The organism is Haloferax prahovense DSM 18310 (assembly GCF_000336815.1).
In the GTDB taxonomy this organism is placed as follows: domain Archaea; phylum Halobacteriota; class Halobacteria; order Halobacteriales; family Haloferacaceae; genus Haloferax; species Haloferax prahovense.
In genome coordinates this window covers 1-57,671 of record NZ_AOLG01000051.1, presented here as the reverse complement: position 1 = coordinate 57,671, position 57,671 = coordinate 1, and the positions used below count along the sequence as shown (strand labels likewise).

Annotated in this window: 45 protein-coding genes (1 of these 45 running past the window's edge); 32 read left to right on the top strand and 13 right to left on the bottom strand. The window is 64.9% G+C overall.

The window, feature by feature from the left end:
• Positions 1-909, top strand: partial view of an ATP-binding protein gene (locus tag C457_RS15200; RefSeq protein WP_008095990.1) — the 3' portion only. 486 nt of this gene lie to the left of the window's left edge; only the last 909 of its 1,395 coding nucleotides appear in the window; its start codon lies off the left edge, out of view; the stop codon is at positions 907-909.
• Here C457_RS15200 and C457_RS15195 read toward each other — a convergent pair.
• Entirely contained in the window at positions 901-1,395 is a 495-nt protein-coding gene (locus C457_RS15195) for a DUF7342 family protein (protein WP_239640765.1), read from the bottom strand. The two genes, C457_RS15200 and C457_RS15195, sit on opposite strands and share 9 nt — an antisense overlap.
• 672 nt (positions 1,396-2,067) lie before the next feature.
• Between C457_RS15195 and C457_RS15190 the strand changes: the two genes are divergently transcribed.
• The 3 genes from C457_RS15190 (at position 2,068) to C457_RS15180 (ending at position 4,770) form a co-directional block, all read left to right on the top strand.
• Positions 2,068-2,772, top strand: coding sequence for an SOUL family heme-binding protein (locus C457_RS15190; RefSeq protein WP_008095986.1), 705 nt, complete (start codon positions 2,068-2,070; stop codon positions 2,770-2,772).
• Between the two features lie 289 nt (positions 2,773-3,061).
• Entirely contained in the window at positions 3,062-3,442 is a 381-nt protein-coding gene (gene tnpA, locus C457_RS15185) for an IS200/IS605 family transposase (protein WP_008095984.1), read from the top strand.
• Entirely contained in the window at positions 3,439-4,770 is a 1,332-nt protein-coding gene (locus tag C457_RS15180; protein WP_008095983.1) for an IS200/IS605 family transposon protein TnpB, read from the top strand. Before tnpA ends, C457_RS15180 begins: the two co-directional genes overlap by 4 nt.
• A 47-nt stretch (positions 4,771-4,817) precedes the next feature.
• Here the strand turns inward: C457_RS15180 and C457_RS15175 are convergent, their stop codons facing one another.
• On the bottom strand, positions 4,818-6,608 hold the full coding sequence (locus C457_RS15175; RefSeq protein ID WP_049913623.1) for a choice-of-anchor I family protein: 1,791 nt from the start codon (positions 6,606-6,608) through the stop codon (positions 4,818-4,820).
• 406 nt (positions 6,609-7,014) lie between these two features.
• Between C457_RS15175 and mntA the strand changes: the two genes are divergently transcribed.
• The 6 genes from mntA to C457_RS15150 all read left to right on the top strand — a co-directional run bounded on the left by mntA (position 7,015) and on the right by C457_RS15150 (position 12,253).
• Entirely contained in the window at positions 7,015-7,449 is a 435-nt protein-coding gene (mntA, locus tag C457_RS15170) for a type VII toxin-antitoxin system MntA family adenylyltransferase antitoxin (protein ID WP_008095981.1), read from the top strand.
• The gene (gene hepT / locus C457_RS15165; RefSeq protein WP_008095980.1) at positions 7,450-7,875 is read left to right on the top strand and encodes a type VII toxin-antitoxin system HepT family RNase toxin; all 426 of its coding nucleotides are present in this window, start codon (positions 7,450-7,452) and stop codon (positions 7,873-7,875) included. It begins immediately after the preceding gene.
• A 1,104-nt stretch (positions 7,876-8,979) separates the two neighbouring features.
• On the top strand, positions 8,980-9,120 hold the full coding sequence (locus C457_RS20390) for a hypothetical protein (protein WP_156037874.1): 141 nt from the start codon (positions 8,980-8,982) through the stop codon (positions 9,118-9,120).
• Between the two features lie 58 nt (positions 9,121-9,178).
• A complete protein-coding gene (locus C457_RS15160; RefSeq protein WP_008095978.1) occupies positions 9,179-9,559 on the top strand; it encodes a hypothetical protein in 381 nt (126 codons plus the stop codon).
• A gap of 88 nt (positions 9,560-9,647) precedes the next feature.
• Positions 9,648-10,436: a helix-turn-helix transcriptional regulator gene (locus tag C457_RS15155; RefSeq protein WP_239640764.1), complete on the top strand. Its 789-nt coding sequence runs from the start codon at positions 9,648-9,650 to the stop codon at positions 10,434-10,436.
• A gap of 110 nt (positions 10,437-10,546) precedes the next feature.
• A complete protein-coding gene (locus C457_RS15150) occupies positions 10,547-12,253 on the top strand; it encodes an NAD(P)/FAD-dependent oxidoreductase (protein WP_008095975.1) in 1,707 nt (568 codons plus the stop codon).
• A gap of 39 nt (positions 12,254-12,292) precedes the next feature.
• On the opposite strand, the gene C457_RS15145 is transcribed toward C457_RS15150, so the two are convergent.
• Positions 12,293-12,616 carry a hypothetical protein gene (locus tag C457_RS15145; RefSeq protein ID WP_008095974.1) on the bottom strand — a complete coding sequence of 108 codons (324 nt, stop codon included), beginning with the start codon at positions 12,614-12,616 and terminating at the stop codon, positions 12,293-12,295.
• Between the two features lie 314 nt (positions 12,617-12,930).
• Here C457_RS15145 and C457_RS15140 point away from each other — a divergent pair, with 314 nt between their 5' ends.
• Positions 12,931-13,203, top strand: a complete 273-nt coding sequence (locus C457_RS15140; RefSeq protein WP_008095973.1) for a hypothetical protein — start codon at positions 12,931-12,933, stop codon at positions 13,201-13,203.
• Positions 13,204-13,323: 120 nt separating this feature from the next.
• Positions 13,324-13,785: an HTH-type transcriptional regulator Lrp gene (gene lrp, locus C457_RS15135; RefSeq protein ID WP_008095972.1), complete on the top strand. Its 462-nt coding sequence runs from the start codon at positions 13,324-13,326 to the stop codon at positions 13,783-13,785.
• Positions 13,786-13,788: 3 nt separating this feature from the next.
• Here lrp and C457_RS15130 read toward each other — a convergent pair whose 3' ends face one another.
• The 3 genes from C457_RS15130 to C457_RS15120 all read right to left on the bottom strand — a co-directional run bounded on the left by C457_RS15130 (position 13,789) and on the right by C457_RS15120 (position 17,796).
• A complete protein-coding gene (locus C457_RS15130) occupies positions 13,789-15,927 on the bottom strand; it encodes a PAS domain S-box protein (protein ID WP_008095971.1) in 2,139 nt (712 codons plus the stop codon).
• 75 nt (positions 15,928-16,002) lie between these two features.
• Positions 16,003-16,704, bottom strand: a complete 702-nt coding sequence (locus tag C457_RS15125) for a hypothetical protein (protein ID WP_008095969.1) — start codon at positions 16,702-16,704, stop codon at positions 16,003-16,005.
• A gap of 264 nt (positions 16,705-16,968) precedes the next feature.
• Complete coding sequence (locus C457_RS15120; protein ID WP_008095968.1) at positions 16,969-17,796, bottom strand: CPBP family intramembrane glutamic endopeptidase; 828 nt, start codon at positions 17,794-17,796, stop codon at positions 16,969-16,971.
• Positions 17,797-18,106: 310 nt separating this feature from the next.
• Between C457_RS15120 and C457_RS15115 the strand changes: the two genes are divergently transcribed.
• Positions 18,107-18,499 carry a DoxX family membrane protein gene (locus C457_RS15115; protein ID WP_008095967.1) on the top strand — a complete coding sequence of 131 codons (393 nt, stop codon included), beginning with the start codon at positions 18,107-18,109 and terminating at the stop codon, positions 18,497-18,499.
• 35 nt (positions 18,500-18,534) lie between these two features.
• Here C457_RS15115 and C457_RS15110 read toward each other — a convergent pair whose 3' ends face one another.
• Positions 18,535-18,717, bottom strand: coding sequence for a hypothetical protein (locus C457_RS15110; RefSeq protein ID WP_008095966.1), 183 nt, complete (start codon positions 18,715-18,717; stop codon positions 18,535-18,537).
• A 98-nt stretch (positions 18,718-18,815) separates the two neighbouring features.
• Entirely contained in the window at positions 18,816-19,982 is a 1,167-nt protein-coding gene (locus tag C457_RS15105; protein ID WP_008095965.1) for a PAS domain-containing protein, read from the bottom strand.
• A gap of 190 nt (positions 19,983-20,172) precedes the next feature.
• Between C457_RS15105 and C457_RS15100 the strand changes: the two genes are divergently transcribed.
• From C457_RS15100 to C457_RS15040, 13 genes are all read left to right on the top strand, one after another.
• On the top strand, positions 20,173-21,537 hold the full coding sequence (locus tag C457_RS15100; protein ID WP_008095964.1) for a hypothetical protein: 1,365 nt from the start codon (positions 20,173-20,175) through the stop codon (positions 21,535-21,537).
• A gap of 659 nt (positions 21,538-22,196) precedes the next feature.
• The gene (locus C457_RS15095; protein ID WP_008095963.1) at positions 22,197-25,475 is read left to right on the top strand and encodes a 5'-nucleotidase C-terminal domain-containing protein; all 3,279 of its coding nucleotides are present in this window, start codon (positions 22,197-22,199) and stop codon (positions 25,473-25,475) included.
• Complete coding sequence (locus C457_RS15090) at positions 25,468-26,364, top strand: hypothetical protein (protein WP_008095961.1); 897 nt, start codon at positions 25,468-25,470, stop codon at positions 26,362-26,364. Before C457_RS15095 ends, C457_RS15090 begins: the two co-directional genes overlap by 8 nt.
• Before the next feature lie 64 nt (positions 26,365-26,428).
• Positions 26,429-27,034 (top strand): hypothetical protein, encoded by a 606-nt coding sequence (locus C457_RS15085; RefSeq protein ID WP_008095959.1) that lies wholly within the window; start codon positions 26,429-26,431, stop codon positions 27,032-27,034.
• Positions 27,035-27,311: 277 nt separating this feature from the next.
• Positions 27,312-27,512, top strand: coding sequence for a hypothetical protein (locus tag C457_RS15080; protein WP_008095956.1), 201 nt, complete (start codon positions 27,312-27,314; stop codon positions 27,510-27,512).
• Positions 27,513-27,770: 258 nt separating this feature from the next.
• A complete protein-coding gene (locus C457_RS15075; protein ID WP_008095955.1) occupies positions 27,771-28,574 on the top strand; it encodes a DUF502 domain-containing protein in 804 nt (267 codons plus the stop codon).
• Positions 28,575-28,829: 255 nt separating this feature from the next.
• Positions 28,830-29,123, top strand: a complete 294-nt coding sequence (locus tag C457_RS15070) for a hypothetical protein (RefSeq protein ID WP_008095952.1) — start codon at positions 28,830-28,832, stop codon at positions 29,121-29,123.
• A gap of 342 nt (positions 29,124-29,465) precedes the next feature.
• The gene (locus C457_RS15065; protein ID WP_049913622.1) at positions 29,466-30,455 is read left to right on the top strand and encodes a CARDB domain-containing protein; all 990 of its coding nucleotides are present in this window, start codon (positions 29,466-29,468) and stop codon (positions 30,453-30,455) included.
• A 191-nt stretch (positions 30,456-30,646) separates the two neighbouring features.
• Entirely contained in the window at positions 30,647-33,619 is a 2,973-nt protein-coding gene (locus C457_RS15060; protein WP_008095949.1) for an ABC transporter permease, read from the top strand.
• The gene (locus C457_RS15055) at positions 33,612-35,276 is read left to right on the top strand and encodes a hypothetical protein (RefSeq protein WP_233517256.1); all 1,665 of its coding nucleotides are present in this window, start codon (positions 33,612-33,614) and stop codon (positions 35,274-35,276) included. Before C457_RS15060 ends, C457_RS15055 begins: the two co-directional genes overlap by 8 nt.
• 49 nt (positions 35,277-35,325) lie before the next feature.
• Positions 35,326-36,006 carry an ABC transporter ATP-binding protein gene (locus tag C457_RS15050; protein ID WP_008095945.1) on the top strand — a complete coding sequence of 227 codons (681 nt, stop codon included), beginning with the start codon at positions 35,326-35,328 and terminating at the stop codon, positions 36,004-36,006.
• Between the two features lie 15 nt (positions 36,007-36,021).
• On the top strand, positions 36,022-39,015 hold the full coding sequence (locus C457_RS15045; protein WP_008095944.1) for an FtsX-like permease family protein: 2,994 nt from the start codon (positions 36,022-36,024) through the stop codon (positions 39,013-39,015).
• 54 nt (positions 39,016-39,069) lie between these two features.
• On the top strand, positions 39,070-40,206 hold the full coding sequence (locus C457_RS15040; protein WP_008095943.1) for a hypothetical protein: 1,137 nt from the start codon (positions 39,070-39,072) through the stop codon (positions 40,204-40,206).
• A 734-nt stretch (positions 40,207-40,940) separates the two neighbouring features.
• On the opposite strand, the gene C457_RS15030 is transcribed toward C457_RS15040, so the two are convergent.
• The 3 genes from C457_RS15030 to C457_RS15020 all read right to left on the bottom strand — a co-directional run bounded on the left by C457_RS15030 (position 40,941) and on the right by C457_RS15020 (position 48,644).
• Positions 40,941-42,176 (bottom strand): PGF-pre-PGF domain-containing protein, encoded by a 1,236-nt coding sequence (locus C457_RS15030; RefSeq protein ID WP_239640763.1) that lies wholly within the window; start codon positions 42,174-42,176, stop codon positions 40,941-40,943.
• Positions 42,177-42,179: 3 nt separating this feature from the next.
• Positions 42,180-43,301: a dockerin type I domain-containing protein gene (locus tag C457_RS15025; RefSeq protein ID WP_239640762.1), complete on the bottom strand. Its 1,122-nt coding sequence runs from the start codon at positions 43,299-43,301 to the stop codon at positions 42,180-42,182.
• An 87-nt stretch (positions 43,302-43,388) separates the two neighbouring features.
• Positions 43,389-48,644, bottom strand: a complete 5,256-nt coding sequence (locus C457_RS15020) for a CARDB domain-containing protein (protein WP_239640761.1) — start codon at positions 48,642-48,644, stop codon at positions 43,389-43,391.
• A gap of 538 nt (positions 48,645-49,182) precedes the next feature.
• On the opposite strand from C457_RS15020, the gene C457_RS15015 reads away from it, so the two are divergent.
• Together C457_RS15015 and C457_RS15010 are read left to right on the top strand one after the other, a co-directional pair.
• On the top strand, positions 49,183-49,674 hold the full coding sequence (locus tag C457_RS15015; RefSeq protein ID WP_233514224.1) for a hypothetical protein: 492 nt from the start codon (positions 49,183-49,185) through the stop codon (positions 49,672-49,674).
• A 106-nt stretch (positions 49,675-49,780) separates the two neighbouring features.
• On the top strand, positions 49,781-50,806 hold the full coding sequence (locus C457_RS15010) for a DUF1616 domain-containing protein (RefSeq protein WP_008095936.1): 1,026 nt from the start codon (positions 49,781-49,783) through the stop codon (positions 50,804-50,806).
• Positions 50,807-50,815: 9 nt separating this feature from the next.
• Here the strand turns inward: C457_RS15010 and C457_RS15005 are convergent, their stop codons facing one another.
• Complete coding sequence (locus C457_RS15005; protein ID WP_008095934.1) at positions 50,816-53,011, bottom strand: S8 family serine peptidase; 2,196 nt, start codon at positions 53,009-53,011, stop codon at positions 50,816-50,818.
• Positions 53,012-53,253: 242 nt separating this feature from the next.
• On the opposite strand from C457_RS15005, the gene C457_RS15000 reads away from it, so the two are divergent.
• The 4 genes from C457_RS15000 to C457_RS14985 all read left to right on the top strand — a co-directional run bounded on the left by C457_RS15000 (position 53,254) and on the right by C457_RS14985 (position 56,508).
• Positions 53,254-54,102, top strand: a complete 849-nt coding sequence (locus C457_RS15000) for a hypothetical protein (RefSeq protein ID WP_008095932.1) — start codon at positions 53,254-53,256, stop codon at positions 54,100-54,102.
• Between the two features lie 120 nt (positions 54,103-54,222).
• Positions 54,223-54,498, top strand: coding sequence for a hypothetical protein (locus C457_RS14995; protein WP_008095929.1), 276 nt, complete (start codon positions 54,223-54,225; stop codon positions 54,496-54,498).
• Complete coding sequence (locus C457_RS14990) at positions 54,499-55,404, top strand: DUF4350 domain-containing protein (RefSeq protein WP_008095927.1); 906 nt, start codon at positions 54,499-54,501, stop codon at positions 55,402-55,404.
• Between the two features lie 114 nt (positions 55,405-55,518).
• Positions 55,519-56,508 (top strand): AAA family ATPase, encoded by a 990-nt coding sequence (locus C457_RS14985; protein ID WP_049913619.1) that lies wholly within the window; start codon positions 55,519-55,521, stop codon positions 56,506-56,508.
• A gap of 17 nt (positions 56,509-56,525) precedes the next feature.
• Here C457_RS14985 and C457_RS14980 read toward each other — a convergent pair whose 3' ends face one another.
• Entirely contained in the window at positions 56,526-57,572 is a 1,047-nt protein-coding gene (locus C457_RS14980; RefSeq protein WP_008095924.1) for a hypothetical protein, read from the bottom strand.
• Between the last annotated feature and the right edge of the window lie 99 nt (positions 57,573-57,671).

The following is a 57,671-nucleotide window of genomic DNA, read 5'->3' as shown; positions in this document are numbered from 1 at the left end:
CAGTTTGACATTACACCATTCAATTTTCGAGACGCACGGGCAGTCATCGACTACGATATTGAGGATGCGATTCGCTCGTACGCAATCACCGGGGGAACACCGATGTATCTCACGCTCTTTGCGTACTCACAGACACTCGCAGAGAACATTTCGTCGCAGGTACTCTCGCAGAACTCATTGTTGTACAATGAACCAGAGTTCTTGTTACGGACTGAGCTTCGATCACCAGCCCGATATCTGAGTATTCTCGAGGCGATTGCAACCGGCCACACGACGCCAAATGAAATCGCGGGGATGACTGGGATTAACTCAGGTCCGCTCTCGAAATATCTGCAGACGCTGCGTCGCCTTCGACTCATCGAGCGAGAAACCCCGGTTACTGTCTCGTCACCGCAGTCGAAGCGATCGCTCTACCGAATCGCAGACGAATTCCTTCGGTTCTGGTTCCGGTACGTCGAACCAAACCGGTCGAGCATTACTGAAGTACCAGATATAGTCCTCGAAGAAACAATCCTGCCGGACCTCCAAACACATGTTTCGACGGTGTTCGAACGGGTTTGCCGGGAGGTCGTCTGGGAAGCGGTTCGACGTGATGAACTCGAACCCTACGGGACTGTTGGACGATGGTGGTACGGTGAACACGAGGTTGATATTGTTGGATTGTCTCCGTCTGATGATCGAATCCTCTTTGCGGAGTGCAAATGGACTTCGTCCCCAGTCGGGCAGTCGCTTGTGGATGACCTCAAAGCAAAAACAGAGCATGTCCGCTGGGGCAGTCCAGAGCGGACTGAACGGTTTGCGCTCTTCTCGAAGAGTGGGTTCACGGAGGGACTTGCCGACGAACTCGATGCATCATGGACGCTCTTTGACCTGCAGAAAATCGACATGCTGACAAGTCCTTCAAACTGACGCCGAAGTCCCGGTTTGGCCGTTGGAGTCGCCACTTGCCCGATGGAGCGCTTCCTGTAGGACTGCAAGATCCTCACGAACGGTCCGCCACCGAGTCAGTGCGTCCCACCGGTCGTGGAGCGCGTCATGGTCGGCGACATCGACCGATTTCGGTGAGACCGCGTCTGGATCGGGGACGCCAAACTGCGTCTGGAACGACTCGTCTTCCGAGAGGAGCGACTCGAGTTCCGCGCGGAGGTCGCTCACGGAGTGTTCTTGTGCGAGCGATTCGACCCGCTTCCAGCGGAGGTACGACTCATTTCGGCGGTACGTCGTCGGACGGCCGTCGAGACGTTCGACAATGCCCATCTCCACGAGTTGCTCGAGTGCCGCACGTGCACCATCAACTGAGCAGTCCACCCGCTGGCTGACTGCTTTCGCCGACGTATACCTGGCCAGGCCCGTACTCACGTCGTAGACCCGCTGAACGTCGTGCGTTCTGCTCACGTCGTAGACCCGCTGAACGTCGTGCGTTCTGCACGCCACTGGGCACGTGCATCCGCGGGCTGGTTGGATTCCATACACGGCTGTTCGCACCCAAACACGATATTTCTTTTGTGCAGGCGAAATATATTTGGAACTTGGCACCCGGACTCGCAGGTTCACGTCGCCTGCGGAACCACCCCACCCCACGACTTCATCTGTTCTTGCAATGTTGACGTGGAGACTTGACGACCGACCGAAGCCGACGTGGTCGGGGAAAATACAACCGAACTGTACTGTCTCTCAGCGACGGAGTGGGTTGTGGTGAGAAGCCGACGAGTCCCTGCAAAAGAGAGGATGTTTCGTATGCTTCGAAGCACAGACCGCGTGTACACGCTCTCACGCGGCATTTTCTAGGTAGCTATTCCTCGCCACGAAAGCAAACAAAACACACGAACTCCGGTTTTTTGTATTAGTGCAAGGCGTCGGGTCGCAAGTATTCGAGACACGGGGTACCCCACGACTTCATTCTGTTTTTCACCCGTCTCGACCGCGTTCACGCCTGAAATCGACGAGAGAGGAGTTCACAGTCACTGACGACGCTGAAACCCCCGCACGGGAAAGGCGGCGTCGCGGGCGAGCATGCCCCCGCTGTCACACAAGTCGGCTTTTGCAGTCGCGTCGCCTACGCACGATATGGATTGGAAGACGAAAGCGAAACTGAGCGTCGGCATCATCGGTGTAGGGCTGGCCGCTGCGACGGCCTGGACGACCCTCGACCTCGTGAAAAATCACGGTACTGAACGGGTCCCCTACAAGACGATCGAGCGTATCGATGGCGTCGAACTCCGGCGATACCCGGAGATGATTCGCGTCCGGACTACCGCGTCCAACGGTCGAGAGGCGTTTTTCCGCCTGTTCAACTACATCGACGGGGCGAACGAAGGCAGCACGTCCGTCTCGATGACCACACCCGTCGAAACGGGTACGGACACGAGGGCCGCCGGAGACGCCGCCGGCGACGGGGCCAGCGAGACGGGCGAGTCGATCTCGATGACCGCCCCCGTCGAGACAACTCGGGAAGACGGTGCGACGATGTCGTTTTTCCTCCCTGCAACGTACACGCCGGAGACCGCGCCGGAGCCAACGAACGACGACGTGAAACTCGTCGTCGACCCGCCGCGAACGCTGGCCGCCCTCCGGTTTTCGTGGTGGGCTCCGAGGTTCCGTGTCTCGCTGAAAGAACGAACCCTCCGGACGACGCTGGCCCAAGCAGGCATCGAACCGGCGGGCGAGACCCGCCTCTTGCGCTACGACGCGCCCTTCACGCCGCCGTGGCTCCGTACGAACGAAGTGGTCGTCGAGGTGGACACCACGAGCGTTCGGCGGGCGCTGCGGTGAGAAAACGGAGATTGTCTGTACGTTGGCGTTTCGTGTGCGTATACGTCCCCCCGGCGTGAACGCCAGGGAGACTGTCATCGACCCGCAGTCGACGCCGTTACATTACGAAAAAATTCGAGGCGAAAGCCTCGCCTTTCAGGGCGTCACCAGAACGCGGTGCGTTCTGGTTGCCCGCCAGATGTAATCTGGCGACGGGGATGAAGCCGACCAACAGTATTCAACCGCCGTCGATGACATAGTCGGGGTTCCAACGCAATTTTAAGCCTTCCGACCATAATAGTATGCATAGATGGTGAAGAGTACCCGTCACGCGAAATACGAACTCTACTACCACATAGTGTTCGTGCCGAAATACAGGCGTTCGCACCTGACGGGGAAGACGAAGGAACGTCTCGAAACCATCTTCGCGGAAATCTGTGAGGACAAGGGCCTCGAACTGGCCGAGTCCGAGGTCATGCCCGACCACGTACACCTGTTCATCGGGAGTCCGCCCAAGAACGCCCCGTCCCTCATCGTCAACTGGGTCAAGGGCATCTCGGCGCGGAAGTATAACCAGCGGTACGACGACCGCGTGAAGTGGACTCGTTCCTACTACGTCGGTACCGCGGGAAGCGCGTCGAAGGGCGCTGTCGAACAGTACATCACTGAACAGGGGGGTTCCGATGCATGAAGCGCGTCAACACCTTCGAGGTGGTTCCACAGATCGAGAACGACAAAGAGTGCCTCCTACGGCTACTCGATGCCTCAGCCTCCCTGTGGAACGAACTGACCTACGAACGTCGTCAAAGCTACTTTGGCGACGGTGACGTGTGGGATACCTCCGAGTACCGAGGACGCTACAACGGCGTCATCGGGAGCGCGACTGTCCAACAGATCACGCGCAAGAACAGCGAAGCGTGGCGGTCGTTCTTCGCCCTCAAAGAGAAAGGCGAGTACACCAACCCACCGTCGTACTGGGGCAACGAAGATGACGGACGCGAACTCCGCACCTACATCCGATGTAACCAGTACACGATTCAGTGGGGCAAGCGTAGCCGTCTTGAAATCCCTGTCGGGCAAGAACTGAAAGACGAATATGGACTCGGCTACCACGAACGACTCCGCCTCGAAGTCCGAGGCAACCCGAAGTGGGACGGCAAACAAGGTCGTCTGGAGCTTGAGTATGACGAAGTGAGCGACACGTTCAGGGCTTTCCAACCAGTCACCGTACCTGATTCTCGACTGGATTCACGGAAAATCGAAGATTTTCCTGAAGTCGAAAACACTTCGCGTTTTCGGAATTCACCACTGGCTTCTCACGAAGCCGCCCTCGACGTTGGCGCAAACAATCTCGTCGCGTGTTCCACGACTACTGGGAACCAGTACCTCTACGACGGTCGGGAGTTGTTCGGACGGTTCCGCGAGACGACAGACGAAATCGCCCGCCTACAGTCGAAACTCCGTGAAGGACGATACAGTTCCAAGCGAATTCGACGGCTGTACCGACAGCGGACGAAGCGTCGTGACCACGCACAGAACGCGCTGGTACGCGACCTCGTTGAACGACTGTACGACGAGGGCGTGGCGACGGTGTATGTAGGCGACTTGACCGACGTGCTGAAAACGCACTGGTCGGCCAGGGTGAACGAGAAAACGCACAACTTCTGGGCGTTCAAGAAGTTCAGCCACCGTCTCGCGTGCGTCTGTGAGGAGTACGGCATCAGTCTCGAAGCCGAGTCGGAAGCGTGGACGAGTCAGACGTGTCCTGAGTGTGGCGACCACGAGGAGACGGTTCGCCACGGGGACACGCTGACGTGTCCGTGCGGATTCGAGGGGTACGCTGACCTCACGGCGTCTAAGACGTTCCTTCGAGAGAACAGCGATTGCGAAATCAGGCCGATGGCACGGCCCGTGCGATTCGAGTGGGACGACCACAATTGGTCGGGGAAACCATACCCTCACGAAAGTTCCAAAGAAGTGCGCACAAACCCGAAAGTTGCCTCCGTGGAATCGGCATAGCCGAACCCCCAACGGAGGAATCCTCGCGCTTTAGCGCGGGGAGGATGTCAAGACCGCCGGCTGTTTCCACGGCCGTTGGCGTGTCCGTTCCCACGCGAGTCGGCACACGACCCCACAGCAACGTCCTCGCTCTCGTCGCTCGTCACGCGGAATATCGCCGTCGTCCCGCTGATTTCGTGGCCGACGAAGACGAGCGGGTCGTCAATCGGGCTTTCTTCGGCGGTCGCGAAGTCTAGTCCCTCCGGACCGAGGTCGCCGGCAGCGCCGGCGGGCGCGTCACCGTCTTCGATGGCCGCCTCGATATCGACCGAGAAGTCCCGGTTGTTGACGTACTCGACGAACGTGGCACACTCGGGGTCGGTGATGTCGTACACCATGACGCCGCCGATGCGTTCGAGACCGATGAACGCGTAGTACCGGTCGCCAACCTGCCCGATTGTCAGCCCCTCGGGCTCGGGGCCTTTGTTATCGCTGCGGCCGTCAGGGTCGTGTTCGTTGTTGTCGTTGTTGAACTGGTCGCCGAATCGCTCTGCGGTGATATCTTCGAAGTCGCTCCCGCTGTCGAACACTCGCTTGCCGTTCGTCGTGAAGATGCTGAACGACCGGCCACCGAAGACGTAGAGTTCCTCGTAGCGCCCGTCGCCGTCGACGTCGCCGAGCGTCGTTGTCACGCCTTTGGCACCGAGGTTCTCGGAGCGCTGGAGTTCCTCAACGCTGTCGATCCCCTCGATCTGGTCGACGTCGAACGCCTCGGGGTCGAGTCGGAGGTCCGAGACTTCCGCCTCCTCGCTGAACGAGCCGTAATCGCGGCTGTCGCCCTCGTTGGCCGTCACGAGGTAGGTCTTGCCGTCGGGGCTGTACGCGCCGATCGCGTCGGGCTGGAGGATACCGTTGATCGGCCAGTTCCGGATGTTGGCCCCGCCGTCCTCGTTGCTCGCGTCGAGTTCGTTCCCCGCCAGACTGTAGTCCTTGAAGCCCAGCGGCATGAGATTCTTGATGGTCGCCGTGTCGATGTCGATCTCCGCGATCGCGTTGTTCTCTTGCAGCGAAACCCACGCCGTCTTCGAGTCGTCGCTCACGGCCACGTACTCCGGCTCGAAGTCCTGCGACGCGCTCGCGTTCGGCCCGAAGATGCGGATGCCTTGCTTTCGGAGCTGGTCTTCCTTGCCGTCGAAAGCGGTGAAGTCGGCGGTGCTGACCGTCGGTGCAGCCGCGCCGTCGGAGACGTCGACGATGCTGACCGAGCCACGGGGGTCGTACGCGTAGTCGTCGGTCGGCTCGCCCTCGTTCGCGACGAGCACCCGCGTTCCGTCGGGGGTGAAGGTGACTTTGTCCGGCAGCGGACCGACCGGGGCCGTCCCCAAGCGTTCGAGCGTCTCGGGGTCGTAGAGCCCGACCTGTCCGGGGTCCTGTGCGACCTCGGCTTCGAGCGCGACGGCGACGACGTCGGCGGACGTCGAGACGCTGTTCGCGGAACTCACGTCGTCGAGCTCGCTCGCGGCGTCGATCGCGTCGACCTTCTCGGGTGCGGTCGGGTCCGAAACGTCCAGCACGTCGACGCCGCCGAGGTCGGCGTTGATCACGAACAGTCGCTGGGTGGGGGCGTGGTAGGCGATAATTTCGGCCCCACCTTCGTCGAACAGCCCCGACTCGTACCGGCCGATCTGTTCTAACGCGACGTTCTCGACGCCCGAAAATCCGCCCGCAGCCTCGGAGCTAGCCGCCGCCGTATCGTCACCCGCGACAGCCGTCCCTGCGAGGAGTCCAAGGACGGTTCCACCGGTGAATCCGAGCACAGCTCGACGCCCGATATCGCTCGTCTGTTGTGATCGTTCCATACCCGATGCCCTCGGGCGGGCACGTTAAGCACTTATAATATCTGACACTAGTGCTATGTAGTGAACTGTTGACGATGAGTGTGCTGTTTATCAACCCCAGCCGGTCGAAACGACGCTGCTGACAGCCGTCACCGTTGAATCGTGGGGAGTCGCTCTGCTCCGGGTTTTCGCGGTTGTTGGCACTTCATTCGGCAGCAACTCGCCAGAGATAACGGGGGTTCCAACAGAACCGTCAACGCTTCGAACCACACGTTGAGGGTGGTCGTTCGCGAGCAACACGGAGGTCTCGCGAACGGCATGAACAGGATGGCGGTGTGCGTTGTTCACCGGCGGACGGCGAGTGGGGACCGTGACGATTGCCAGGGGACCCACGGAACTATATTAAGCAGGAACGCGAAGTACCAGCATGCCCAAACCGGATGACTCCTCTGTCGAAACAATCGAATTCGAGGAGATCAAAGACTACCTTGATCAAACCGAGGTCATCTTCGCAGTACTGTTTGGGTCACATGCAAGCGGAACAGCAGACGAGTCATCGGACGTTGATATCGCACTTCTGTTTCCAGACGGACTGTCCGAAGCCGAGCGATTCCGCCGGCGCAACCGTATCGACGCCGACCTACAGGCATACGCAGACGGATTCGTCGACGTAAGCGATATTGAGTCGCTGCCAACACACGTTGCGCACGCTGCGCTCCGAGATGGAGTTCGTCTTGTTGGTGACCAGAAGGACGTTGACACGTACAAGCAGGACGTTGCAACCGAGTATGACGCAAGCGCGAGCGAACGAGACCAAGAACGGCGAGAATTCATCGATCGACTCGCTCGTGGTGACGTCTAGATGGTCGATGCGGAGATTGTCGTTGACAAGCTTCGGTACATCAACGAGTACACCAACGATCTGAAGCAGATGCGGGGCATGTCCAAAGCCGAGTACGTTGACGATCTCATCGTTCAACGAGCGGTTGAGCGGACGTTTATGAACCTCATTCAGTCCTGTATCGATCTCGCTCAGCATATCCGTGCTTCAGAGGGCCTCTCTCCGAGTGGGACTGCAAAAAACGAGATTGCGTCGCTTGGGAATGCAGGCATACTCTCACCCGACGTCCAAGAACAGATGGAAGAAGCAGTCGGGTTCCGGAATGTTCTCGCCCATCGGTACGGTGATGTGAACCACGACGTCGTTTATGATGTGTTACATGACGACCTCCACTGGTTCGACCAATTCCAGCAGGAAACCGCACAGTGGTTTCAGCAACGGAACTAATCTATCAACAACCCGGCGCTCTTGAGATCCGCCACCGTTGAACTGTGGTGAGTCACTCTGTCCCAGCTACTGTTGGCACTTCACCAGTCAGCAACTCGCCAGAGAGACCGGGTTTCAGCAGGCGTTTCACGGCGAGTGGTCACCCCCAACTGGTCAGCCTGGTGTCGTTCGCCCTCCTGTGACGCGCTGGTCCCGACGCTTAGTTGCGGATACACGCCGGAGCGATGCCACGCCTGCGACAGCTCGATGCATCCGATTCGTGTGAGGAATCTAACACGACGGCGAACCGAAAATGTGCGCACTCCACAGCCAGCCATCCACGACCGCGCCGACGCTACCACGCCGCCCACCGCGATACACCCCTGCCGAAATCCCGGCCGATTCTACACCCCTGATGCCGAGGGTGAACCGGGAGACACGCGCTACACCCCCGGTTCCCAGGGGTGTACATGCACGCCGATTCTCCGCAAGGGTGTACTCGATTCGCGTCGCTTCGTGGCCTGTCGGAGTCGCCATCGACGCCGGCTGTGTGGCTCTCGTCGCTCCTCCCAATTCCGGCCTGCAGCCGTCTCACACCCTCTCTGGGCGCGTTTGTGGGTTCACAATCTCCCCTGCAAATGCCGTCTCGACCGCCGAGTGTCGTCGCTTTGGCAGGGTCGAAAATCGTCAATTCCCCGGTACACCCAGTCGTAGATGGGGTGTATCGACCGATTTCGAAACCGGAATTCCGCCTCGAAGTGGCGTTTCGATGCAGGCACGACGCGCGTCGACGACAGTCCACAGTCGCTCGTCTCTCGCCGTCTGAACGCTCGGTTCGGCCCGTTCGACCTGAAATGGGGGTTCGTCGATGGGGTCTGAATTTGGCCGCGATTGCCGGCCGACTTGGAGTCGACGCGACGACGGCCACAGCGGACACGTTGTTGCGGGAGTATGGACGGGTGTACCGATGCGACACACTACCCAACATTGGAAGGNGACTTGGAGTCGACGCGACGACGGCCACAGCGGACACGTTGTTGCGGGAGTATGGACGGGTGTACCGATGCGACACACTACCCAACATTGGAAGGTGGATTTTTCTGACTCGGACTAAAGATGGGAACCATGCTCCCCGTACAGTCGATACTCGAGGGGCTCATCGGCCTGCTGTTTTTGTTGTTCCTGGTCGCCGGCCCAATCCTCCTGTACATCCTGGTACGGAGTGAGGGACTGCTCGGAGACCCTCCCGGCCGGGGACTCCAGTAGCATCCCCACGGCAAAGGACCGACGTATTTCCCCACCCAACTCGAAACACAAGTACGGCATGGCCGACACCCACGCATTCGGCGAAACGAGCAAACGGCTCGGGACGTACGCCCTCATCGCTGTCGCTCTCGGTGCGCCCTTCGGCCCGTTTTGGTACGTCGAGTCGACGGTGGGCCGGCAGGCCTCGTTCGCGCACATCGGCGGGGCACTCCTCGCCGGGACGCTCGTCCTCCTGTGTGGGCTCGTCGTCCTCGAACGCTACGCGGGAGTCCCTGCGAAAACCCTCGCGTCGTTCGACGGCTTCTTCCTCGGCCTCAACGCGGGGGTCCTGTACGGGGAGTGGCTCGGCCTCTTGGGGAACGCATCGGCGTTTCCCGGACTGGCCGGCGCGCTCGTGTGGTCGCTCGGTGTTCTCGAGATTCACGACCGGATTCGGTGACGTGTTCGAAAGCGACGTCAGCGAGGGCGACAACCTCCGGGGCCATGGCTGGAGGTACACTTACGGTTCGAAGGGTCGTTCCGAGAACATGACTCCTCACGGACGGGACCCACACCAGTTGCTGGACCAGGCCCCGCTGTTGGATGCGACCCGAGACGAACCGCTCGATAGGTCGACGCTCCAAGACGAACTCGATATCTCGCGTGCCACGGCCTATCGGTGGACGTCCGCGCTCACGGACGAGCAGTTGCTCGAACAGACGGCGGCGGGCTACCAGACGACGGGGGCCGGCTGTGCCGTGGCCGACGCCGTCTCTCGATTCGAGCGCTCAATCGCGGCGGCCGACCGGTTAGAACCCCTGCTCGCCCAGATTTCTGCGCCGGAGTTCACGCGCCACGTCCACCTGTTCGCCGACGCCGACCTCCATGTCGCCACGCCACAGCACCCGAACGCGCCCATCGAGCCGTGGCTCGAACACTTTGCGTCGTTCGACCGCTCTCGGAGTCTGGTCGTCGCCGGGTGTCCACCGAAGGTTACGGAACGGGGCATCGAGCACGCCCGAAACGACGTGGACTTCGAGGCAATCTGCACGCCGCTGGCGCTCGAAGCGGACCGAAACGCCTCGAAGAACGCGTTCGATACCATCGCGTCGGCCGAAGCGCCCGCCCTGTACACCCACTCCGGACTGCCGTTCACGATGGGCATCATCGACGACGTGGTCATCGTCGGCGGCTTCGACGACGAGACGTCGCTGCCCGTCGCCTCCGTCACGACCGACGACCCCGAGGCGCGCGAGTGGGCCGTAGACCTCTATCGGCGCTACAAGCGCGATGCGGACCGGCTCGACGTGAGCGAGATGAGTCCCGAGTATCGGTGACCGACGCGGAGACACGAAGGCGAACCTGTTTTCGACCTAAGTAGTGTCTCACGTCCTGAGACGCCATCTCAGGGGATGACTATAATCGTGACCTATCCGTCAAACGGAACATGAACGGGACAGGTTCGACCGACGCAACCGGGAACCGACAGCACGGACGACGCGATGACCGGGCCGCCGGTGAGTCGTCGCCGACGGACTCCTACGACGTCATCGTCGGCGGCTCCGGGATGGCGGCGTCGCTCACCGCGATGATTCTGGGGAAACGCGGCCTCAACGTGGTAATGCTCGAAGCCGGGTCGCATCCACGGTTCGCCGTCGGCGAGGCGATGCTCCCGCAGAGTTCGATGTGGATGTGGATTCTCGGGGAGTACCACGGTATCCCGGAAATTCAGTACCTCAGCGACACGAACGACATCGTCGACAACGTCACGCCGTCGTGCGGCATCAAACACTCCATCGGCTTTGCGTACCACGAACCCGACCGCCCGGTCGCGGCGGACCACAATCACCAGTTGATTCCGCCGAGCCTGCCGTTCTACAGCGAGAGCCATCTGCTGCGTTCGGAGGTCGACCACTATCTGGTCGAGGCCGCCCGGCGCTACGGCGTGGCATACCTCGACGAGACCGAAATCACCGGCGTGGACATCGGTCAAGACGAGGTGTCGGTGGCGACCGACTGTGGTCGTATCGAGGCGGCGTTCTACGTCGACGGGACCGGCGGGAACTCCGTCCTCGCCGACGAGATGGGGTATCGCGAGGACGCCCCGGAGTTGGAGACGGATTCGCGCGCCATCTTCACGCACGTCGAAGGACTCGCTCCGTTCGACGAGATACTCGACGAATCCGCCCGCCCCGGACAGTCCAACCGTCTCCACGACGGGACGCTCCACCACGTGTTCGACGGGGGCTGGATGTGGGTGATTCCCTTCGACAACTTCGAGCGCTCCGAGACGAACAAAGCGAGTCTCGGGTTGGTACTCGACCGAACGCAGTACCCCACAGACGAGTCGGTCAGCGCCGAGCGAGCGGCCCGACGAATCATCGCCGACTTCCCCGATATCGAACGCCACCTCGCGTCGGCGACGACGGTGCGACCGTGGACTCGAACCGGGAGACTGCAACGGACCGCCAGTCAGTCCGCGGGGCACCGACACTACCTGACCAACAACACGTACGGCTTCGTCGACCCCCTCTACGCGGTCGGGCTCGTGAACACCCTCGAATCCGTCTTCGTGTCGACCAACCTGCTGCTGGACGCGTTCGAAGACGGCGAGTTCTCGGCGGCGCGCTTTGCGCCCATCGACGAGATGCACCGCCGTCAACTCGCGACCAACGACCGAATCATCAGCAACGCGTACAAGTCGATGGGCGACTTCCGGCTCTGGAACGCGTGGACGCAGATGTGGCTGGGACAGGTCCTGTTTCACGACCTGTACATCCAGCGGCATTGTTTCAACTACCTCGCGTCGGGACAGCCCGCCGAGTTCGACTCGCTCCTCGCGGAACCCTCGCCGGGCGATGGCGCGCCGTTCGTCCCGCAGAAAACCCAGATACACCGACGGATGGGCGAGATACTGGACGCCTATCGGGCGGGCGACGCGAGCGTTGACGAGGCCGCCGGTCTGCTGTTCGCGGAACTGCGGCGAGCGGACTGGCTCCCGAAGCACGTCTACGACTGGGGCGACGAGCGGGCGCGACACGTCGACTTCTCCGACCCCGAACTGGTGGGGAAACTCATTCAGTGGGGGAAGACCGACTCCCCCGAACAGCTTCGAGCGGAACTGTTCGATTTCCCCGTTCCCGAGATGGCGTGACCCCATGAACACGGCTACAGCGGCACCGAGGACTGTGGCTCACTCGTCGTCGTCGGACCCAGGGAGCCGCCGAACGGCCTTCTCCCAGCTATCGCGGGCGGCCTGCCCGGGGTCGGCAAACGGGTCATAGGTGATGTCTTCTGCGGTTCCGAGCTGACGACCCCCGTCCTGACCGGCCGCGCGTCGCCACAGCGCGACCACCGACGCGAGGACGACCACGGCGAACAGCCCGCCCAAGAAGATGTTGACGGGGTACTCGAGTCTGGGCACGACGAACACGAGGGCCAACGCGAGCGCGGTCAACTGGAACGCAGACAGCAGATAGCTGAGCCACGTCCCAGAGAGTTCGAGCGTCCGGCTCATCTCTCGGGGACATCGCCCCACTCCGGTAAAGACCTTCACTTGAATTGAGGCGCGAGGGAACTTGCTTAAGCTGCGATCGGAGCGACTGAAGGGAGAGAGACAGCGTTCACGAGCGCGGTGCCCTCGTGAGCGAACGAGACGTAGGCGTCTCGTCAAGCCGGACACTTGTGTAATCATCGAACGAAGTCCGCACGAGTTCGACGCACTCGAGTGGCAAGGACCCATCGCGCGCCGCCGCCGACATCCATGATGATTCCTCACGTCATGTCGGGGCCGAAATAAACATATGCGGCCGGGCGAGTGTGTCTGCACGGATGCCGACGCGAGAGCACATCGACCAGAAACCCACGAGCGAGCAGCGAACCGAACTCGCTGCGCAGGACACCCGCGACGACGACGACCGCGTCGCAACGACCCCCAACGGCGCGTACACCGGCGGCTACGCGTATCACGAACTCGACGAAGACGGCGAAATCGTCTGCGGCGGCCACAGCGACGGCCGGTTCGTCGAGGTTACTCGCGCCGAGGCCAAGCGAACGGGCAAGACGCCCTGCGGGAAGTGCGAGTGGATTCTCGGCCTCAAGTGAACGTGATGCGCCGACGCCGTCTGCCCCCGTCGCACGACTGACGATGACCCATCAATCGTTTCTCGACATTGTCAACTTCGACCGAGAGGTTAATCACAATCAACTGCAAATGTGCCGCATATGACCTACGAAAACCTGGATTCAGACCTCATCAATGCGCTCTTGGAGGACGGGCGGCGCAGTCTCCGGAGCCTCGCCGAAGAACTCGACGTCTCGGTGACGACCGTCTCGAACCACCTGCGAGACCTCGAAGACGAGGGTATCATCGAGGGCTACACGCCGCGTCTCGATTACGACGCGCTCGGCTACGACGTGACCGCGGTCATGCACCTCAAAGTCGAGGGGAGCGCGCTCACGGATGTCACCGACCTACTCGCAAACGAGCCGCAGATGGTCTCTGTGTACGAGGTCACCGGCGATTACGACGTCCTCGCGGTTGGCAAGTTCAAGAACACAGACGACATGAACCGCCAGATCAAGGCGCTTCTGAACGAAGCACCGATTCGCGAGTCGAACACGAGTGTCGTCCTCAACGCGGTCTCCGAAAACGAGCAGTTCGACCTCGACGCCGGCGACGCCTAAGACTCAGTCGACGCGGAACTCGAACCGCGCCCCGCCGTCGGTGCCCTCCGAGACCCGCACTTCCCAGCCGTGTGCGGCCGCGACCTGCGAAACGATGTTCAGGCCGAAGCCGGTACCCTCGGAAGACGTGGTGTAGCCGGCTTCGAACACGGTGTCGCGGTCAGATTCGGGAATACCCTGACCGGTGTCTTCGACGAAAAAGCCACGGTCGGTCTCGCCGAGGGTGACGGTCACGTCCCCGTCGCCGGAGCCGTGTTCGACCGAATTCCGGAACAGGTTTTCGAGGAGTTGCTGAAGCTGGTCGCGGTCGGCGTCGACGACGGCGTCGGTCTCGACGGTCAGCGTCGCACCGTCGGGCCAGCACGCCCGCGCGAGGTCGGCCAGCCCGACCGGTTCGACCTCCATGGCGTCGTTACCGTTGTGGGCGAGAATCAGGAGGTCGCTGATGAGGTCGTCCATGCGGTCCAGCGCCCGGTCGATATCGTCGAGGTGGTCGCTGTCACAGTCGTCTTGGAGCATCTCGAGGCGGCCCATAGCGACCTGCAGCGGGTTGCGGAGGTCGTGGCTCACGACGCTCGTAAAGCGGTCGAGGCGCTCGTTCTGTTCGACAAGTTCGGCCTCGCGTTCCTTCTGCTCGCTGATGTCACGAATCATCGCGACGAACAGGTCCTCGCCGTCGACGCTGAGTTCGATGAGATGCACTTCGGTCGGGAACGTCGTGCCGTCGCGGCGTTCGAGCGCGCCTTCGAACCGGCGTGGTTCGTTCGCCGGCAGGTCCGCCCAGAACGACTTCGAGCGGTCCGGTTCGGACGTGGGGTCGAGGTCCCAGATGGTCTTGCCGACGAGGTCCGCGTCGGTGTAGCCCAGTTCCTCGCACATCCGCTGGTTCACGTCTTGGATGGTGCCGTCGGCTTTGTGAACGACGACGAGGTCCGGCGAGTGCTCGAACAGCGCTTCGAGCCGGGCGGTGTTCGACCGGAGGAGTCGCTCGTACGTCTTCCGCGGCGTGATGTCGTCTTGGAAGCCGACGAAGAGGTCGACGCTCCCGCCGTCGAAGATGGGCGCGATGCGGACGCGATTCCAGAATTCGGTGCCGTCCTTGCGGTAGTTCAGGAGCTCGGTCGTCACGGGTTCGCGCTCGTCGACCGCCGCCCGGAGTTCGGCGACGGCCGCCTCGTCCGTCTCTTCGCCCTGCAGAAACCGGCAGTTTCGCCCGACGGCTTCGTCACGGCTGTATCCGGTGATGTCGGTGAACTCGTCGTTGACGTAGACGATGGGGTTGTCGGCTTGGTCGGGGTCCGTGAGGACGACGCCGATCGGTGCCTCGTCTATTGCCCGCTCCCGACGCGACAGTTTCGTTTCGAGTCTGTCGCGTTTCGAGACGCGCGACAGCGTCCAGATGAGCGACCCGTCAGCCGCGTACGTGAGCGTGTGCTCCACGTCGACGAGGTCGCCGTCCTTCCGCACGAGCGACGACTGCCCCGACGACTGCCCCTCGCGCGCTTCGGGGAGTACCGAATCGGAGACCGCCTGTCCGTCGTCGTCGGGATAGAACGCCTCCCAGTGACGACCGAGGAGTTCCGCGCGCTCGTAGCCGAACAGCTCAGTACAGGCCGCGTTGGCGTACTCGATAACACCGTCGTCGCCGAGGATACAGACGGCGTCGGTCGCGTTCTCGATGGCCGCCAGTCCGCGGTCGCTGTCCCGTGAGGCCCGAACGCGCTCGACGGCGTTCTCGACGCGGTTGGCGAGCAGTTGATACCGACTCGTGTCGTCGCCCTTCCGGAGGTAGTCGGTCACGCCCGCCGAAATCGCCTCGCTGGCGACTTCCTCGCTGCCGTTCGCGGTGAAGAGAATAACTGGGAGCTCCGGATACTCGTCGCGGACGCTCGCCAGCACGTCGAGGCCGTCGAGGTCGGGCATATCGTAGTCGCAGACGACGCAGTCGAACGTCGGGTCGTCGCGCCGAACCCGGTCGACCGCGACCCGTGGGTCCGTCTCGGTATGGACGGTGATGTGCTCGCGCTCGCGTTCCAGCGCCGCCGCGACGAGCGCCGAGAACTCGGGGTCGTCATCGACGTGCAAGACGTCGATAGGCGACGACTCCGAGAGCGAACGCGGCGTGTCGCGAAGCGAGTCCATTCGTGAGGGGAACGTGACCGCACCGCATCATAATGGTTGCTGCTCGCGGGACGACCGGATGGGGGACGGGCCCCCTCAGTCGTCGAGGTCGTCGATGGTGTAGTACACCTTCACCTTGCCGGGGTTCCCGCGGTCGGAGTCGATGGGGACCGTGTTGGTCACCTGCTGTGGGTTATCGCACGCGAGCGTGATATCGACCGGCTCGCTCCCCTCGTCCGGTGCCCCGGTGAACCAGTCCCTTGGCGGCTCTCGCTCCGTGATTTTCGTCACGATTGTCTTCGGTTCCGACCCACTTCGGGGGACCTTGAAGTTGTCAATCGCCACGCCGATGTTTCGCGTCGCCCCCGTTGGGAGCCTGAGCGACGTGTGTTCGGACTGCCCGCCGCGGATGTCGTGTTCGATCTCCAGTTCGAGCGCGCCTTCACCCGGACCTTGCCCGCTGATGAACTCGACTTTCTCCGCGCGGACGACAACCTCACACAGGTCGCCGTGGTCGTCGTCCGGACCGCCGGCGATGGCTCCTGTGTGGACCTGAACGTGGTCGGGGTTTTCGAGGCTGATGGACTTGATTCCGCCGTAGATTCGGAAGCCGTCTGACTTCCCCCAGACGGTTCCGTTCGCCGTACTCCCGGACACTTGGTCTCCCGGGCCCGTGGTGACGGGCAGTCCACCGAGCCTGCCGCCTACTTTTTCGATGTCGCCAGTCGCCTGAATCGTGTAGTCGGATTTTCCGGCACCGAGGCCTTCCATCACGACGTAATGCTTCGGGTTCGCCATGTCAACGCACCACAAACTATTGTCAACTCGCGACTGGTTAATTGTTATGAATGTTCAATGAGTTCACACAATTGTCGAGTTTGGAACGCGACGCATTTCGGCCCAAATCGGAGCGCAGTCGGAGGGTCTGTGAGACGACGACCACGGCGTTTCCGGCGGACAGCAGTCGATAGAAAAGGGAACGCAGTACGGACCTCTATGCTCAGACCGAGGGAGAGAATCCAGCAGCCATCGGCTGTACCGGTTGGTATCGAGATATTAGTGCTACTCGCGGGCCCACACGGGGATGCCCTCACCGATGCCGGTCAGCCGAACTGCGAGCACCACGACGGCAAGAATCCCCGCGTATTCGACCACGCCGGCGACGAGGTGCAGTTCGGCGGGGATATCGACGGTCACGATGAACGGCGGTTGGTTCATCGTCGCGTGGAACAGCGCGACCACCCAGAGATTCCCCGTGAACGCGTAGACACCGCCGTAGACGAGTCCGGCCAGAAGCAGCCCGAACAGTCGCGTGCCGAGCGCGGCGCTGACGCCGTGGCCCGAGGCGATGAACCACCGAGGCAGGTGGAAGACGGCGAACAACACAGCGACGGCCGCGACGCCGCCGATGACCGCGCGACGACTGTCGCCGCCGGCCAGCGAAATCGCCTTCTGTTGGAAGTAGCCACGAAACAGGAGTTCCTCCGGGAGCGCCGTGAGCACGAACGAACTCAGGAGCGCCGCGAGATACGGAGCCGGGTGTGCGACGACCCGCGACAGAACGGGCTCGAAGCCGCCGACGCCCGCGGTTGCGAGTCCAGCCGCTACGAGATTGTACAGCGCCCAGAACGCGACGACGACGGCGACCGCCGCGCCGAACGCCCGGAGAGACGGGAACAAAGACTGGAGTGCGACGCCCTCAACCCGAAGCGCGCCGGCCGCGAGCGCGACGAGAACGCCGCTCCAGGCGAGTCCCAAAAGCGGCGTCGGCGAGCCGTGGGGCGCGGCGAGAAGAAACCCGCTCAGCACGGTGATGAGAAGGACGTAGGTGACGGTCGGAATCGACGCGCTGCGGTCGAACGTCGGTGACGTGAGACGAGTGCGCACCATCGTCCGGGCGATTTCACTCGCTCGGGGGAAATGCGTTTTTATTGACTGACTCGGGGATGGTGTCGCCGCGCGAATCGTGGCCGAGTTCGCTCACCGCTCCGTCCGGAACTCGAAGCGCGCACCGCCGTCAGTACCGTCGGTCACGTCCACCTGCCAGCCGTGTGCGTTCGCGATGTCGGACCTCGTGTCTGAATACACGAACCAGATTCGGGGGAACGTCAATTCGGGGACGGTCCGCCTCGAATACTAAAACGTACTGGCCAGTTTGTAAACACAGCGCTTATAATTAGAACACTATTTTCAAAACGTGATGACAGTTCCCGACGAATCTGAACGCAGCACGCCATCGCGGCTCGCCCGCGCCCTCTTCGCGAGCGGTCTCGCCGTCCTCGCGATTCGCAACCTGACCGACCTCGACGGCCGCATCGCCTACGCGGAGGCGAAAGGCGTCCCGGAGGCGGACCGACTCGTCCCCGCCGCGAGCGGCCTGCTCCTCGGCGGGAGTATCGGCATCGGCCTCTGGAAGCTGCCCAGACTCGCCGCCGCGAGCGTCGCGGCGTTCTTCGCCGGCGTCACGCCGACGATGCACGACTTCTGGGCCGTCGACGACGACGCCCGCGACGAGGAACTCACGTCGTTCCTCCAGAACCTGACGCTGTTCGGCGCGGCGGTCGCGTTCTTCAAGCGCGCGTCGAACGAGTAACGGCAGACCGATACACAGCTCTCGCTTTTCTGCAGTCACGTATCGACGGCATCATCGTCAATTTGGTCGACTCCCCCCTTGAGCGCGTACAGATACCACAGCCCGAGGACGGTCCAGCCGGCCGCGATGAGCGGCGAGTCGTCGAGCCACCAGTAGTACACTGCGAAGAGGAGTGCGGAGAGACCGAGGACCTGATAGAGTCGATAGTGAGCGGACACGGCACCTGGTGACGACCGCCGCAGTTGTAGTTCTTCCCCGCCTTCGAGACACCCCACCGTTTCCAGTATATCGCTGTCGACCGCAACCGACCACTACGTCAGGCCGAGTCCGCGTCGCCGTCACGGTCGGCCGCACGGTAGAAGCCGACGAAGCATTCGAGCGCGCCGTCGTCGTCCCGAATCGGGCGGATATCGAGGTGGGCCCAGAAGGGCTCGCCGCCGGCGCCGTAGCTGCGAATATCGGTCGAAATCGGCTCGCCGGCGTCGACGGCGGCGCGAATGTCGGCAACCGTCTCCGGGTCCGTCTCGGGGCCGTAGAGGGACCGGTAGTTGCGACCCTCGACCGCCGCGGCGTCGTAGCCCGTAAGCGCCTCGAACGCCTCGTTGCAGTAGACGACAGGGTTGTCGGGCTTCGACGGGTCGATGACGACGATTGCGACGCCGACGGCGTCGAGCACTCGGTCTTTCAGCTCGACTTCCGCCCGCAACGCATCGACCTCGGTGAGTTCCTGGACGATACAGACGTGTCCCCCGTCGTCCATCCGCGTCAGCACGAGTCGCTCGGGGACCAGCTCGCCGGTTTTGGTGACGCCGGTCGAAATGCCCCGCCACGACCCTTCGGCTTCGAGTTGCGGGAGGATTTCCTCGTGGAAGCGCCGCGCCTCGTCGTCCGGGTAGAGGACGTCCCAGTGTTCGCCGATGAGTTCGGCCCGGTTGCGGTTGTAGAGCGCGGCATACGCCTCGTTCAGGTACTGATAGACGCCGTCTCCGTCGATGATGCCGATGCCCTCTTCGGCCGACTCGATGGCGAGAAAGCCGCGTCGCATGTGCGTCTCGGCGCGGTGTTTCTCGACGAGATTCGACACCTTGTTCGCCAACACGGGATACTCCTCGGGGCCGCCCTTCTGGAGGTACTCGTCGACGCCGGCGGAGATGGCGCGACTCGCGATTTCCTCGCTTCCCTTGCCGGTGAAGAGGGCGAAGGGTATCTCGATACCCCGCTCGCGCGCCGCCGTGAGCAGTTCGAGCCCATCCATCACCGGCATGTCGTAGTCGCTCACGACGCAGTCGTACGCGCCGTCAGTGAGTTCGTCGAGCGCCGACACCGGGTCGGTGTACGTCTCCGTCTCGACGTCGTCGAGTTCGCGTTCGAGAAAGGTCGCGGACAGCTCCACCATCGACTCGTTATCGTCGACCAACAGGATTCGCATCGCGCGTTGTTCCGTGCTGAACGGCGCGATGTCGTGGAGCAGGGACACGTCCATACGGACGTACTGTTGCCTCAGAGTGAAAAAACAGCTAGGCGATAGTCGCACTCGGCGACCGCGCGCCGCGGACCGTCCCGGTCGCTCACCACGAGGGACCAAGAGAACAGGAATCTGTATAGAATATATATTACTAGATGATGTTGGCGGCAATAAATTATATGCCATGTGACGGAGTTGACATCCTCATATGGAAGTGGTTAGAAACGTGCGAGAACTCACGGCGGTTCTCGAACAGTTTTCGGAGACGACGGGAGAGATTCACGGGCTGGAACTGACCAGCGGGGACGAGCCGAGCGAAAACGGCACAACGGCTTCGGTCACCGTCGAGTACGACCTCGCGTCAGCGTGCGCGGTCGACCCGGACCGACTCTCCGTGTCGTCGCCGGCGGCGTCGATGACCGACGGCCGACTTCGACTCGAACTCGACGTGGCGCTCGCTCCCCCGGCGACCGAAGACGCCGGACAGGAGTCGGTATCGGCTGAACACGCCGGCACCGACGGCGACCCCGAACCGGCGGACGCGCCGGTCGCTCGAGCCGACGGTTCCGGGGCGCGCGGCTCGACGGGTAGCGCCCCCGTCGCATCGGTCGTGTCGCCACCGACGATGGAGTTCGCGGTCCCGACGGCGAGAGACGAGCCGTCGGAGGACGACCAACCCACATCCGTATCGACGGACGACCCCATCGAGGCGGATACAGAGACGGACGCGAATACGGCTACAGAGACGAGCCCGGACACGGAGACGGACGCGGACACCGGTACGAAGACAGAGACGAGCCCGACCGCCGCGACAGACGCCGACTCGGTACCCGCACACCACGACCCCGTTCGGCTTCGGGAGGCGTACGAGACCTGCGAGACGTTCAAGGAGATGACCGACGCGCTCGGCGTCGACGTGACTCCCCAGACCGTCCGCAACCAGATGATTCAACGCGGGATTCACGAGCCGGAGTCGTACGGCGAGTCGACCGGGTCGGGCGACGAGCCACGGCAACCGGAGCCGAGCGTCTCTGACGAGGACAGCACGAGTGGGACTGACCAGTCTCCCAAGGTGGGTACTGAAGATACCGACGACGCGGCGGTCGAACGTGACACGCCGGACGACGCCGAGACCGACGCGAACGACGAATCGAAGTCGGTGTCGGAATCGAAGCCGGACCCGAAGTCAGCGCCGAACCCGAAGTCGGAGTCGCAGTCTGACTCTGAGACGGACCCGGCCACGAACACGGAGCAGGTCGCGACGGAGACCGACGAGACGAGTACGACGGCCGAGGACGCGTCCACCGCGACTGACCTCCCGCCGCTTCCCGCGTCGGTGTCCTCGCTCGACTGTTCGACCGAAGACGTGTGTGCCGCCGTCGCGGGTGCGAAGACGCTGTACGAAGTCGAACGCCGTCTCGGCCTCGACCGCGCCGACGTTCGCGAGTTGCTGGCCGCGCTCGACCTTCTCGACCTCGTCACCGGACGGATGGCCCGGCGCGACCAATCGGCGGCGAGTCCCGACGACGTTCGAACGCGAGTGCATGCCGCGCTCGGCGGAGAGGGAGCATAACCCAACTCGTCACGATTCTCGACGCTTTCGTGGGAGGCCCGACGGATGTTGTGTTGCAGGTGCCCGACAGCCGCGTCTGAGCGCTGATGAATCGATTCGGTGACAGATGCGTCTCGGTGGACAGGTAGCCGAAGGGTGGTGGGGTCCCCCGAGTGGGGGAGGATGGAACGAGAACGAGGGCAACGCCACCAGCATCAGATGATGACGTTCCTGTTCTCGTACACGTTGTTTTGGTAGAGGGTGATATAGATTCGGAAAGTAGGTACTAATTGGAAGTACCGATAGTATGCTTCGTTTGGGGGAAAGAGAGAACGGTCTTCGGTGGGTCGACCACCGAACCGAGGAGGTGGAAACCGTTCTCAACTGGCAAGCAATTGGCCGATGGTGTTAAATATATCCATTCGTCCTACCACTGGTACGTACTGAAGACATGGCGACCGGTCTCCCGGTCGCCTCTGTTCGTGAACTCCCGGAACCCGACCCGACAACCACCCGACTGAAGTACGAATCGCTCCGTATCGTATGAACCTCCCTATCGCAGTTCTGTCACCTATATAACACACTTACCAGCGGTTATCACACCCGCCTCGGTGCGGACTGATGTGCCTCCGCACACACCATCACAGACAGTTCTCAGTCGTACTGTAACGGTGCTACTGGTGTTAGTACTCACGACCGCGACGTTTCCCGCCGGTGCGGCGGGCGTCGCGGCTGGGGAGGACGCGAGCGCACTCGACTCGAACGTCCAGTCGGCGATGAACGCGTCCGCTCCGACGGCCGTGACCATCACCGAACTCCAGTCGAACACGACCGACGGCGACGCCTCCGCCTACGCGGGGCAGTTCGTCAGCGTCGCCGGAACGGTGACGGCGACGAACGCCGACGGGTTCTTCGTGCAGAACGCCTCCGCGGCCGACGTGCGCCACAGCGCCGTCTACGTCTACGCGGGCGGGTCGTCGAATGCGACCCCCGGCGACGAGGTGCGCGTCGACGCGCCCGTCTCCGAGTACTACGGGATGACCCAACTCGACCTCGCCAACGACAGCGCCTCGCTGTCGACGACCGGCACCGGGGCGGTTCCCGAGGCGACCACGCTCGCGACGGCGAACGTCTCCCGAGAGTCCTACGAGGGCGTTCTCGTCAGCGTGCGCGACGTCGAGGTCACGGAAACCCCCGGCCAGTACGGCGAGTGGGCCGTCACCGACGGCTCCGGGCCGGTCGCCATCGACGACGCGACAACCGGCGACGACACCACGCCCGGCGAGGTCGGCGGTACCGCCGACGCCGTCGAAGGGCCGGTGTTCTACAGCTTCGAGGAGTACAAGATTCAGCCCGCGTCGGTGACGAATCTGACCGCTCCCGCGGGCGACGACGGCGGTAACGGCGGCGACGCCGGCAACGACACCGCGGGCGCGAACGCGACGACCATCACGCTCGTCGGCTTCAACGACATCGGCAAGGCGGCCGCCGGCTCCGGCGACGACAAACTCGGCCGGATGATTACGCTCATCAACCGCGAGCGCGCGAACGCCTCCGGTCCCGTCTTCGTGGCCGGCGGCGGCGACGAACTCAGCCCCCACGCCCTCCGCAACTACGACGGTCTGGAGCGCGGCTACGAGCCGCCGGTGACGGCGATGAACCTCATCGACCCCGACGCCGAGGTCGTCCAGAACCACGAACTCGACTACGACGAGGACGCGGGGGCGAACGACTTCGCCGTCTTCGAGGCCATCGCCAACGAGTCGACCTACCCGTGGCTCCTCGCCAACGTCGTCGACGAGGGGACCGGCGAGAACCTCCCCGGGACGCAGAACTACACCGTCGTCGAGCGCGGCGGCGTGAAAGTCGGCTTCTTCGGCCTGACCGACGAGGCCATCAACGCCAAGACCGACGGCGTCATCGAGCGCAACGGCTACACCGTCGTCGACCCGACGACCGCCGCCCAGCGAACCGTCGACACGCTCCGAAACGAGGAGGACGTGGACGTGGTCGTCGCGCTGGCCCCGGTCGGCATCCCGGACTCGAAGGACCTCGCGCGGAACGTCGACGGCATCGACGCGCTCGTCTCCGGCGACGACCAACAGCGCTACCCGCCGCAGACGACAAACGGCGTCCTCATCGGCGAGACCACCGGCAAGGCCAACGCCATCATGACGATGGAGCTGACCGTCGACAACGGGAGCGTGACCGACGCCTCCGGCGAACTCGTCGACGTGACGACCGACGTGCCGCGCAACGACTCGTGGCAGACGTACATCAACCCGCTCCGCGAGGACTATCTCAATACGAAGCTCGCGACCGCGGTCATGCCTGAGCACACGGGCGTCGGTTCCAGCTACACCGACGACTCCGCGACGGGCCACCTCGTCACCGACGGCGTCCGCGGCTACACCGGCGCAGACGTGGCCGTGACGAACGCCGGCGGCATCCGCGACACGCTCTACCCGAACGAGTACGCTGCGGGCGAGGAGTTCAACATCACCCGCGGGATGGTCACGTCGACGCTCTCGTTCGGCAACCACATCGTCGTGGTCGAGGTGACCGGCGCGGAACTCCGCGAGGTCGTCAAGAGCCAAATCACGCCGCTGGAGATGGACAACCAGTACGGCTCCCAGACCCAACAGCAGGTGAGCGGCGTCACCTTCGAGTGGGTGCCCCACACCGATAGCTCGTCGCCCGGCGAGGGCGACGCGACGATTCGCGACCTGACGGTGGACGGCGAACCCGTCAACGACTCGGCGACCTACACGCTCGCGACCAACTCCTACATCGCCGACGGCGGCAGCGGCTACCCGCTCGGCGACAAACCGCGCGTGTCGGTCTCCAACGAGACGACGATGGCCGACGGGGTCATCGGCTACCTGCAGAACCGCTCGACCATCGCGGCCGCCGAAGTCGACACCGAGTCCGACGACCGGATGCGCCGAGTCGACGCGGCGGTCGACGCCGACGCGGTCGACGTGGCGAGCGACGACGGCCAGACGACGGTTATCATCGCCGCGCCCTCGCGCGTGACTGGCGTGAGCGGAACCGCCGCCTTCGCCGGCCGAAGCGGCGGCTACGTCGAGACGACGAACGTCGCCTACGACGGCGCGAGCGGCACCGTCACGGTCACCGTGCCGACGAGCGACCTCGACGCCTTCGGGTCGTCGGTGACCGCGGCGGGGTCGGGCGTCGACCTCTACGTCGACTACACCGACAGCGCGTATTCGAGCCAGTACGAGAACTTCGACTCGGCGGTGCTGAACGCCGACCTCGACGGCGAGGCGACGACGACCGACCCGACGCCTGAACCGGCCGACGGCGTCGCGCTCGCGGTCGGCTCGGACGGCCAGTCCGTCCCCCTCGGCGACACCCGGACGTTCGACATCACCGCGAGCGACGCCGCCAGCGGCGTCGGCGCGTACGAACTGTCCCTCGCGGTCGGCGATTCGAGCGTGGCCCGCATCACGGACGTGCAGTTCTCCGAGGACCCCGGTTTCTCGGCGGTTAACGTCAGCGACGACGGGAGTACGGTCCACATCGAGGCCGCCGGTATCGACGCCGGCGACGGCGACGCAAACGACTCGCAGGTTCTGGCGACCGTGACGGTCGAGGGCGTCGCGCTCGGCGGCTCGACGGCGCTCGAACTGACCCCGACGGCGACCTACGACCCCGACGGCACGGCCTACGCGGTGTCGGACATCGACAACCGCCCCGTCAGCGTCGAACCCGGTGACCTCACCGGCAACGGCCGCACAATGGCCGACCACGACGGCGACGGCACCTTCGAGGACGTGAACGGCGACGGCAGCGTGAACGTCGTCGACGCCCAAGCGCTGTTCGTGAACCGCGACGCCGAGCCGGTCCAGTCGAGCATCCCCGCGTTCGACCTCAACGACGACGGTCGCGTCGACGTGGGCGACGTACAGCGGCTGTTCGCCTCGACGAATGTGTAAGCCGAACTCGAACTGGACCGGACGGACCGCACTCGCGGCGTTCGCGGCGCTCGTCTGTCTGAGCGCCGTCGCGCCGCCCGCGCTCGCCGCGACCGACACGACCGTCGGCTTCGACACCGACGCGGCGACCGTCGAACCCGACTCGACGCGGACGTTCGACATCGTCGTCGACAGTGTCGACGCCGGCGTCGGCGCGTACAACCTGACGGTCGAACTCGACGACGCGTCCGTCGGTCGCATCGCCGAGGTCGCCACACCCGACGGCACTGACCCGCGACTGCGAGACGTGTCGTACGACGAGAGTCGCACGGTCGCCTCGGTTCGCGTCGTCGGCCTCGATACCGACGACACTGGTTCGGTGGCCGTCGCGACCGTCACCGTCGAGACCGCCGACGCCACCGGCGACGGCGCGCTCGACGTGTCCGTGACTGCCCTCGGCGACGAGGTCGGGAACTCCTACACCGTCACCGACACGTCAGGACTCGACCTCTTCGTCTCGGAGTCGGCCGGCGGCGGGGGTTCCGACGGTGGTGGGGACACCGGCGACAACACCGGTGACTCGGACGACGATGGCGACGACACCGACGGCGGTTCGGACTCCGGGCCGGACGGCGATTCCGACGCGGACGACGAGTCGGACAATGCGACCGACCAGCCCGCGACAACCGAGTCGGCGTCCCAGTCACCCACGCCAACCGCGTCGACCGCGACTGACGACGCTGAGACGACCGCCAGCGCGACAGACACGCAGTCTGCAACCGCGACCGAGGCCACGACCGAGCGCCGGACCACGGCGACCGGCGTTCCCGGTTTCGGCGTCGCTCCCGCGGTCGCCGCCATCGCGACGCTCCTGCTCGGGGGCGCGCGCTGGGCGCGACACGAGGACTGAGCGAACGCGGGCCCTCGGGGGCCTGTGTCGAATCTTTATCCGTGTGGACGTCTAGCAGGGAGGTATGAACGGCCCGGACACCGCGGACGAAACGAGCTTCTATCTCGACTACGAGCTACAGGTCGACGCGACCCGCGACGCCGTAGCGAAGCTCGCTCGTGAGGTCCTCCAGTACGAGTGGGCCGACTACCTCCGCGCCTCGCCTCCGGAGGGTCCCCACACGTGGCACGCCCTCGACTCGGGGAAGCCGTGGGGCCGCGTCACGCCTACGGCGTGGGAGCGCGGCCGCGACCACGGGTACGACCTCCACTTCGAACACTACCCGACGCCGCGCGCCCTCCAGCGCGGACAGTTCCGCCTCGAACTCCACCTCGAAGACGGCATCCACGGCGACGCCGACTTCTCGGGGGACTCCCCGTACGCGTCGCTTCGCGAGCGACTCGTCACGGCGCTCGACGAGGTGCGCGACGAACACGACGACCTCCCCGCCGGCGAGTTCGGCACCGGGCGGACGCTCTGGCGGGTCGACTCCCACTTCCTCGCGGGCGACACCGTTGCCTACTACGAGGCGCTCCGCGAGGCGCTGTCGGCCCACGACGCGTTCGTCGACGCCGCGGCGACCGTCCTCGACGACGAACTCCCCGAGCGCGACCCGTTCGAGCGCGACTGACGCGCCGAGCGGGAGGCTCGACGACCGGGACGTGCTGACCGACGCGAAGCTCGACGAGTGGCGACGCCAACGACTCGGGAGCGAGTCAAACGCTCCGTCGGGCCTCGCCTCGGACTCCCCCGGCTCCTGTCTCGTCGGTACCGCTTCGGCCAGTTCGAAGGAGACTGGAGGAAAAAGTGAACAATCAACCCGACAATACCACTATATAGCTACATTTCAATAGCGTATCTCCGAAACGTCGAAAGAACTATATCGTTAACCGTGCGTTAGTGAAACGATGGCACAAGCACTCGAGGTCGCCCCGCACGTGATCACGGAGGGGTCGACCATCCGGCATTCGACGCTGTGTACGGAACAGACGGTGGTGGAAATCGAAGACGAGACCGTCCGGACGATGTACGACGACGAGGAGTTCGTCTACCCGCGCGAGCAGCTCGCGGTCGACCTCTCGGTCGGTCGGTTCGAAGTCGTCTCCTGACCCCGCCTTCGGGACGGCACGGGCCACCGTCTCGGCTTCCGTCGTCGCTCACGGTTCCCGCGAATCCATCCGGCCCGCTTCGGTCCCCGTTTTCGTCGTTCTACGCGACTCGCCCGTCGCCTCCCGACTCGCGAGCGACCCCGCCGCAGCGCGTCTCGAAAATCCAGACGGTTCGACTGCCGACACTATTTTCACGGCCCACATGAATCTCCCGCCGTGTCCTCCGCAGACCCTCCGCGCTCGCCGGGAACGCTCGCCGTGAGCGCCAAAGAGACCGGCCAATCCCTGTACGAACGGGCGTACAACACGCTGTTGACGGGCGTGGCGATCATGATCCCCATCGTCATCACGCTGTACGTCCTGCGCGTCGGTATCGACTTCGTCAGAAACGCCCTCGAACCGTTCATCGACCTGCTTCGTTGGGCGGGCATCATCAGCCGCTTCGAGAGCGTCGAATTCATCACGCTCCTCATCGACCTCGGTATCTACTCGTTCGTCGTCGACTTCTTCACCGAACTGGTCGCCCTGCTCGTCCTCTTCGCCATCGTCGCGGTCGTGGGGACCGTCGGCCGCAACCAGTACGGCGAGAAAATCATCGGCGTATTCGACCTCGTCATCTCCTCGATTCCGGGTATCGGCACGGTGTACAAGAGCTTCCGCCGCATGGGCGACGTGGTCCTCGACGAGGGGGCCGACGAGTTCCAGGACGTGAAACTCGTCCAGTGTTTCGACGACGACGTGTACGTGCTCGGCTTCCAGACGGGCGGTTCCCCGGCGACCATCGAACAGTCGACCGGCCATAAAGAGATGGTCTCGATGTTTCTCCCGCTCGCGCCGAACCCCGTCACCGGTGGCCTACTCACCTACATCCCCGCCGACGACGTGTACGACATCGACATGACCGTCGAGGAGGGCGTCCGGAGCATCCTCACGAGCGGCGTCGCGACCGACGAGGATTCGGGCGCGCTCGGGGTGAACATGTCCGAACTCCGCGGCACGGAGCGGTTACAGGACATCCGCGAGTCGATGATTACGAGGGAGCGAAAAGAAAACCGGGACTGACCGGGCGTCTCTCCCGGGACCGTTGGCGGGTGGCTGTCCACCGCGGTGACCGCGTGTGTTGTCCCCGACGCCACCTTCCGTTCCGATGACAGACCGCTCGCCTCCCACCCCAAATCTGTCAGCGTATCTAATGTTTATATGTCTGCTCTGCGAAGTGTGGTGTGATAGCTCATGGCACCGCCACCACGGGTTCTCGTCTACGGACCACCGCCAGAGCGTGCCTGGCATCCGCGGAGCGACGTCGAAATCCGATACGTGACGGAGACCGAAGCGCTTCGCCGGCTCGCGGCGTCGAAAGACCCGACAGTCGTCGTCTGTCTCCACGCACCACCGTCTTACCGCGGCGGAGTCGCCACGCGCGTTACCCGACGCGTCGACGATTCCCAACCGGTCGTCGTCACCGGCTGGGAGACCGCTCGTTCGCCCAGACTCGCGCCGGTCGATTCTGACCTCGTGAAGACGGTCGGCCTCCCGGACGACGAACCGCTCCCGGAAGCGCTGTTCGACGTCGTCGACAAGGTCGGTGCGCGACTCGCAGTCCACGCGTGACGCGGCAATCGCTCGCTCCGTTCAGCGACCGCTGAGTAGCGCGAGTTCGAACCGACAGACGGTGGTGGCAACCCTTCGACCGACCGTAACAATTAGCATGGTTGATTCTTCTTGTCATATCGTGAACGTCGGAGTAATCACGTGTTCACACGGCGATTCACGGCAGTACGACGCGTGAGGGGCTGCTGCCGACCGCTCCCAGGGATGCGGGTTCGATCAATCCACGCCGTGGGTGAACCGTGATGGTTCGACGGACAAACCGACAACAACCATGAGCTCTTCGAACACGCCCGGTTCAACGCGAGTCGTCTGGACAGCGTCCACCCGCTTGGGGGGGACGATATGACACTGAAAACGCGACACAGTTGCCTTTTGTTGCTGATTCTCGCGGTCGCCGTCGCCCCGGGGGTGACTGCGGCGGCGGGGTCGACTGACGTCGCACTCGATCCGACGAGCCAGACGGTCGAGAACGGCGAGGCGGCGACGTTCGACGTGGTCGTGACGAACGCCTCCGGCGGCGTCGGCGCGGCCAACATCACGTTCTCGGTCGCCAACGACACCGCGGCTATCACGCAGGTCGCGTTCAGCCACGAGACGGTGGCGAACACCACGACGTACGCGAGTGACAACAGTTCCGCGACGCTCACCGGCTACGGGCTCGATACGAACCAGACCGGCCAGGTGGTCGTCGCCACCGTCACTGTCGAAGGGAACGCGACGAGCACGGCCGAAACCACGGTCACGCCCGAGGTCAACGCGCTGGGCGACGAGGACGGCAACGACTACACGGTCGGTGAGGAACAGTCCGCACAACTCGAGGTGACAACCTCGTCGTCGGGCGGCGGCGGTGACGGCGACGACGGGGACGACGGGGACGACAGCGACAGCGGCGGTGGCTCCGGTGACGGCGGCGACGGCGACACGGCGTCGACGACCGTCACGAACTTCTCCGTCGCGACGACCGACGTCGAAACCGGCGAGAGCGTCGAAGCCACGGCGACCGTCCTGAACGACGGCGACGTGACGACGAACGCGACGGTCAACCTCACGGTCGACGGCACGGTTCGAACGACGAAGACCGTCGCCGACCTCGAACCCGGCAACGAGTCGGCCGTCGTGTTCCTCCCGGTGTTCGAGCAGGCGGGAACGTACAACCTCACTGTCGGCGGCGAGTCTGTGGCGGTCACGGTCGCCGAGCCGACCACGACCTCCGACCCGGTGACGACCGAGACGCCGACGGAGACGGAGAGCCAAGCGCCAGGGTTCGGCGTGTTGTCGGCGCTCGTCTCGCTGGTCGCGCTCGTCGGTGCGGCGCGTCTGCGGGCTCAGTAACTCGCGTTCGACTCGCTCACTTCCCGAGTGAACGGTCGGGAGTCGAAGCGTCGACGCTCAGCCGCTTTTTCGAGTTCGACAGCGCGCTCCCGAGCTTCGGAGTCTCCGTGAGCACGCCGTTTGACCGGGGTGTCAGCGGAACCACACACACTTAATGTGAGCGCTCGCGAGTCTCGCGATAGAGAACACTAATGGGCTACCGTCGAGCGCTTTCGTTCAGTTGGGAGACGCGCGACACACTCGCCGTGCTCGTTATCGCCCTCACCGTCTCTTTTCTCGTCGGTGCCGCCATTCTCGGCGTCTCGCTCGGCCAGCAGACGACGACCATCTCCGACGAGTTCGGGACGAGCTATCACGTCGAGCGCGTTGACTCCCCGTCGAGTGTCGCGGACGCGAGCGGGTCCGACCCCGAAGTCCGACTCGTCTTCGTTGGGGCGACCGTCGACGGGAGGCCCGCGACGGTTGTCGGCGTCCCGCCGGGCGTCTCAGAACTCACCGTCCGGGGGCAAACAATCGACTTCCCCCGTCCGGACCCCGGAACGCTCGCCGTCGTCGGCGGACCGCCCGCCGGCGAGACCGTCTCGCTCGCAACGGACGAGACGGCGACGTCGGTCACGGTTACGGACCGCTCTGGCCATCAGGTCCTCCGAGACGGCTGGTATCTCACCCGCGCCGAGACGCTTTCAGCGTTCGAGGCGACCGAGGTGGTCACCATCGAGCAGACCGACGGCGCACCGGCGACGCCGCTGTTGTCGGCGCTCCAGTTTTTCGTCCGCGGGACCGACCAACTGGTCCGCCTACTCCAACTCGCAACGCTCGCGAGCGGCATCCTCGTCGGGGTGACGACGTACAGCGTCATCCGACTCACGGTCAAGGAGCGACGGCCGGATATCGCCGTGCTCCGTTCGACGGGCGCGACGCCGCGGCAAATCGTCGGCGTGTACACCCTCCGCGCCATCACGCTCGCGGCCGTCGGACTGGCGCTCGGATACAGCATCGGCGTCATCCTCGTCCGGGCGGTTCTGAACGCGGCGGTTTACGCCGGGCTCCCAACCTCGCTCGCGCTCGCGCTCACGCCGGCGGTCGTCCAACTGCTCGGACTGGCGACGGCCGTGCTGCTCGTCGCCGGCGTCGTCGCCGGCCTGACAGCGTCGTACCCAGAAGCGACGAAACCGCTGGACCGGCTGTCGTCGCCGGGTCAGCCGACCGCCGACGACTCGCGGTCGCCGTTCACGCGACTGTTCGAGACGCGACTGCTCGGGTGGGAGGCGACCGTGCCCACCGTCGCGACGCTGAGCGTGTTCATGGGCGTGGTGCTGTTGCTGTCGGCCGTCATCGGCGCGGTCGGCCCGCTGTCGGGCGTCGGCCAGCAGACGATTACCGAACCGGACGCACCGCACCCCATCGCCAGTAACGTCCCGGAGTCGTACGCGTCCGCGCTCCGCAGTCAGGGCGTCGCGGTCAGTCCGGAGATTCTCCTCTTCGAGGTGTACCGCAGTACGCCGTTCGTCGCGCGGGGGGTGAACTACTCCGCGTACGAGTCGTTGGCGCACACGGCGCTGACGACGGGACGGGAACCGACCGGCGACGACGAGGCGCTCATCGGGGCAAGTCTCGCCGAGGCGACTGGCCTCGCGGTCGGCGACACGCTCGTTCTCGGGGGCAGCACGACGCCCGGCATCACGCGAATCGAAATCGTCGGGCAGTTCGCGGGTACCGGCGTCCAAGACGACCAACTCCTCGTCTCGCTCGATACCGCTCGTCACCTCACGACGACTGGGCGAGACGGGGTTCAGTTCATCAGAACCAGCGGCCTCGCCAGCGGAGACGCGAACACGTCGACAATCGTGGTGACGGACGCGACAGTCACCCGTCGAGATGGGCAGTTCGGCGTCGCTATCGAAGCAACGAACCTCGGGCTGAGCGACGCCTCGCGGTCCGTCTCGGTCACGCTCGGAGACGCGACGGCGGAGGCCTCCTTGTCCGTGCCCAGTCGCCGGTCGAAGACGACGTTCGTCGCGTTCGAGACACCTCCCGCGGGGACCGTCTCCCTCTCCGTGGCCGACGTAACGAAGTCGGTGACGGTCGACGAGCGAGGCCGCGTCGTCGAGTCGCTCGGCGTGAGCGTTCCCGCGTCGATACCTGTCGGGGGCGCGCCGCGAATCAGCGTCTCGCGGGGCGGCGAGCCGGTCGCAAACGCGACGATTTCGGTCGATGGCCAGCGCCGAACGACGGACGCGAGCGGGACGACTCGCGTCCGATTCAACGAGACGGGGACGTACGTCGTGTCCGCGCGTGCCGGTTCCCAACAGCGTAACACGACGGTGACCGTCTCCGAGGACGCGACTCGTCGGCCGGTCCAGACGCTCTCTCTCTCGCCACAGACGCCGACGCTGTTCACGTCACCGACGGTGACGGCGCGGCTCACCAACCCGTGGACACAGCGACTGAACACGACCGTGACTATTCGGGGTCCGGGGAGGGACGTCGAACGAGCCGTCTCGCTCGCGCCGGGCGGGAGCCGTCGCGTCTCGGCGACTCTCCCACAGCGCCCGGCCGGAGCGTACACCGTCTCGTCGCAGGTCGGTGCGAGCGAACCGGCCACGCTCACGTATCGCGTCCGCGGCGACGAGCGGTTGGCGACCGCGCTCGCGGGGAGCGGTCGCTACACGAGCGGTGGCGGCATCGCGCAGGCGATTCAGCTCGTCTTCGGGAACCTCGAAGTGCTCCTCGCCGCGGTCGTCGCGCTGGTGAGCCTCATGACCGTCGGGAGCACGACCGCGGCGTTCACGCGGAGCACCTACGGCGTTCGGAAGACCATCGGCGTGTACCGCGCGACCGGGGCGCGTCGGACCGACATCCTCCGGCTCGTCCTCTTCGACACGCTCAAAGTCGGCCTCGTCGCTTCGGCTGTCGCGTTCGTCATCGCCACCGCGGCCGTGACGGCGCTGCTGTCGGTCGGCGAACTCCGCGTGTTCGGCGTGGCGCTCACGCCGGCGTTCTCGCCCGGTGTCATCGCCGGGATGGTGTTCGCGGGCCTCGGGCTCGCGGTCACGAGCGCCTGTCTCGCGACGGGCTATCTGTTGCTTCAGGACCCCGCGGCACTCTTAGTGGATAGACATATACCGACGCCCGAGGGAGAGGGTAGTATCACCAATGAGTAACGGACGCCGCCGCGGATTCGTGATTCTCATCGCGGGTGTCGCCCTCGCGTTCGCCCTCCGTGCTCTCCCGCTTTATTGGAGCGGCCTTCCATCGACGCTCGACGGATTCGACTACGCGTGGTTAGCGAAGACGACCACGGAGACGGGGTCGATTCCGCTCACCCAGCGCGCTGACAACCTCGTGTTCAGCACGTACCTGAGCGTCGTGTCGCTGGTCACCGACGCCGTTCCCGTCCGTGCGATTCAGCCGCTCGCGACCGTCGTCGGCGGAGTTATCTGTTTTGTCGGTGGCGTCGTCGCTCGCCGCGTGCTCCGCGACAGCGGGTCGAGCGACGGGACCGCCACCGCGGTCGGTGCGGTGACGGCGACGCTCCTCGCCGTCCAAGGGTTGTTCCTCCGTCGGACCACGGTTCCCGACGAGGAAATTCTCGGCATTCTCCTCGTGATTACGCTCGCGTTCTGCCTGCACCTCGCGTTACGGAGTCGGCTTCGGCGGTGGTGGCTCGTCGTCGGGCTCTTGCTCGTCGTGTTCCCGATGACCCACACGTTTTCGACGTTTATCGCCGCGCTCGTCGTGACCGCGCTCGTCGTGCGCCACGTCTCCGTTCGACTGTCGCTCCGTTCGGTGCTCGGCCCGGGCGCGCTCGCGGTCGCTTTCTGGGCGTACATGTTCTCGTACTACCGCTTCGCCGAGTCGTCGACGACGCTCAGCGTTCCGTACGTGAACCGGGTCATGGCCTATCCCGGGCTCTTTCTCGCGTGGCTCATCCTTCTCGCCATCGGCATCGTGTGGGTCCAACAGACCGGTCGGCGGGTCAAACAGGTCTCGTACCTCGCCGTCGTCGGGTCGTTCTTCGGAATCGTCGGACTCAACGCCGTCTCACCGATATTCCCGGGGACGACCCAGACGCCGCCGCTCATCTTGGGGCTCGTCGCGATTCTCGGCGTGTTCGCGGTGACCGCCGCCTTCGGACTCGAACTGTTCGAGTCGTACCGCGGCGGCGCGATACCGACGGCGATGTTCCTCGCGCCGGTCACCATCATCGGGTTCGGACTCACCGCGTCGCTCACGCCCGAGTACTACGACACGGTCATGCGCGCGCAGACGTTCCTGCACGTCCCGGCGGCGATGCTCGTCGGAGTCGTTCTCGTGCGCCTCCTACAAGGTGTCTCGCGGGCGACCGCCGGGCGCACGCTTCGGCTCGCGCTCGTCGCGCTCGTACTCGTCTCGACGCTCGCGACCGCGCCGCTCGCGTACCTCACGATGGACACCGCGACCGTCCCGACCACGACGTACGAGTCCGAGTTCGAGGGCGTCCGATTTGCCTCCACACACACCGACGCGCCGTGGGTGAGCGACCACTCGCTGACGCGGGTCGGAGCGCATTACTTCAAGGCGCAGGTCGGCTACAGCGCCGTCGCGAACTGGCTCTCCGGCGGGCCGAGCCCGGACTGTCTCGTCATCTCACAGCGCTCGTGGACGACGACCGGTGCGCACCTCTTCCCGAACGCACCGGAGACCGTCTCGGCGACTGCGTACGCCGAGTGGACCGCGACGCGGAACGTCGTCTACGCCAACACCGGGAACGACCCCGTGGTGGTGTCTCGACCGGTCGGGAACGCGACGTGTGCGGCCGCGACGAACCGAACGGTCTGACCGAGCACCCATACACTATACATACGTGAAGCATGAAGGGAGCATATCGATGACGGGCCCCGTACTGCGCGGCGATTCGCTCACCGTCGAACGCGGTGACTCCACCATTCTCGCGGACGTCTCCATCACCGTCGAGCCTGACACGTCCCTCCTCATTCAAGGCCCGAGCGGTGCCGGGAAGACGACGCTGTTCAACGTCCTCGGACTGCTCAGTACCCCGACCAGCGGCTCGCTCTACGTCCACGGCGACGACACGAGCGCGCTCCCCGAACGAAAACGCGCCGTGTTACGTCGGGACGCGCTCGGGTTCGTGTTCCAGGACTTCCAGCTTATCCCGGACCTGACCGCGTGGGATAACGCCGCGCTGCCGCAGGACCACACCCGGAGCCGAGACGAGGCGTGGCTCGACACGCTGTTCGACGCCCTCGACATCTTGGACCTCAAAGACCAGTATCCGGCGACGCTCAGCGGTGGGGAGAAACAGCGCGTCGCCATCGCCCGCGCCCTCGCGAACCGACCGGACGTCGTCTTCGCCGACGAGCCGACGGGGCAACTCGACCCCGAAACCGCAGCGCGCGTCCTCGACCTCCTGTTCCGCGTCAAGGACCAGACGGACACCGCGCTCGTCGTTATCAGTCACGACCCCACGCTGTCCGACCAGTTCGAAGAGACGCACGTGCTGATAGACGGCTCGCTCCGCCGGAAACCGGACGAGTTCATCCGTCAATGATCCTCCTCGGATAACATGCGCTATGCGACAGCGCTCCTCTCGAGGTGGTCGCGCCGCGAGTGGCTGAGCATCGCGGTCGTCGCCGTCACGACGGCGTTTCTCCTCGGTTCCGCGCTGTTGTTGCTCACGGCGGCCACCTACACCGGCACCCTCAGTTCCGACCTCTCGAGTTCGGCGACGGTCACCTACGAGCAGTCGTACGACGACGCCGTTGCGGCCGCGTCCGCCGACGAGGTCGTCATCGCGGTCACGACCGTCTCGCTCCCCGACGGCGAGACGCATCGCGTCGTCGGGATACCGCCGGACGCGCCGCGAACGATTTCGGGCGCGTCGGTCTCGTGGCAAGCCGCGACGCTTCCGAGACCGCCGAAAGAGGGTGTCTCGGCCCCGGTATCGACGGTCCAGCGGGTGGCGCTAGCCGGGCCTGACAACACCGTTTCGACGTCCGTCTCGCCGCACCGCGTCGACGAGACGCTGTTTCCCGAGTCGTGGTACGTCGCCGACACCGACACCGTCCAGCGGTTGGGGACCAGTGGTGCCTTGGTGTTCGACACCGGGAGTTCGAACGCTCCGTCGTCACCGACGACCGTCCCGCTCATCGCGGCGCTCCCGTTTCTGGCGGGCGGTATCACGCAGGTCGTCCGGACGCTCTCGGTCGCCGCGTTCGCCGGCGGGCTGTTGATTCTCGTCGTCGTGTACAACGTGACGAAGATGTCGATTCGGGACCGGACCCGTCTCATCGGCGTCGCCCGCGCGACCGGGGCGTCGCCGCAGCGCATCCTCTCGATTATCCTCGGGCGCGTGCTGTCGCTCACGTTCGTCGGCGTCGCGTTGGGATACGCCCTCGGCGTAATCGTGACCAACGGCGTCGTCAACGCCGCGACGTACGTGGGCCTCCCGGTGTCGATTCAGACGAACGTGACCGCGGATATCGCGTTTTCGCTCATCGGCATCGCCGGGTTCCTCCTCGTGATGGGGCTGCTCGCTGGGGTCCTCGCGGCGCTTCCGGTCGTCCGCGGCGACCCGAGGTTCGACCAAACGCACCGGGCCACCAGTCGATGGCCACAGCCGATTCGCCGATTCCAAGCGGTCGCCTCGCCGACGCTCGTCGATTGGCGGGCCTTCACCCCGACGGCGGCGACGCTCGCCGTCTTCATGCTCATCATCCTGCTGACGGGGTCGATTGGCGGCGCGCTCGCTCCGCTCGCCACAACGTCGAGCGGCACCGTCGTCGAGAGCGGTGCCGCACACCCCCTCAACAGCCGCATCGACGAGAACTACGCGACGGTCCTCCGCTCGTACGGTATCACGGCAAGTCCGGAGGTCATCTACGCGCAGACCCGAGGCCGGGCGCCGTACCTCGTCCGCGGGGCGAACTACACCGCGTTTAGCTCGGTTACCGACGCGTCGTTAGTCGCGGGGACGGCCCCACAGCGCGCCGACGAGGCCGTCGTCGGGACCGACCTCGCACGGACGCTCGGACTCGAGGTCGGAGAGACGGTGACGCTCGGGGGGAGCGTCACGCCCGGCGTCAGACGCGTCACAATCGTCGGGACGTTCACCGGAAGCGGCGTGACGAACGACCAGCTCGTCGTCCCGCTCGAGACGACACAGCCGCTGGCGACGGGTCCCGGAACGGTCCACCTGATTCGGACGAGAAACGCCTCGTCGAGGCTCGCGTCCCTGCAGAACCGCTCGTCGGGACTGCTCGTGACGAGCCTCTCCGGACCGTCAGAGGTCCGGACGAACGCGACGTATCGCTTCGGCGCGACGGTTCGAAACCTCGGGTCCACCACCGCGAGTGAAACGGTTACGCTCCGCGCGGGGAACCGAACGCTCGAACGAGATGTGACGCTCGGGAGCGACGAATCGACTCGAATCTCGTTCGAGACGAGCTTCCAGACCGCGGGGACGTACGAACTCGCGACCGACGGCGTCACGCGCTCGGTGACGGTGTACCGGCCGAACACGCTTCAGCTCCCGTCCGAGTATCCGACTCGAGCGCCGCCCGGTTCCACCCTCGTCGTGCCGGCGACGACGCCGAACGAGTCCGTGGTCTCCGGCGTGACCGTCACGCTCGACGGCCGGAGTGCGACGACCGACGCCCGCGGCGGCGTGCCCATCCGCGTTCCCGAAGAGCCGGGTATGTACACGCTCCGGCTCTCGAAAGACGGCTACGTGGCCGAAGAACACACGCTCACCGTGGAACGCGGCGCGCCGCAGCGCCTCGGCGGGCGGCTGACGGTCTCACCGTCGACCGGATCGCGACTCACGAATCCGACGGTGACCGCACGCGTCGCCAACCCGTGGGGTCGCTTCCTCGTCCGCAACCTCACCCTCGTTTCGCCGGGTGGGACACAGACGCGGACCGTCGAACTGACCGCCGGAAACGTCTCGGAGATCGAACTGTCGGCGTCCGAGGTCGGGCTCGGTGACGACCCGCCGCCGGGGTCGTACGACCTCCGACTGGTCGTCGACGGGACGGTCATCTCGACGGCGACCTACCGCGTCACCGGCGACGAGCGCGTCGCGGCGACGCTCAGCAGTCGCGGCGAGTACACCGAGGGGACCGGTATCGGACGGGCCATCGAGAACGTCTTCGGGAACGTGCAGTTGCTGTTCGTCGTGCTCGTGTCGCTCGCCGGGTTGAGCACCATCGGCGGTACGACCGCGACGTTCGCGCAGGCGGTGCACGCCAACCGTCGCGTCATCGGCATCTACCGCGCGACCGGCGCGAGCAGGCGACGTGTTCTCGCCCTCCTCGCGGCCGACGCCGTCCGTCTCGCGATTCCCGCGGCGGTCCTCTCGTTCGGCCTCGCGGCGGCGCTCCTGTGGGTGCTCGCGCGGGTCGACGTGCTCGTGGTCTTCGGGATTCGACTCGCCGTCCCCGTTACCCCGTTGCTGGTCGGCGTGTCCGCCCTCGGCGCGGTCTGCCTCGCGGTCTGTAGCGCCGTCATCGCGGCGACGCCGTTCGTTCGGTTCGACGTCGGGCGGTTGCTCCACCGCTGATTGTTCGACTCGTCATGAAAATGCACTTACCCCAGACGGGTGTAGGGAGCGCATATGCACTCGTCCCGTGCCCTCCTCTTGGCGCTCGTGTTGGTGTGTTCGACGGTCGCTCCGTTGACGGCCGCACAGAGCGCCGACTACGACGTCGACATCGACGACGACCTCGATATCCCCGACCGAACGATTTCGACGCAGTGGGGAGACCAGACCATCGAAGCCATCGGCAGCGCGTCCGAGGATGGGACGGTCTCCGTTTCGGCCGACGGACCGTCCGGTGACTCGTACTCCATCCGCGTCGTCGACAGTCAACAGCGACTCCGCGACAACCAATACGTCGACGGCGGCGGCTCCGCCTCGGCGTCGTTCTCGCTCGACCGCTACGACCCCGGTACGTACGCAATCGCGCTCACGAACGGAACTGACACCGTCTACGCGGTCGAACCGTTCGTCATCAACGGGTTCGACGTCGAACAGACCGCGGCGGACCGCGTCGAAGCGGACGACGAACTCCTCGTGGAAGTGAACCTCTCCAAGGTCAGCAACGACGTTGAGTCGCCGCCGGCCGGTGTCGAAGTCGTACTCGGGAACGAGTCGACCTCCGTCCGCACGACCGCGACCCAACAGACGGGACTGAACTACACGGCGAGAGTCGATGTCGGGTCGCTCTCGACGGGCGACTATCGCCTCTATTCGGCTGCCCAGACCGGCGACGAAGTGTTCGGTGAGCCCGAGCTCGTCGCGGTGAGCGGAACCCAGTCGGTGAGTGTCGTCGAGGAGGGGTCGCTCCAGGACTCGGATTCGACGGACGAATCCGACGACACGACGACCGAAGAGCCGACCGAGACCGACACGACGACCGAAACCAACGAGTCGACCACATCCAACACGACGGCAGGGTCCTCCGGTGGAAGTTCGGCGGAGACGACTGACTCGCCGACGCCCACGGGTGACGCAGACGACGCAGACGACGGGAACGATGCGGACGAGGCCGACCAGTCGTCTTCGACGACGGAACCCACCGGCTCGACCGGAACAGAGAGTTCGACGCAGACCGCAACACCGACGACGTCGAGACAATCCGCGACAGATACCACGACCGAAACCGCCGCGCCGCTCTGGGGCCCGGTCGGGATTGCGCTGGTCTGTGTCGTCGGTCTCGTCGGCGTCAGTCTCCTCCGTCGGCGGTCGTAATCGAGACGGCCGGCTGCGCCCCTCGCGTGTTTTTCTTTACGTTCCTCTACGAACCATTCGACAATGGCTCCCTCCGCTACGCGTCGCCGCTTCATCGCTGCTGTCCCCTTCGTTACTCTCGGAGCAGGCTGTCTGGGTTCTCCCCCGCTTCGTGATGAACCATCGTCGCCACGTGTCGGCCTCGGGAAGATCAGCGTGCTCAACGTCCGGGAGGCTCAGACTACTGCCGACATCACTGTTCTCAGAGACGGCCACTCTGTGTACGAACAATCGCACACGCTCGAAGGCATCGAGGGAAACAGCGCTGATATGGTTGAAGTCATTGAATCGTGGATGGGGCAGCATGTCACCTACGAGATTACGGTGACTGCACGGAATCCTCGAGTCGAGGCCACCTTCTCAACATCGGACGTGGACCAATTAGTCGATGACTGGGGCGAAAACGAGTGCTTTCAGGTACAGTTCGATATCGCTCGCGGAGAGATTCGAACGTTGTTCGGTGCTATGGATACCTGTCAGCCGTCATCCTCTCGTTCGATGGGGCCGGGTGACAGACCGACTCCGCGCAGGTAACCGGGGAAGTACTGTTCGGTAAACTCGTGCCCGCTATTCACCACGGACTCAACAAACGCTCCGTAACGACGGATTTCAACAGCGCCGTGCATGGCTGTCCGTTTCGGGAGCGAGTCGTCCGCGCAGACCGAACAAAAAAGAACCGAGAACCGTGACGCGAGTTATTCGCGTCGCACCGCGATGAGCGCGATTGCGACGAGCGCAATCAGCGCGGCGGTGACGCCGAAGCCGGGGATGACCGAGTCAGTCGTCGTCGGCTCTCCGGTCGTCGTCTCGTCGTCGAAGCCGGGCGTTCCGTCGTCGGACGTGGTGGTGTCGTCACCATCGTCGTCGGACGTGGTGGTGTCACCACCGTCGTCCGCCGTCGTCGTCACGGCCTGCGTCGACGTCACGGCGAAGTACGAGAAGCCGGGCGTATCGACTTCCAGCACGACCCGTCCGTCGCCCTCGCTCACGACGCGCGTGTCGAGGGTCTCCCACTCACCGCTTTCGTCGTTGTAGCGTTCGACTGCGAGGTCCTGTGCCGTAATTCCGAGTTCGTCAAGCCGGTCCTGTCTCACGCTCAGCGTTATCGTCGACGGCGAATCGCTGAGGGAGTTCGGGACGTCGATTTGGACGTAGCCGATCGCGGCGTTCGACGGTCGACCGACCGTTCCGGGGAGGCTCGTCCGCTCGCGGACGATGACCTCGCCGGTTCCTTGGCTGCCGAACGCCACGTCGACGTTCGTCACAGTGGCACCGTCCGGGAGCGACGCGCTGACCTGCGAACCGTAGAAGAGCCGGACGCTCTCGTAGGTTCCGCTGTTCGGAACGGATCCGCCGCCACCGCCGCCACCGCCGCTCGACGGTGCTTCGGTGGTCGGCGTCGACGGCGTCGGCGTCGATGGGGTCGGCGTACTGCCGTCGACGTTGTTCACATCGACGGTCGTCGTGTCGCCGCTGTGCGACAGGAGGTTTCCTCTCGTGTCCGTGATCGATTCGACGGTGACGTCGATGGACGCGGCGGTGTCGCTCCCGACGGACTGCGCGCTCACCGTCAGGTCCGCGAGCGAGACGTTTCCGGTCGAGCCGGCGGTCTCACCCGTGTACCCGACGACGGTGATCTTTCCGTTGCCGTGGTCGGTCGTCTCCACGTTGAACCGGGAGTTCCCGGCGACCGAGACGTCGACCAAGCTGTCGTCGTAGCTGATGTTCAGTTCGTACGACCCGATACCGTCCGCGTCCTCGACGTTGTACGCAGTTAGCGTCGCCGTCGAGTCCGCAGAGCGTTCGTCGAGCGAGCCGACGGCGTCGACCGAGACGGTCTTGGCCGTCGCGGCACCCGCACCACCGACGCCGACTGCACTGACGAGCATGGCGGCGCACATCGCTACTGCGAGTAGCTGTTTCGTGTTCATGAGTTATGTACCTCCGATGGTGTAGTCGGCGTCGCGGTTGTTCTCGCTGTACTGCTGGACGAGCATCGCGTCGACCGCGTTCACCTGACCGTCGCCGTTGACGTCGCCGTAGGCGGCATCAGAGCCGCTCGAGGCGGCCTGTGCGATTGCGGACGCGTCGTCCGCGTCGACGTCGCCGTCGAGGTCTGCGTTCCCGAGTTCGTAGCCTTCGAACTCCACGGAGACCTGCGTCCCGACGCCGGTCTGGTTGAGTTGGACCCGCGTCTCGTCGTCGACCGTCGTCTGGCTGACGAGGTTCGCGTCGGTCGTCGCGACGCCGTTCCCGCGGAACGGTTTGTCGCTCGGCGGTGCGATGTCGTAGACGACCGTGCCGTCACTCTTCGAGATGGTCACGGACACCGTCGTGTTGACGGGCGTCTTCGCGTTCCCGTCCGATTCCGAGGTCGAGTCACCGACGAGCGACGGCGCGTCGCCGACGTAGGCGACGGGTTGGATGCTGTCGTCGCCGTCGACGAAGGTGACAGACGCCGTCTCGGAGATACCGACGCCGACGGTGAACTCGGGCGCGTTCGTCAGGCTCGCGCCGACCGTGTGGTCGCCTTCGAGCACCGTCTCGCTGACCGAGTCGGCTTGGCTCTGTCCGTCGAGGACGACGGACGCGCCACTGACGGCGTTTCCGTCGTTGTCCACGACGCTCGCGTTGACCGTTCCGACGCCGCTCACGTCGAGTTGTTCGGTCGTCCGAACGTTGTTCGGCTCGTTGTACAGCGGGCGCGCGTCGGCGGTCAGCGACGTGGTCCCCGCCGATGAGACGGTCACGTTGAAGTGGTAGGTCCGGGATTCGCCGGCCGGCACCACTTCGCCCGTGATGACCAGGGATTCGCCGGTCGAGATCGTACTCTGCTGGACGGCCGCGTCCCGCAGATCCGACGTGTCGTTCACGTACACCGCGTCTTCGGCTCCGTTCGGGAGGCCGACCGGACTGCTAATCGGGACCTCGACGAGCGGGTTGAGGAGCGCGGTGCTGTCGTTGTTCGTAACCGTTACTGCAATCGTCTGGTTGCCGTTCGTGCTGAGGTCGTCCGGCGCGTCGATTTCGACGCTGAACGGGTCCGCAGCAGACACAACGCCCGGACCGACACCGAACGATATCGATGCCACGACCAGGAGGGCAGCCAGTGTCGTTGAAAGTTTTCGTGTCATCGTTTCTCCTCAGTTGGTGTCCTCGTACTCTTGTTCGTTGACGAGCTGTTCGGACTCGGCACCGACAACGACTGGAGTCTGAGTCGAGTTCTCGACGGTCAGCGTGATAGTACCGGTCTCACGAAGCGTCTCGAGTTCGTCAGTCGTGAAGGACACCGTGGCCGTCGGCGTGTTGCCGTCGACGGTGACGTCCTCCGTGAAGGTCGAGTTAATTTCGACCGTCACCGTCTGCGCACCAGCGTTCCGCTGGTCCGCCGTGGTGAGAGCGTCGATTGCGACGCCGGTCGCACGCGTGTTACCGAAGGAGCCACCCTGCTGGTAGATGCTGACGAGGTAGCCGACACCGTCGGAGACGGTATCGTTGCTCGCCGCCGTGTAGCCCTCCGCGGCGTTCAACGCGATGATCGCGTTGCCCGTCGCGCGGGCCTTCTCACCGGTGTTGCTCCAGTACGGCGAGTTCGTGTAACCAGCCCAGGAACCGTCTTCCCGCTGGTTCGCCGCGAGCCACTGGACACCGCTGTCGAGGGCCATCGACACGTTACCCGAACTCAGTTCGTTGTTGACCTGCGTCCAGAGGGTGTCGCTGTCGTTGACCGCTGCGAGCGCCTGCACCGCGTAGGCGGTTGCCTGCGCTTCTCTCGAACCGGCTTCCCAGCTTCCGTCGCCGTTCTGCTGTTCGATGAGGTAGACCGCTGCGTCGACGCTGAACTCGTTGGCGGCCGTCTGTGCGGTCGCGTTGAGGTCGTCGCCAGCGCGGTCGATTGCGACCGTCGTGTAGGCGGTCGCGGAGGTGTCGTCGCGGAGGAAGTACCCGCTCGGGCGGACACGTCCGTTGTTGCGCTGTTTGTCTGCCAGCCAGAGCACCGCACCGCTCTGGTTGATGTTTTGCAGACTCTTGTTCACGTCCGTGCGACTGCTCTGCACCGTGTCGTCGGAGACGGCGCTCACGCCCTGCAGGGCGTAGATGGTGTAGAACAGGTCACCGCGCGGGTTGTTGCCGTACATGCTCCACGCGCCGTTGTCGTGCTGGGAGATGTTGACGTACGCACCGGGCGTGTCCTCATCGGCGAGCTTGCTGATACCCGCGCTAATCGTGCTGTTCGCACGGTCGCGGTCGTAGTTGCTCGGGAGGTCACCGTTGCGGTAGTACTGGTCGGTCCGGAGCGCGGACATCATCTGGGTCGTCGTCTGTTCGACACACCAGTAGGGGTAGGAGAACAGGTATTCGAGACCCTGAAGCGTCCGTCCGTCCGTCCCGGACTGCACAGTCACGTTGAGGGTGTGCTCGTAGGTCGTCGCGTCCGAGATGTTGAGTGCGAGCGACTGCGTCTCGCCCGCGGACTCGAGCGTCGTCGCGTTCGTCGTCGTGTAGCGGACCTTCGGCACCGTGACGTTCGTCGTCGCGGACGCCGTGTCGCTCTGGCCGAACGCTTCGACGGTGACGTCTAGCTGCGCGTCGTCGATGTCGGCGGTCGTGTTGCCGCGGACCTTCCACGCAACCGAACCGCCCTTTGCCGACGACCGGACCTGTTTCTCAGCGCGCTGTCCGTCGACGAGTTCGAGCCCCGCGGGGAGCGAAACCGTCGCGTTGACGTCCGAGGGGTAGTTCGCGTCGAACTCGGCGAGGACGGTGACGGTCGAGTTGTTCACGACCGTCGAGGGCACCGAGACGTCCTCGTCATCGATGCTCAGCGTGTACGGCTTCACCGTGACGTTCTTCGTCGACTCGTTGTTGTCGAACGGGACGCCGTCGGAGACGCTCGCGGTCACGACCTTGTCGCCACCCGTCGCGAAGCTGTGGGTGACGCGCGTCGTGTTGGGCTGTTGGACGCCGAGGTTTCCGATGGTGATGTTCTCCGTCGTCCCGTCGTCGTAGTCGACGGTCACGTTGAACTCACCGGTCGGCGCGGTACCGTTGTTCTTCGTGAACACGACGAGTGTCGCGCTCTGGCTCTGGAGCACCGTGCTCTGTCCCTGGATACGGACCGCCGGGTCGGCGTAGACCACGCGCGTGGAGTTGACGACCTGGTTGTTCGTCTCGTCCGTCTCGGGAATCTCGTTCGCCGGGTCGACCGTCGCGGTCACCCGCGCGTTACCCTGTGCGAGGGTTCCGAGGAGTTCCTCGCTGGCGAACTCGGTCAGGTCGTAGCTGAGCGTCGTCTCGTTGTTCGGCGCGTCGGTGCTGTCGGAGAGGTTGCCGGTGTACTTCGTGTACGTCTCCGTGGCACCGTTTGCGGCCTCGACGGTCAGGTTGACCGTCGCGTTCGAGACGTTGACGAGACCGTCGTTCGAGACGGTCACGGAGGCGTTCACGCCGTCGTTGAACCGCTGTTGCTGTTCGACGTCGAGTTCGGGCGAGAGGTCAGCACCCTCCGCGAGGCGGAAGGTGAGGTTCGCGCCGCTCGTGTCGACCGTGAGGTTCTGCCAGTACGTCCGGTTGACGAACCGGTCGTTCTCCGGCGGCGTGACACGGACTTCCATGTCGCCGCGGACCTCGATACCGGTCTTGTCGCCTTCACCGGCCGGGAGGAGCCCGTCGGCGTTGGACTTGTACGCGACACCCGAGCGGGTGCCGTCGTTGTTGTGGTGGACCGCAATCGTCGCGTTCTCCACGGGGTCACCGTCTTGGTCGACGACGGTGACGTTCAGCAGGCCGGCGTCGGGGAGCGTCGTGTTCCCGACGTTCAGAACCCGCTCGGTTCCGCGCGTCGTGTGGAGCGAGTAGATGTCGGGCGACCCGTCGCGCGGGTGGTCGCCGCTCCAGCCGCTCGCTTCGTCCTGCACGTACGCAATCGTCTGTGCGGTTCCGTTGACGACCGGCACGAGGAACCGACCATTCTCGTCGGTGAACGTCTGTCCGACGAACCACGACTCGTTGCCGGGGTTCGTGCGGCTTGTGTAGACGAGGTCGTCCACGGCGGCGCTCCCGTCGGGCAGCTTGACGTAGCCCTTCGCGAGCGGACCGCCGGTGACGCGTGCGCTGACCTCGTTGTTCGTCTCGCTCGCCTCGGCGATTTCGTCAGCCGGGTCGGCGATGACGCGAACGGAGTAGTTCCGCGCGTCCACGCGTGCGAGCGTCGTGTTGATATCGACCGACTCGCCCGCGGCGAGGTCGACCGACCGACTGGTGAGTTCTTCCCAGGACCCACCGTTGTCGGCTTTCGCCTCCACGATTACGTCGACGCCCGTCGCCTCGACGTTACCGCGGTTCTTCACCGTCGCGTTGACCGGCACGACGCCTTTCGTGACGTTCGTCTCGACCGACAGCGTCGGCGTGATGTCCGGTGCCTTCACGGTGACCGTCTCGGGCGAGAGGTCGCCGATGCGGACCGTGTGCTCACCGAGTTCGAGACCGGAGACGGTGAACGAGACCGTCTTCGATTCGCCCCCGTCGAGCGTCACAGCCTTCGTCTGTGTGATTTCGTCGTCGACCGAGAGCGTGGCGGTGAACGTGTCCGACACGTCGCCGGTGTTCGTGACCGTCGCGCTCACGTTGACCGCGTCCTCGAGTCCGATTTCGGTCTCGTTGACCTGCTGGTTCGAGTACTCGAGGTTCGCCGGTTTGTCGACCGTCACGGTCTGGGCGGGAAGCCCGTCGACCGCGATCTGGTACGTGCCGGGTCCGAGTTCCTTCTCGAAGGTGACCGTCGTGGATTCGTCGGGTGTGAGTGTGCCGTTCATCCACTCGACGGTCTGGCGGTCGATGACGAGCGACGCGTTGTACTCGCCGGTGCCGGTCCCGTTGTTACGGATGTCGGCGCTGACGACGGTCGTATCCCCGGGCGAGACTTGGCTCGGAACCGTGAGGTTCGAGTAGACGATGTCCGGGACGCCGCTGACCTCGATGGCCGTCGGCGGCGCTTCGTTGACCGTCACATCGTACGTGCCCGGCGTGTCGAAGCTCAGTTCGAACTGCTCGACGACGGTCTCGCCTTCGTCGACGAACACCGTCTTCGACTCGACGGTCTGGCCGTCACGCTTGAGGTCGACCGTGAAGTTTCCACCGAAGTAGTCGGTGTTCTCGATGGTCGCGTTGACCGTCACCGTCTCGTCCGTCGTCACCGACGTCGACGAGACGTTGTAGTCGGTGAGTTGGATTTCCGGCGTGATGACGTACAGGTCGACGCTCGACGAGATGTACGCGGTTCCGTCCGACGGCTCTTTCGTGACCGTCGCGGTTCCGGACTCGACGGGCGTGAACGTCACCTGACCGTTCGAATCGGTCGTGAACGTCTTGCCGTTGTAGGTCACGTTCGCACCAGCGACGCGGTCGCCGGTGTCCGCTCGGGTGACGTTGAGCGTGACGCTGTCTCCCTGCTGGATTTCGACCGCGCTCGGCTCGATGTTGAGCTGGACGCCGTCGACGAGCTGGACGGTCGCCTTGTTGCTCAGCGTCGCCGTGCCGTTCTGTGCGGTCGCGAAGTGAACGACAGAGTAGTTACCCGGCGTGAAGTTCTCGGTCGTGCGAAGCGTGACCGTCTCCTTCGGTCCGCCGACGGTTCCGTTGATACTCGTGTAGATGACCGTGTCGTCGGTCTGGGTCACGCTGTCTTCACCGGCGAGCCGCGAGAGCAGCGAGACGATGTTCGTGTTCCCGTTGTAGCGGCTCGCGGGAAGCGTGCTCCCGGCGAAGTTCGTTCCGGGCTTCACGTCGGTCGCTCCCTCGATTCGGTCGATGGACGACTGAATCTCCTCGACTTCGCTCCCGTTGAGCTGAATCGTCTGCTGCTGGTCGCCGAGGACCGACTCGTTCAGGAGAATCGTCGTGTGCGAAACGTCGTCCGTGCCCAGGTTCGACGCGTCGACGTCGACGTTCACGTCGTTGCCGACCGCGGCGACTTCCGGCGGCGTCACCGTCGACCGACCGTCCTGCACGAGGAAGTGGTCGAAGCCGACGACCGTCACGTTCCCTTCGGCGGTGAGGTTACCGGCCGAGGAGCCCTGCACCAGACCCGGGTCGGTGCTGTTTTCGACGAGAACCGTCGCGAAGATGTACTGTCCGGACTTGTCGGGGGTGAATTTGAAGTTCTGCTCTCCGCTCTCCCCCGTGAACTTGCGAACGATTTCGGCGTTCGTGTCTTCGCTCGTCGTGAGCAGGTTGCCGATATCGCTGATGCCACCCGGTTGCTTCGCGCCCTCCTTCAGGCGGACAGCGACCAACTGGACTTTCTCCCCGTCGACCACGCTGCTCTTTCCGGCTTTGCCCGGATTGAAGGTCGCGGTGATCTCCGTCTTGTTGAAGACGTAGATTCGATTTTTGTCCAAACTGGTTTCCAGGTCGCTCGTCCCGACGAAGATATTCGTGTTCCGTATCTCGTGGCTGATGTACGGGACGTCGTCGAGTGTGACAAATTCACTCGACGCTGCTGGATTATTTGGCCGGAGTGTCAGTAGTGAATACTGCCACACGGAGACGTTCTCTCCGGCGTCTATCTTCAACTCGTCACTCACCGCGGGTGTCGTTGCTCCGTCGATCGGAACGGAACCCCCTCCGCTGAGTGAGGCCGATGCATCTTCTGAGGCGAGGGTGCTCGCGCTAACGGGCCCTACCACCATGGATAGAACCACAACCCCCGTCAGAACTAAACTCAAGAGTTTAGTCCTGTTGCTGGTCGTAGGCCTCATGGTATGTTCATCTGATAGGAGAGATAAAATACTTCTGTATCGACCATGATTTTATTCAGAGACATATACCCGAATAATACCGTCCGGCTGTATTGACACTCATCCAAACCGACCAACGGTCTGGCTGTTTTGTGACCGTGGTCACATTAAAGAAGGCGGGTAGTCTTGTGAGTAGCATATGCGAAGACGCCGGTTCCTTACTGCGTTCTCTGCGATGGTCGTCGGAACTGCCGGCTGTGCGCAGGAGTCCGACACGGAGGCGTCGACCCAGTCAACCACGACGACGGCGCTCCCGACGAAAACGCCCTCACCGTACGCCGAGCAGGCGGACGAGTTTCGGGCGTTCCTCCAACAAGAGGAGATATCCATCGTCGAACTCCTCCCGCAACCGCCGGCGAACACGGTGGAACTCACGTACGTCTCGAACGAAGCGCAGTACGAGGAAGTCGGCGGGGAAATCGGCACGATCGCCGGCGGCTTCTTCAATCGCGTCGCAAACGGCTGGGAGGCCGAACGCCTGAACGCAATCGTCATGGACAGCCCCGAGTCTCGCTTCGGAACGTGGCACGCGAAGTCGTCGTGGTTCGCCGACTACCAAGACGGTGAGCTCTCTGCGAACGAACTCTCGCTCAAAGTGCTGGACACACTCTCGCGCGCGGAAGACGCGTAAGTAACTGATTCGGTGGGTTCGTCTCACGTCTGGACCGCCGAGGCCCCGGGCACGACAGTCGGTGAGACCGACCGCTTTTAGTGAGTCCTTGTCGCACCCATAGCCGATGCCCTCCGATACGGACTGGCTGTCGTTCGTCCCACGCTCGGTTCGCACTACTCCCGCGGACCTGCTCGCGGTCGTGGTGGTAGTCGTCCTCACCTGCGGTGCGGTCACCGTTCCCGGCGTTCGCGACACCCCGCTCCGAATCGTGCTCGGCCTCCCGTGCGTGCTTTTCGTCCCCGGCTACGCAGTTATCGCCGCGTTGTTTCCCGAGGCTGGGCCGTCAGTTGCCGCGGACGGAGACGCCGACGCGGCCGACCGGACGGGAATCGACGGTATCGAGCGGGTCGCGCTCTCGTTCGGGACGAGCATCGCCGTCGTCTCGCTTCTCGGGCTTCTCCTCAACTTCACGCCGTGGGGGCTTCGACTCGTTCCAATCGTCGTGTCCATCGGGGCGTTGACGGTCGTTGCCGCGGTCGTCGGGTCGCGTCGGCGGGCTGCCCTCCCCGAGGGCGAACGTTTCGGCGTCACGGTCCGGTCCAGTCTCCCGGATGGCCCGAACCCCTTCTCGTCCGGGTCGCGGACCGACGCGGCGTTCGCCGTCGTGTTGGTGCTCTGCCTCGCGGTCGCCGTCGGGGTCGGCGGATACATGGTCGCCGCTCCCGGGTCCGGGGAGTCGTTCTCCGAGGTGTACGTGCTGACGGAGAACCAGTCCGGGCAACTCGCCGCGGAGGACTACCCGACTGAGTTCACCGCGGGGGAGCCGACGCCGCTTACCGTCGTCGTCGGTAATCACGAGGGGACGCAAACCGACTACGTCGTCGTCTCACAGCTCCAGCGCGTTCGGGTCGCCAACAACACCACGACGGTCCTCGAACGCGAGTCTCTCACGCGGTATCGACCGTCGGTCGACGCCGATTCGACGTGGCGGACCGAGCACGCGGTCACGCCGACGATGACCGGCGACCGGCTCCGACTCACCTACCTCCTGTACGAGGGAACGGCACCCGCGGAGCCGACGGCCGAAAACGCCGCCCAAGCGGTCCACCTCTGGGTGAACGTCACCGACTCGAATTCCGAATCGTCCTGACCGGCCCCACTAGTTTTCTCGGACGGCCGCGAACAGCGCCTGCACGTCCACGACGTTGACGCGGCCGTTCCCGGAGAAATCGAACGCCTCCTGACTGTCTTCGACCGCCCCAGCGTTGCGGTGGGCGAACAGCGTCTGCACGTCGGCGAGCGTTACGTTGCCGTCTCCGTTGACGTCCTCGTAGCGGCCGTCACCGTCGGGGTCGGTCGGTGGCGCTGTTTCGGTCGTCACGGAGGGTGGCAGCTCGGCCGTTTCGTTGACCGCGCTCCACGTGTCGAGCATCCCCGCGCCGACGGTCGGCGCTGTCTGCGGGAGCGGTCGCGCCGTCGACCGGAGCACCCGGGTCACGTCGGAGCGAGTCGCGTTCGGGTTCGCGTCGAGAAGAAGCGCGACCGTGCCGCTCACGTGCGGGGCCGCCATCGACGTCCCGTCGCGGGTGACGTACGGTTCGGCCTCGTCGGTCTGTGACGTCGAGTACGCGGACGTGACGTTCTCACCGGGGGCGATGAGGTCGATGCCGGGTCGCCGGTCAGCCCCGAACCCGACCGGGCCGCGGCTCGAAAACGAGGTCACGTCGGACGCTGTCTGCCGTGACGCACCGACGGTAATCGCCCCCGCCGAAGCGCCGGGGCTCGCCACGGAGCGGTTCCCGAGCAACCCGGCGTTGCCGGCCGAGATGACCGCGACTGTGTCCGTCGTCGTCACGAGCGAGTCGACGTACCGAGAGAACTGGTCGCTCCCGTTCGACGGGTAGTACGCCGTCGTTCGGTACCGATACGACACCGACTCGGGGTGGTCGTTCTCGACGTCGAGCGACCAGTTCCCGGGGGTTTCGATTGCGGTCCCGTTCCGGGGTGTGAATCTCTGGTACGCGATTTGTGCCGGCACGCGCCCGTCAGCGAACCACCACCCCGCATCGACGCCTCTGAGCGGGGTTTCGCCCGCGGGGTCTCGAAGCGTCACCGAGAGGTTCCGCATGACCTCGGCGCGCCGCTCGTCGCTCTGTATCTGCTCGCCGCCGACCCGCGTCGGTTCGACGAGCACGTAGACGTACGCCGGTTTGAACCCGTCGTACTTCGCGTTGGTCTGGTACACGCCGGAGCCGTTCGCGTAGAGTTCGATGTCCGCGGTTCCGGTCTCGTTCGGCCGGACCCCCCGTTCCCCGCGGTACTCGAGCGGGAACGGACTAGCACCGAGACTCGCGGAGACCACGTCCGCGTGGTTCTCGGCGCTCCACTCCATCGCCGCCATCACGTCCGACATACTGCCCTGTCCGTCGGCGTTGAGGGCGCGCGCGCCGAACAGCCGTGCGCCGGGTGCGACACCGACCGATCTGTTCGCGTCTGTCCTCCCGGCGACCGTCCCCGCGACGTGCGTGCCGTGGCCCCACGGGTCGAACGGCTGCGACGAGTCGCCGACGAAGTCCTGCCACCGAACGACCTGCCCGCGGAGCGCCGGGTGGCTGTCGTCGATGCCGCTGTCGATGACGCTGACGTTCGCGCCCGTACCGGTGATTCCGCGCTCCTGTACCGCGTCGGCGCCGATGGATTTGACGCTCCACGACTCCGTTCCGCTCGTCGCGCGCTGAACGCTGTCGGGTCGGACCGTCTCACCGTACGCGGACAGCGAGTCCAGATACGCGGAGACGCTCGGCGACACCGATCCGGTCGCGTAAATCGGCCTGTCGTAGTGAATCGCGGACACGTTCGGCATCCCGCCGAGCGTCCGCACGACAGCGGGCGTCGCCTCGACTGCGAGTGCGTTTCGAGTCCAGAAGGGTTTCACGTCCGCAACGGTCCCGTTCGCCCGCCGAGCGTCGAGGAATTCGCGCACGTCGGACTGCGTCCGGTTGGTCGTCGCTCTGATTTGTGCGCGCGTCGTCGTGTCGTTGCGACCGCCCCCGTCGCGCGACTGGTCGTCGAAGACGAGGATTACCGGGACGAGTTCGTCCGACTCCGCGCGCGATAGTCGATACGCCGCGACGCCCGAGAGAACGTCGCTCCCGGTCGTTCCGTTGTCGGATGCAGTCGTGTTATTCGCGGAGTCGGAGACGGTCGCCGCGGCCGTACTGCGTTCGGGTCCCACTGAGTCGACGTCAGTTGTGGGGAGCGCCGCTTTCGAGACCGGCGCGAGCGTCGCGCTCAGGAGGAGACAGAACACGATGCCGACGACGACGGCCCGTGTCCCTCGTTGCGTTCGAATCATCTCTTCGAGAGTCGTCTGGGTGGGAACACGGCTGTGACGGCGAGCATCTTACTCGATAGGTAGTGTCCATCCCGGCTACAAGCCTAAAACATCCATCGGTCGTGCCGACTCGTCGACCGAATAGTGTAACAGGCATACTCACATTACACTCCGTGCCGACGGCTGCACCCCGGCGTCCCGCTCGCCGCCGGTCCCGGAACAGAAAAGTAGTCCGACTCTCAACACGCCGGTACCGAATTCGAATGTCGACTCGACAGGCTCTCGTCGTTCCGCTCGGACTGCTTGTGCTCGTCGGTTCCAGCCTCGCCGTCGCCCCCGTGGGGGTGGCGGCAGCGCAGGACGACGTTTCGGTCGTCGTGACGCCGGCGTCCCAAGAGACGGACGTCGGGTCGACGACGACCTACGACCTCGTGGTCCGCGGCCTCGACGGCGGCGGGGTTGGCGCGGTCGACCTGACCGTCCGCGTCAACGGTTCGATTGCGTCCGTCGCTAACGCGTCGTTCGTTCCCGACCCCGGCCTGAACGAGGTCACGTACGACGACGGGCGTTCGCGAGTTCGGCTCTACGGCGCGCTCATCGACACGTCGCAGTCCGGGTCCGTCACTATCGCGACCGTCACCGTCGAAGGCAGCGCGAACGGGACGTCCCCAATCGGCGTGAACGTGACTGACGTCGGGAGCGAAGCGGGTGTCAGCTACCGAATCGACGCCGTCGAGAACGGGAGTCTCGCCGTCGGCGAGGTGAGTTCGAACGCCACGACGACCGCGGAAGCAGATACGGTCGATGATAGTTCGTCGTCCCAAGACGGCGGTGGCGGTTCCGATGCTGACTCGGACGCTACAGGTGGGGAGTTGACCGTCTCGGCGATGGGTAGTTCCGGGACGGACGCGAACAACACGAGTTCGCCCGCGACGTCGTCGTCATCGACGGCGAGCGCAACGACGGACGGACAGGACGAGACCACACGAGCCACCACCGAGCGCTCGACGGAATCGACTGAGACGGCCGTTCCCGGCCCATCGATACTCCTCACCGCCTGCTCGCTCCTCGCCGCAGTGCTGTGCTTCTGGGTGAGAACCCGCTCCGATTGAATGGGAACCGCGGTGTCGTTCGCCACGCGCGTCACCGACGAGTCGCACCTCACACCGCCCCCGTCCTGACCGGACCCCACAAGCGATAGTTTAGTTATCCCGCCCCGTCCACGACCGTACATGGCAACGGCACGACGCGAGCGGTTCATCCGCGCCCAGCTCGCCTGGATGCTCGGCGCGACCCTCGTCTTGGTCCTCCTCGACTCGCTTTCGTACGAGCTGGTCTTCGTCGTGTCTCTCATCGGTTTCCTCGTCGTCGTCGAACTCACCGCGCCGGTCGCGGTGACGCCCGCGTGGCGGCGGCGGCTCCTGTGGCTCATCGGCGGCGGCCTCGTCGTCTTCGGCTACATCGTGGTCAGACGCATCCTCGACATCCTCCCACCGGGGGTGTTCTGAGTGCGCGTCGGCTCACGCGAGGTCGGCTCCCCGCACCTCTTGGCCGCGGCGCTCCTCGTCACGATGCTCCTCGGTGTCGGCGTCGGCGCGAGCACCTCGTCGTCCACCTACGGCGCGTTCAACGCCGCGTGGGACGGCGGCTCCGGAATCCGTGGGGTCGCATCGGACGCGGGTGCCGAGACCGAAGTCGTCTACAACACCACCGAGTACGGCGAGGTCGACCCCGCGGGAACCGTCGCGTTCGTCATCTCGCCGGAGCGGGGCTACACCGACGCCGAGGCCGACCGCATCGAGGCGTTCGTCCGGGCCGGCGGGACCGTCGTCGTCGCCGACGACTTCAGACCCCACGGCAACGACCTGCTCGGCCGACTGGGCGCGTCGGCGCGCATCAATCAGACGCCGCTCCGCGACGACCGCCACCAGTACAAATCCGGGGCGCTCCCGGTGGCGACGCGCGTCGCCGCGGACCCGCTGACCCGCGACGTGACGCAACTCACGCTGAACCACCCGGCGACGGTGACCGAAAACGAAAGCACCGTCCTCGTCCGCTCGTCGAACTTCTCGTATCTCGACCGCGACGACGACGGCGAACTCGACGAGAGCGAGACGCTCCAATCGCACCCCGTCGTGACCACAGAGCGCCTCGGCGCGGGCGACGTGGTCGTCGTGAGCGACCCGAGCGTCTTCATCAACGCGATGCTCGAACGGCCGGACAACCGGGCGTTCGCCGAGGCGCTCGTCGCCGACCGGCCGACCGTCGTGTTGGACTTCTCGCACGCCGAGGAGCGCCCGCCGCTGCAGGTCGCGCTCCGGGCGCTCCGGGGCTCCGGCGGACTCCAACTCCTGTTCGGCGGGGTCGTCGTCGGCGCGGTCGCGCTCGTCGCCCGCAGCGGCCGGCGCTCGTAGTCTGTCGTCGCGGCCGCGGCCGTCCGGCTCCGTCGACCCGCTCGTCTGGCCCGCTCGCTCGCCGGGGAACCGAGACCGCAGTTATATGTGGTCGCCGTTCTGAGTGTCTCGTATATGAGTGCTCCCGAAGAGGTCTACGAGGCCATCCTAGACGAGACGTCACAACTCCTCGTCGGGAACGAAGACGCGATAGAGGCGCTCACCATCGCGTTGCTGACGAACGGGCACGTCCTCCTCGAAGGGGTTCCTGGCGTGGCCAAGACGACCATCGCCAACCTGTTCGCCCACGCCGCGAACCTCGACTACCAGCGGATTCAGATGACGCCCGACGTGCTGCCGGCGGACATCACGGGCACCCACATCTACCGCGAGAACCTCGGCGAGTTCGAACTCCAGCGGGGGCCGGTCTTCTCGAACGTCGTCCTCGCCGACGAGATCAACCGGGCGACGCCGAAGACGCAGTCCGCCCTCCTCGAAGCGATGGAAGAGGGACAGGTGACCATCGAGGGCGAGACGCTCAAACTCCCCTATCCGTTCATGGTCGTCGCCACGCAGAACCCTATCGAGTACGAGGGGACGTTCAACCTCCCGGAGGCCCAGCGCGACCGCTTCCAGTTCAAGGTCGTCGTCGAAATCCCGGAGCGGGCCGACGAGCGGGAGATTCTCGAACGCTTCGACCGCTCGCCGTCGCTCAAGCCCTCGGACATCTCGAACGTCATCGACGACGCCGACATCGGGGAGGCCCGACAGGTCGTCACGGGCGTGCACGTCGACGACAAAGTGTTCGACTATATCCTCGACCTCGTCGGCGCGACGCGGACGCACGCCGCGGTCGACTTCGGCGCGTCGCCCCGCGCCTCGCTTGCGTTCCTCCGGGCCGGCAAGGCCGCCGCGGCGATTCGCGGCCGCGACTACGTGATTCCGGACGACGTGAAGCGACTCGCGCCAATCATCATGTCGCACCGCCTCGTCCTCGGGACCGAGGCGGACATCAGCGGGCGCGACCCGCGAGAGGTCGTCGAGGAGGTCGTCGACACCGTTCCGACGCCCGAAGTCGACCTCAACGAGTCGGCGACGCCCTCCGTCGCCGGCGACGACGACTGAGCGCGACCCGCCGACGGCTATCGCCGCTCGTCGGCTTCCGCCTCTGCTTCTGCGTCTTCGGCTTCCGTTTCACCGGTCACAGATTCTTCGGCCTCACTCTCGGCCTCCGACGCCGCGCTCGCGGGTGACTCAATTTTGTCGTCTTCGACGTCCCACCGGCAGGTGACGGCGAAGTCCATCTCCTCGCCGGCGGCGACCTCGGCGACGACCGGCGCGTCGAGACCGTGGGCGACGGCGACGGCGACGAACGACGCGACGGGCGTGTCGAACGTCTCGGCCGACCCGAACCGGCAGTCCTCGACGCGGACCGTCAGGCGACCGTCTGCAGCGTCCGTCTCGGCGGTCGCGGTCTCGGCGAGTTCGAACAGTTCCACGAGGGCGTCGGTCGCCTGTCGGGCGAGCGTCTCGGGGTCGTCGCCGAGCGGGCCGTCGAGGCTCCGCTCGAACTCGTCGAACAGGCCGCCGCCGCTGGGGTTGAACGCGACGCCGCGCGCCAGTTCGTCGTCGCTGACGACGAAGGTGTCGCGGAGCGCCTCGGCGTCGGGAAGCGCGTAGCCGCGATGCTCCGGGACGAACAGCCGAACGGCGTCGCGGCCGGCGTCGGGGACGTAGACCATCGTGTCCTGCAGGCCGAGTTCGTCGACGACGGCGGCGTGGTTGCTCGCGTGCGCGCCGAACACCGACGAGCCGACGCCGACGGGGATGAACCGCTCGGGGCTGAGATACCGCGTCACCGCGGCGGCGAACAGCCCGATAGCCCCGAGGACGACGAGCGTCTCTCGGACGGGCGGAAAGACCGCACCGCCGAGGAGGCCGGCGACGCCCAGGGCGGCCAGCGCGGTCGCGGTCTGTCGGTACCGACCCCTTCGAAGCGCCTCGTAGCGCTGTCTGAGCCGGGCGTTCTCGCGGCGGAGGTCGGCGACTTCGACGCGGTCGGGGGTCGCCTCGTCGGTGTCGCCCCGACCGGCGTCGCCGTCGCCTCGAGCCGCGGCCGAAACGACGGTGCGAGTCTCGCCGTTCGCCAACTCGCGGTCGGGTCGGTCCGAGGGGCTGTCCGCGCTCATCGCTCCGCCCCCGCGTCCGGCGCGCTCACGAGGCCGAGGGCGACGCGCTCGTAGCGGTGAAGCCCGTAGGCTGTCTCTTATACACATCTCTGATGGCGC

What these genes read in the sequence shown, in the direction of transcription:
- mntA (WP_008095981.1), top strand. Translation starts at nt 7,015, where the DNA reads ATGCCCAAACCGGATGACTCCTCTGTCGAAACAATCGAATTCGAGGAG.
- C457_RS15100 (WP_008095964.1), top strand. Translation starts at nt 20,173, where the DNA reads ATGGAAGTGGTTAGAAACGTGCGAGAACTCACGGCGGTTCTCGAACAG.
- C457_RS15120 (WP_008095968.1), bottom strand. Translation starts at nt 17,796, where the DNA reads ATGGTGCGCACTCGTCTCACGTCACCGACGTTCGACCGCAGCGCGTCG.
- C457_RS15085 (WP_008095959.1), top strand. Translation starts at nt 26,429, where the DNA reads ATGAACGGCCCGGACACCGCGGACGAAACGAGCTTCTATCTCGACTAC.
- C457_RS15145 (WP_008095974.1), bottom strand. Translation starts at nt 12,616, where the DNA reads ATGAGCCGGACGCTCGAACTCTCTGGGACGTGGCTCAGCTATCTGCTG.
- C457_RS20390 (WP_156037874.1), top strand. Translation starts at nt 8,980, where the DNA reads ATGCTCCCCGTACAGTCGATACTCGAGGGGCTCATCGGCCTGCTGTTT.
- C457_RS15010 (WP_008095936.1), top strand. Translation starts at nt 49,781, where the DNA reads ATGCCCTCCGATACGGACTGGCTGTCGTTCGTCCCACGCTCGGTTCGC.
- C457_RS15040 (WP_008095943.1), top strand. Translation starts at nt 39,070, where the DNA reads ATGCACTCGTCCCGTGCCCTCCTCTTGGCGCTCGTGTTGGTGTGTTCG.
- C457_RS15005 (WP_008095934.1), bottom strand. Translation starts at nt 53,011, where the DNA reads ATGATTCGAACGCAACGAGGGACACGGGCCGTCGTCGTCGGCATCGTG.
- C457_RS15080 (WP_008095956.1), top strand. Translation starts at nt 27,312, where the DNA reads ATGGCACAAGCACTCGAGGTCGCCCCGCACGTGATCACGGAGGGGTCG.
- C457_RS15030 (WP_239640763.1), bottom strand. Translation starts at nt 42,176, where the DNA reads ATGAACACGAAACAGCTACTCGCAGTAGCGATGTGCGCCGCCATGCTC.
- C457_RS15140 (WP_008095973.1), top strand. Translation starts at nt 12,931, where the DNA reads ATGCCGACGCGAGAGCACATCGACCAGAAACCCACGAGCGAGCAGCGA.
- C457_RS15015 (WP_233514224.1), top strand. Translation starts at nt 49,183, where the DNA reads ATGCGAAGACGCCGGTTCCTTACTGCGTTCTCTGCGATGGTCGTCGGA.
- C457_RS14985 (WP_049913619.1), top strand. Translation starts at nt 55,519, where the DNA reads ATGAGTGCTCCCGAAGAGGTCTACGAGGCCATCCTAGACGAGACGTCA.
- C457_RS15115 (WP_008095967.1), top strand. Translation starts at nt 18,107, where the DNA reads ATGACAGTTCCCGACGAATCTGAACGCAGCACGCCATCGCGGCTCGCC.
- C457_RS15175 (WP_049913623.1), bottom strand. Translation starts at nt 6,608, where the DNA reads ATGGAACGATCACAACAGACGAGCGATATCGGGCGTCGAGCTGTGCTC.
- C457_RS15045 (WP_008095944.1), top strand. Translation starts at nt 36,022, where the DNA reads ATGCGCTATGCGACAGCGCTCCTCTCGAGGTGGTCGCGCCGCGAGTGG.
- C457_RS15065 (WP_049913622.1), top strand. Translation starts at nt 29,466, where the DNA reads ATGACACTGAAAACGCGACACAGTTGCCTTTTGTTGCTGATTCTCGCG.
- C457_RS15180 (WP_008095983.1), top strand. Translation starts at nt 3,439, where the DNA reads ATGAAGCGCGTCAACACCTTCGAGGTGGTTCCACAGATCGAGAACGAC.
- C457_RS15105 (WP_008095965.1), bottom strand. Translation starts at nt 19,982, where the DNA reads ATGGACGTGTCCCTGCTCCACGACATCGCGCCGTTCAGCACGGAACAA.
- C457_RS15155 (WP_239640764.1), top strand. Translation starts at nt 9,648, where the DNA reads ATGACTCCTCACGGACGGGACCCACACCAGTTGCTGGACCAGGCCCCG.
- C457_RS15050 (WP_008095945.1), top strand. Translation starts at nt 35,326, where the DNA reads ATGACGGGCCCCGTACTGCGCGGCGATTCGCTCACCGTCGAACGCGGT.
- C457_RS15090 (WP_008095961.1), top strand. Translation starts at nt 25,468, where the DNA reads ATGTGTAAGCCGAACTCGAACTGGACCGGACGGACCGCACTCGCGGCG.
- C457_RS15125 (WP_008095969.1), bottom strand. Translation starts at nt 16,704, where the DNA reads ATGGCGAACCCGAAGCATTACGTCGTGATGGAAGGCCTCGGTGCCGGA.
- C457_RS15160 (WP_008095978.1), top strand. Translation starts at nt 9,179, where the DNA reads ATGGCCGACACCCACGCATTCGGCGAAACGAGCAAACGGCTCGGGACG.
- C457_RS14980 (WP_008095924.1), bottom strand. Translation starts at nt 57,572, where the DNA reads ATGAGCGCGGACAGCCCCTCGGACCGACCCGACCGCGAGTTGGCGAAC.
- C457_RS15060 (WP_008095949.1), top strand. Translation starts at nt 30,647, where the DNA reads ATGGGCTACCGTCGAGCGCTTTCGTTCAGTTGGGAGACGCGCGACACA.
- C457_RS15055 (WP_233517256.1), top strand. Translation starts at nt 33,612, where the DNA reads ATGAGTAACGGACGCCGCCGCGGATTCGTGATTCTCATCGCGGGTGTC.
- C457_RS15190 (WP_008095986.1), top strand. Translation starts at nt 2,068, where the DNA reads ATGGATTGGAAGACGAAAGCGAAACTGAGCGTCGGCATCATCGGTGTA.
- hepT (WP_008095980.1), top strand. Translation starts at nt 7,450, where the DNA reads ATGGTCGATGCGGAGATTGTCGTTGACAAGCTTCGGTACATCAACGAG.
- C457_RS15000 (WP_008095932.1), top strand. Translation starts at nt 53,254, where the DNA reads ATGTCGACTCGACAGGCTCTCGTCGTTCCGCTCGGACTGCTTGTGCTC.
- lrp (WP_008095972.1), top strand. Translation starts at nt 13,324, where the DNA reads ATGACCTACGAAAACCTGGATTCAGACCTCATCAATGCGCTCTTGGAG.
- C457_RS15130 (WP_008095971.1), bottom strand. Translation starts at nt 15,927, where the DNA reads ATGGACTCGCTTCGCGACACGCCGCGTTCGCTCTCGGAGTCGTCGCCT.
- tnpA (WP_008095984.1), top strand. Translation starts at nt 3,062, where the DNA reads ATGGTGAAGAGTACCCGTCACGCGAAATACGAACTCTACTACCACATA.
- C457_RS14995 (WP_008095929.1), top strand. Translation starts at nt 54,223, where the DNA reads ATGGCAACGGCACGACGCGAGCGGTTCATCCGCGCCCAGCTCGCCTGG.
- C457_RS15150 (WP_008095975.1), top strand. Translation starts at nt 10,547, where the DNA reads ATGAACGGGACAGGTTCGACCGACGCAACCGGGAACCGACAGCACGGA.